The 44,420-nt window shown below is 45.8% G+C and carries 35 protein-coding genes and 1 pseudogene (1 of these 36 only partly in view); 10 read left to right on the top strand and 26 right to left on the bottom strand.

Translation table 11 applies throughout. The features are described from left to right. The 11 genes and pseudogenes from AC0YNZ_RS25535 to AC0YNZ_RS25485 all read right to left on the bottom strand — a co-directional run. Positions 1-3,520, bottom strand: a 3,520-nt coding sequence (locus tag AC0YNZ_RS25535) for a discoidin domain-containing protein (RefSeq protein ID WP_475829280.1), incomplete at its 3' end; no start/stop codon positions are given. Between the two features lie 214 nt (positions 3,521-3,734). Beyond that, entirely contained in the window at positions 3,735-6,104 is a 2,370-nt protein-coding gene (galA, locus tag AC0YNZ_RS25530; RefSeq protein ID WP_475829279.1) for a beta-galactosidase GalA, read from the bottom strand. Positions 6,105-6,129: 25 nt separating this feature from the next. Continuing rightward, positions 6,130-8,235, bottom strand: coding sequence for a DUF5054 domain-containing protein (locus AC0YNZ_RS25525; protein WP_475829278.1), 2,106 nt, complete (start codon positions 8,233-8,235; stop codon positions 6,130-6,132). A gap of 147 nt (positions 8,236-8,382) precedes the next feature. Continuing rightward, a complete protein-coding gene (locus AC0YNZ_RS25520; RefSeq protein WP_475829277.1) occupies positions 8,383-9,933 on the bottom strand; it encodes an ABC transporter substrate-binding protein in 1,551 nt (516 codons plus the stop codon). Positions 9,934-10,003: 70 nt separating this feature from the next. Further along, entirely contained in the window at positions 10,004-10,762 is a 759-nt protein-coding gene (locus AC0YNZ_RS25515) for a carbohydrate ABC transporter permease (RefSeq protein WP_475829276.1), read from the bottom strand. A 146-nt stretch (positions 10,763-10,908) separates the two neighbouring features. Further along, the gene (locus tag AC0YNZ_RS25510) at positions 10,909-11,826 is read right to left on the bottom strand and encodes an ABC transporter permease (protein ID WP_475829275.1); all 918 of its coding nucleotides are present in this window, start codon (positions 11,824-11,826) and stop codon (positions 10,909-10,911) included. Positions 11,827-12,040: 214 nt separating this feature from the next. Next, positions 12,041-14,536, bottom strand: coding sequence for a glycoside hydrolase family 2 TIM barrel-domain containing protein (locus AC0YNZ_RS25505; protein ID WP_475829274.1), 2,496 nt, complete (start codon positions 14,534-14,536; stop codon positions 12,041-12,043). A gap of 331 nt (positions 14,537-14,867) precedes the next feature. After that, a complete protein-coding gene (locus tag AC0YNZ_RS25500) occupies positions 14,868-17,099 on the bottom strand; it encodes an AraC family transcriptional regulator (RefSeq protein WP_475829273.1) in 2,232 nt (743 codons plus the stop codon). 572 nt (positions 17,100-17,671) lie between these two features. Then, positions 17,672-17,812, bottom strand: coding sequence for a hypothetical protein (locus tag AC0YNZ_RS25495; RefSeq protein WP_475829272.1), 141 nt, complete (start codon positions 17,810-17,812; stop codon positions 17,672-17,674). A 405-nt stretch (positions 17,813-18,217) separates the two neighbouring features. Beyond that, positions 18,218-18,967 (bottom strand): annotated as a pseudogene (locus AC0YNZ_RS25490) (aspartate-semialdehyde dehydrogenase); the annotation flags it as partial. Positions 18,968-19,504: 537 nt separating this feature from the next. Continuing rightward, positions 19,505-20,266, bottom strand: a complete 762-nt coding sequence (locus AC0YNZ_RS25485; protein ID WP_475829271.1) for a sugar phosphate isomerase/epimerase family protein — start codon at positions 20,264-20,266, stop codon at positions 19,505-19,507. 256 nt (positions 20,267-20,522) lie between these two features. Here AC0YNZ_RS25485 and AC0YNZ_RS25480 point away from each other — a divergent pair, with 256 nt between their 5' ends. Continuing rightward, positions 20,523-21,071 carry a MerR family transcriptional regulator gene (locus AC0YNZ_RS25480; RefSeq protein ID WP_475829270.1) on the top strand — a complete coding sequence of 183 codons (549 nt, stop codon included), beginning with the start codon at positions 20,523-20,525 and terminating at the stop codon, positions 21,069-21,071. Positions 21,072-21,172: 101 nt separating this feature from the next. Here the strand turns inward: AC0YNZ_RS25480 and AC0YNZ_RS25475 are convergent, their stop codons facing one another. Then, positions 21,173-21,502 (bottom strand): hypothetical protein, encoded by a 330-nt coding sequence (locus tag AC0YNZ_RS25475; RefSeq protein ID WP_110773184.1) that lies wholly within the window; start codon positions 21,500-21,502, stop codon positions 21,173-21,175. Then, positions 21,502-23,481 carry a PrsW family intramembrane metalloprotease gene (locus tag AC0YNZ_RS25470; RefSeq protein WP_475829269.1) on the bottom strand — a complete coding sequence of 660 codons (1,980 nt, stop codon included), beginning with the start codon at positions 23,479-23,481 and terminating at the stop codon, positions 21,502-21,504. The genes AC0YNZ_RS25475 and AC0YNZ_RS25470 overlap by 1 nt, the downstream gene beginning before the upstream one ends. A gap of 157 nt (positions 23,482-23,638) precedes the next feature. On the opposite strand from AC0YNZ_RS25470, the gene AC0YNZ_RS25465 reads away from it, so the two are divergent. Beyond that, on the top strand, positions 23,639-23,833 hold the full coding sequence (locus AC0YNZ_RS25465) for a hypothetical protein (RefSeq protein WP_475829268.1): 195 nt from the start codon (positions 23,639-23,641) through the stop codon (positions 23,831-23,833). A 71-nt stretch (positions 23,834-23,904) separates the two neighbouring features. Here AC0YNZ_RS25465 and AC0YNZ_RS25460 read toward each other — a convergent pair whose 3' ends face one another. From AC0YNZ_RS25460 to AC0YNZ_RS25415, 10 genes are all read right to left on the bottom strand, one after another. Next, positions 23,905-25,506, bottom strand: coding sequence for an ABC transporter substrate-binding protein (locus AC0YNZ_RS25460; RefSeq protein ID WP_475829267.1), 1,602 nt, complete (start codon positions 25,504-25,506; stop codon positions 23,905-23,907). A gap of 76 nt (positions 25,507-25,582) precedes the next feature. After that, the gene (locus tag AC0YNZ_RS25455) at positions 25,583-26,494 is read right to left on the bottom strand and encodes a carbohydrate ABC transporter permease (protein WP_475829266.1); all 912 of its coding nucleotides are present in this window, start codon (positions 26,492-26,494) and stop codon (positions 25,583-25,585) included. 12 nt (positions 26,495-26,506) lie between these two features. Further along, positions 26,507-27,475, bottom strand: a complete 969-nt coding sequence (locus AC0YNZ_RS25450; protein WP_475829265.1) for an ABC transporter permease — start codon at positions 27,473-27,475, stop codon at positions 26,507-26,509. 26 nt (positions 27,476-27,501) lie between these two features. Beyond that, positions 27,502-30,306 (bottom strand): beta-galactosidase, encoded by a 2,805-nt coding sequence (locus AC0YNZ_RS25445; RefSeq protein ID WP_475829264.1) that lies wholly within the window; start codon positions 30,304-30,306, stop codon positions 27,502-27,504. A 303-nt stretch (positions 30,307-30,609) separates the two neighbouring features. Then, positions 30,610-31,668 (bottom strand): LacI family DNA-binding transcriptional regulator, encoded by a 1,059-nt coding sequence (locus AC0YNZ_RS25440; protein WP_475829284.1) that lies wholly within the window; start codon positions 31,666-31,668, stop codon positions 30,610-30,612. A gap of 172 nt (positions 31,669-31,840) precedes the next feature. Beyond that, the gene (locus tag AC0YNZ_RS25435; RefSeq protein WP_475829263.1) at positions 31,841-33,157 is read right to left on the bottom strand and encodes an MATE family efflux transporter; all 1,317 of its coding nucleotides are present in this window, start codon (positions 33,155-33,157) and stop codon (positions 31,841-31,843) included. Between the two features lie 249 nt (positions 33,158-33,406). After that, positions 33,407-33,592: a twin-arginine translocase TatA/TatE family subunit gene (locus AC0YNZ_RS25430; RefSeq protein ID WP_475829262.1), complete on the bottom strand. Its 186-nt coding sequence runs from the start codon at positions 33,590-33,592 to the stop codon at positions 33,407-33,409. Positions 33,593-33,618: 26 nt separating this feature from the next. Continuing rightward, positions 33,619-34,818: a ZIP family metal transporter gene (locus tag AC0YNZ_RS25425; RefSeq protein WP_475829261.1), complete on the bottom strand. Its 1,200-nt coding sequence runs from the start codon at positions 34,816-34,818 to the stop codon at positions 33,619-33,621. Positions 34,819-34,835: 17 nt separating this feature from the next. Then, positions 34,836-35,879 carry a multicopper oxidase domain-containing protein gene (locus AC0YNZ_RS25420; RefSeq protein ID WP_110773194.1) on the bottom strand — a complete coding sequence of 348 codons (1,044 nt, stop codon included), beginning with the start codon at positions 35,877-35,879 and terminating at the stop codon, positions 34,836-34,838. Between the two features lie 269 nt (positions 35,880-36,148). Continuing rightward, positions 36,149-37,192 carry an oxidoreductase gene (locus AC0YNZ_RS25415; RefSeq protein WP_475829260.1) on the bottom strand — a complete coding sequence of 348 codons (1,044 nt, stop codon included), beginning with the start codon at positions 37,190-37,192 and terminating at the stop codon, positions 36,149-36,151. 170 nt (positions 37,193-37,362) lie between these two features. On the opposite strand from AC0YNZ_RS25415, the gene AC0YNZ_RS25410 reads away from it, so the two are divergent. The 3 genes from AC0YNZ_RS25410 (at position 37,363) to AC0YNZ_RS25400 (ending at position 38,582) form a co-directional block, all read left to right on the top strand. Continuing rightward, positions 37,363-38,130, top strand: coding sequence for a DeoR/GlpR family DNA-binding transcription regulator (locus AC0YNZ_RS25410; RefSeq protein ID WP_475829259.1), 768 nt, complete (start codon positions 37,363-37,365; stop codon positions 38,128-38,130). Positions 38,131-38,280: 150 nt separating this feature from the next. After that, positions 38,281-38,505, top strand: coding sequence for a hypothetical protein (locus AC0YNZ_RS25405; RefSeq protein WP_475829285.1), 225 nt, complete (start codon positions 38,281-38,283; stop codon positions 38,503-38,505). Continuing rightward, a complete protein-coding gene (locus AC0YNZ_RS25400) occupies positions 38,448-38,582 on the top strand; it encodes a hypothetical protein (protein ID WP_475829283.1) in 135 nt (44 codons plus the stop codon). The genes AC0YNZ_RS25405 and AC0YNZ_RS25400 overlap by 58 nt, the downstream gene beginning before the upstream one ends. A 55-nt stretch (positions 38,583-38,637) precedes the next feature. Here the strand turns inward: AC0YNZ_RS25400 and AC0YNZ_RS25395 are convergent, their stop codons facing one another. Further along, complete coding sequence (locus AC0YNZ_RS25395) at positions 38,638-38,871, bottom strand: YczF family membrane protein (protein WP_475829258.1); 234 nt, start codon at positions 38,869-38,871, stop codon at positions 38,638-38,640. 117 nt (positions 38,872-38,988) lie between these two features. Then, entirely contained in the window at positions 38,989-39,219 is a 231-nt protein-coding gene (locus tag AC0YNZ_RS25390; protein WP_475829257.1) for a hypothetical protein, read from the bottom strand. Between the two features lie 276 nt (positions 39,220-39,495). Here AC0YNZ_RS25390 and AC0YNZ_RS25385 point away from each other — a divergent pair, with 276 nt between their 5' ends. From AC0YNZ_RS25385 to AC0YNZ_RS25365, 5 genes are read left to right on the top strand one after another with little or no spacing between them, the layout of a single operon-like run. Further along, the gene (locus AC0YNZ_RS25385) at positions 39,496-41,067 is read left to right on the top strand and encodes a DNRLRE domain-containing protein (RefSeq protein WP_475829256.1); all 1,572 of its coding nucleotides are present in this window, start codon (positions 39,496-39,498) and stop codon (positions 41,065-41,067) included. 38 nt (positions 41,068-41,105) lie between these two features. Continuing rightward, positions 41,106-41,669, top strand: coding sequence for a hypothetical protein (locus AC0YNZ_RS25380; protein ID WP_475829255.1), 564 nt, complete (start codon positions 41,106-41,108; stop codon positions 41,667-41,669). 55 nt (positions 41,670-41,724) lie between these two features. Then, on the top strand, positions 41,725-42,114 hold the full coding sequence (locus tag AC0YNZ_RS25375; RefSeq protein ID WP_475829254.1) for a hypothetical protein: 390 nt from the start codon (positions 41,725-41,727) through the stop codon (positions 42,112-42,114). Positions 42,115-42,133: 19 nt separating this feature from the next. Further along, a complete protein-coding gene (locus tag AC0YNZ_RS25370; RefSeq protein WP_475829253.1) occupies positions 42,134-43,525 on the top strand; it encodes a hypothetical protein in 1,392 nt (463 codons plus the stop codon). Positions 43,526-43,545: 20 nt separating this feature from the next. Beyond that, entirely contained in the window at positions 43,546-43,929 is a 384-nt protein-coding gene (locus AC0YNZ_RS25365; RefSeq protein ID WP_475829252.1) for a hypothetical protein, read from the top strand. A 91-nt stretch (positions 43,930-44,020) separates the two neighbouring features. Here the strand turns inward: AC0YNZ_RS25365 and AC0YNZ_RS25360 are convergent, their stop codons facing one another. Then, positions 44,021-44,420, bottom strand: partial view of an MFS transporter gene (locus tag AC0YNZ_RS25360; protein WP_475829251.1) — the 3' portion only. The gene runs 827 nt beyond the window's last position; 400 of the gene's 1,227 nt are visible here — the last part of the coding sequence; its start codon lies beyond the right edge, outside the window; the stop codon is at positions 44,021-44,023.

Genomic DNA, 44,420 nt, shown 5'->3' with positions numbered 1-44,420 from the left:
TTCCGATTTGGTAAGCATACGTATCGAGCGTTACCGTCGTCTTGCTGTTGTCGACACCCGACAAGTTGTCGGTCACTGCAAGCTGAAGCGTCAAATCCACGGAGTCTTTATTGATGCTGTTGTCCCCTGGTACGGTCACCGCGATCTCCGGCGCCGTCTTGTCCAGATTGAAGCTTACCGATTTTCCTTCCTCTTGATTGCCGGCTTTATCCGTGGAACGGTAGCTTACGGAATACTTCCCGTCTTGATCGAACGTTAACGGCGATGTGTATGTCTGCCACGTCGTCCCTCCATCCAGACTATACTCCGTCTTCGCTACATCCGACAGATTGTCCGTAGCATTCAGGGCAACTGTAATCGGATGCACGTACCATCCGTTCAGCCCATCCGGCTGAGACGGCGTTAGCACTGCTTTTGTCTCCGGAGCTGTCTTATCGATGCGAATGGATATTGTATGCGCCTGTTCCACATTGCCTGCTTTATCTACGCTCCAATAGACAAGCTTATGAACTCCTTCTTCCGACAATACGATGGAAGTTCCCGTTTGTTTCGCGCCATCGTTTACCGTGTAGTAGGTATTGGCTACACCTGATCCGCTGTCGCTAGCGCTTAAGGTTACCGTGGTGTCTTGATTAACCCAGCCGCTCGGCGCATTGTCCGTTGTCGTTGGCGGTAGCTGTTCTTTCAACTCATACGAAGAATTCGCTTTAGTGGCGAACGTGTAGACATCGCCTAAAGCATTCGTACTCTTCGTTGCTCCAATCAGTACTCCATCCTCATATACTTCCATCTCTTGGCCTTGCCATGGATTAAGGACTGCACAATCTTTCCCTTTTTCACTTAAAATTTTTACATAGGTTGTTTGACCCAACTCATTTTGTTTAGCATCTACCAAAAAGGCACCGTTAGCACGTAAACGGGTAAAGGATGCCTCCTGGTCCTTATACCAGTTCGCAAAAATATTCAGAAAACCTTCATTACTTTGCAGTAAAGAGTCTTGAATAACACCTAGCAAGCTGCTTCCGCCAATATCGCCAATCGTATTATTGCCCCTTAACCCAGACCAATCACTTGGACTCTTAATAATAGAGCCAATTTTTAACTGATTAATAATTTCATTGATGTCATAACCTAAACGAGTAGCACTCGTTAATCGTCTTGCATTCCCAATAGCATTCTTTACATTTAAATAGTTTATATATTTTTCCTTTTGATCTGCAGGAGTGCTCATGCCGGCCGCATCATAATAATAAACGCTCTGAATAGTAACCGGATTGCCGTTAAAAGTATAACCAGGATTTTGTTGGGTTCTGCCTTCAATATCGCTAATAGTCACTTTGCCATTATATAAGAAAGTCGGCTGCGGGCTCATATTGTCAACAATATTTTGCCATACCGGTATTTTATCTGAATCAATGCCAAGGTCTTTCGCTGCAGCTATGGCATTTTTAAGAATATATACACAGGCATCAATATCAAAAATCGGATTTCTTCCCGCTACCCCTTCATGAGTAGCGCCATAGACAACATACTTGCCATTCTCCAATGTCACGTAATTTTGCCAGAAAGTTGCCACTGATTTCAACATTGGATATAAGTGATTGCTCAAGTAGTCTCGATCTTGATTATATTGCCACATTTTGACGAGCGGCATTAATACAGAACTTGCATCCGCCGGTGAATTCCAGTAATCTTTTGAACTGTTATATTGCTCTGTCGAAGCGCCCCAAGGACCGATATGGGTTGGAAACAGCGATCCCCCGCTAATCCCTGTCGTGAATGAATTCGGTCTGCCTGTCCCTTGAATGACCCAATTCAAATCTTGTACAGAATTTGAACGTCTTTGCGCTTCAGGCCAGTACGCTTCCAATACATTGACATAATTCTGAATACCTTCTAATCGGTTGGCTGTTACAAGCGGATGTACTTGGCGTTGCATATCCGTATTCGTGGTGTAGTCTCCCTGCCAAGCCGGATTGTCGGATGCCGTCCATGGAAATAATCCTGCAGAAAGGCCGGCGTTATTCTCACTTGAAACAGAAGTAGCACAGCCTAGCATATACAGAAATCCATAGTACATTCTTTCCACTTGTGCATCTTGAATGTTAATATAAGATTTCAACCAATACTGTTTCCAGTAATCGCGATGCGCTTGATTAGCTGTTGTAAGCGAATCAGCCGTACTTCTGGAATCAACTTTTGCTTTTGCCTGAGCGATTGCTGCAGCCATAGTATTGGTAGTGCCGTCTTGTTTACCTCCTTCAACGGCCGAAACCAAGGTAACTGTTTGATTGCTAGGCAATGTAAACATAGATTTATTCGTTTTTTTATCTATGTTTTTTACAGTTACAGCGATATTATCAATAATCTTGGACGCCATGGATACGTTCACGGTCCAACCGCTCCATGTTCCTGTGCCGCTAAGACGGCTCGATGGATTACTGATGCCGGCCTTGGATGCAATCATCGTATTACCGTCAACGCTCGCGCTAGTGTTACTATTAGCTGTCCACGCCGAAACCTCCATTGGAATTGGAGAATCAGTCGTATTTGTGATTTCTGTTACAATAATATTTTCTTTTGCAGATAGCCATGTTCTGGTTTTAAAACCCTCCTCCGACTGTGCCATTACCTCTGCATTTTTCATATCTTCTTCATAACGAAACTCTGAGGAAGCGGTAGAAGCAGCTTTTGGTTGTTCATACAATCCCAACCCGTATAATCTTACTGTATTTCCAGTACCTTGATCAGCTTTTGTAACTAACACTCGGACATATCTTGTATGAATGGAACTGGTCAGGTTTCGGTCCGTTATGGCAGCCGTATTTCCTGTTACAGCATCTGCATCGATCCAATCTGAATCCGTCGATCCCTGAGGATTAGCTTGAGTTGTATATTGCAGCTTAAAGTCTTTCGTATTCATGGTAGCGCTTTCTCCGCCTGCCTGAGCATGCTTGACAACCCATCGGGAGATATCTTTTGCTTCTCCAAGATCGACCACTGCCCAATAGGTAGTGGAATTGTTATTCGTTGCCGGGGTTGAACACCATTTGGTATTATCCAATCCGTCAACAAGCTTAGGGCCATTCTCATTGCTATTCGTAAAGCCAAACACAGTAACGTTCTTTTGAAGGGCCAGATTGTCCCCCTCACCCGTTTTGATGGTTAATCCGCCGAACGTCGTGTGCTGTTGACCATCATTTGTAGAGCGGTCTCTCCACATATCGCTTCTTGAAATATAAATATTTTGCGCTTTTCTGTCTCCCGCCATAAAAGCATATAGAGTGCCATTTCCCATTAAGGGACCATCCGGGTTATATTGGGTATTCCAAGGCGAACCCAGCTTCGTATCTTTCGTATAGATGCCTTTATAGCCTTCTAGTTTCCCGGACAACTCTGTCCATTCATCCGTAGTATCTGCAGCATAAGCCTTTGGTGATAATAACGGGCCGTTCATAAATAAGGTTGATGCAGTCATGCAAGCGACCAAGAAGCCCGAAATAACTTGTTTCGTTCTCATATCGAAAATCTCCTCTCTTATTTTAACCAATACGAATATACTGTTAATTAGTGCACCATACTAAATAATTTGGTCAATACCATGGCATCACCCCTCGGATCAGGTTAATCAACCACGCAAATGATAACGCTTACAACATTGATCTAATAAGTTTCTTGAATTAGAGAAGTAGATCTCCCAATTCAAGAAACTAGATTAAGTTTGCTCATAACGATTAGAATGAAGCTATTGTACAGGACGAGTCCAATAGACCGTCGGAAGACGCCTTTATGACGATTTTGCCCTCTTCTTCTACGGTTTGAATAATTAGCAGGCAACTGCCGTTGAAAGCTTTCCTTCGATTCGCTTTATCGGATTCGTGACTGCTTGGATCTCCGTTGCCTACGCCCAAGATGTTCGCTTTCCCTTCCACAGAGAAATGCAGCTCGTTATCCGCTGTAGGCACAATTCTTCCAAGAGCATCCACCACATACACTCTGATGACAGCTACATCACAGCCATCGGAATGAATTTGAGTTCGATCCGGCACCAATGTTACCGCATAAGGCGCATCCGTTGTTGCGACAACTTTTCGCGCCGCCTCCATGGAACCGTTCCTGCCGATTGCCGTAAGCTCGCCCGGTGCATAATTCACTTTCCATTCCAAATGTGAAGCGCGCGGCATCTCTTGTTCGCCCAGACTCTTTCCATTCAGAAACAACTCTACGCGTTCGCAGTTGCTGTACACCCATACATCAATGTCCTGACCTTCCTTGCCCGGCCAATTCCAATGAGGCATGATATGCACGATCGGCTCTTCGGTCCATGCCGACTTTAAATAGTAATAGTTATCTTTCGGAAAGCCGCATGTATCCATCACGCCAAAGTGAGAGTTGATGTTTGGCCATTCATAAGGCGTTGGCTCACCCCTGTAATCGAAGCCTGTCCAAATGAATACCCCGGAAAGAAAAGGATTTTCGACCACATCACGCCATGCTTTCTCCACCGAACAGCTCCATTCAGGAATATGAATGCCATACTCCGGACAATATCCTTGAACATCGTCCCTTTCATAAATGCCTCGGGTTACCGTACAGCTTGCGCTTTCGCTTCCCAGCATGATTCGGTTAGGGTACTTTTCGTGGTCGCGAATATCCTGATCTTCACGCTGACCATAGTTATACCCTACAATATCGACGCCATCGCTGTATCCGCCGTCATTCCATCCATGATTCATCGCTGCTAGCGTCGGCCTTGTCGGATCTATACTGCGCGTAATCGAAGCCAAGGTTTTGATCATACGCGCTCCCATAATGGTCCCTTCCAGTATTTCCTCATTTTCCAAACTCCAAATGATGACTGAAGGGTGGTTGCGGTCCCGATAAAGCAAATGCTTCAATTCTTCAATCCCTGAAGGAGAAACATCCAGCTTCCTGTTCTCGTCCACAACCAGCATGCCCATCAGATCGCATAGATCCAGAAGCTCCGGCGTTGCCGGATGATGAGCGCTTCGATACGCGTTGCAGCCCATCTCTTTAAGCAATCTGAGCTTGTATGCAATGAGCTGATCAGGCAGCGCCACACCGACGCCGGCAAAGTCCTGATGATTGCAAGTGCCTTTTATAGGATAATGCTTCCCGTTCAGGAAAAAGCCTGCATCCGCTTTGAATTCAATGGTTCGAATACCGAAGTTGGTCCGGTACGTGTCCAGAAGCTTCTCTTCATCGTAGACTTCCGACATGACATAATACATAGAAGGCGATTCAGGCGACCAGAGCGCCGGTTGATCTATGCGTATAAAGTGCTCGAAAACCCCTTGCCGTTGGAATGAAATTTCCATCACACTTGCGCTTTCACCAACGATTTTCCCGTGACTATCGTAAACTTTCGTTACGAGCCTGCAAGATTTGGCTGTATCAAACTCATTTTTCACTGTTGTGACGATGACAATTCCCGCTTGCTTTTCACTAACCTCAGGGGTCGTCACATAAGTCCCGTACCGGTCAACATGAAGCCGGTCCGTTACGGTTAACCACGTATGACGGTAAATCCCGGCGCCTTCATACCACCAGCCTTCATAATCGCGCGCATCCACTTTGACCAAGACAACATTTTTACCTTCACTTCCATATCGCGCGATATCCGAAATATCATACACAAAACCTGTATATCCGCTTACATGGGTTCCAAGCAGATGACCGTTCACCCAAACTGTGCTGTTGCGAAACACACCGTCAAACTCCAGAGAAATTTTTTTGCCTTCAAGCTCTTGCGGAATGTCGAATACTTTCCTGTAGAACCCGACTCCCGCAGCCAGATAGCCATGACTTTTATGGTGTTTGACTTTGCCTCCATCATTCACATAATCGCCCTCAACACACCAATCATGAGGCAGGACGACCTCTTTCCATGCCGCCGGATCAATACGCAAGGTTTCCCTTTCATCAAAGTACGCGATCTTCAGCCATTCACCGTCTTCGATATCCTCGCAATCGGTTAAGCCTCCAGTCATTCCGCCTTTAACGGCATGCATGATCGGCAGATCCCCCAGATGGAACGTCCAGCCTTTATCAAAATTTTCCTTCACTCTATAGATGTCAGCCATGATTTCTCCCCTCTCCTTTTGCCTCTTAACTCATATGAATCGAGAATCTGAATTTGGCATTGTCTTCAAACCACATTGGAAAATTCGTTCCCCACACATTATTGTGCAAATTAAAGTGCATGCCTCCATCCAAAGGAGCAAAACTATTGTCGAATTGCAACACCCTCCTCTCGCCAGGCGATAATAAAGGAGCATCCAACGTTTCCAAGCGAACTTCGCCATCACTTCCAGTGTAATAAACGCCTGAATTGACAGCATGCAGATTGCGGCTTCCGTTTTTTACAACCTCAAGCGGAGAAATCAGTTGGCCTATCTTATCCATTTTCCACAAATTCGGATTATCGACGTTCAACCCAAATGAGAACCAGCTTGCTTCCGGTAAACGGTTAGCCTGCTTATTGAACCAGCTTATTTCCACGTCGATTTGCTTACGGTTTTTATAAAATTTATAGTCAATTTGAAGATCTCGCGGCGCTCCATTTGCCTGAACGCATTCGGAAGGCATAACAAGCTGCACTTGTACGTGGTCGTAGTGTTCTTGAGTCTGATTTCTTAAGCTGATCAAATGGGGCGAGAACCTCTTATGTTCAGGCCGAGGCTCTGCAAATTCCATGCCAGGCTTGCCCCAATCCGCATCGGCCCAGTAATAGGTTTCACTCAAATTTTGGACATAGTTTTGGAACCATGCATTGTAATTCTCATGACCGAATGCTTCGTACTGATAACAACCTAACCGATGATGCTCATCCGCCCAAATCTTGCCTTGACTGTCGATCAGCTTGCAAATGGCTCCTTGACTGTCAAACTCAACCTGAAACAAACCGAGCTGATACGTACTGGAATTGTTAAGTTCCTTCGCATTGTGCAATTGAGTTTGTTCAGGCGCCAATGCCTGGAACGCTTCCGCGGCTTCCTGCTGCTTGTCGTCAGACAAAGCACTAACGGCTTTGTGGACATAATCCCGCTGCTCTTTCCATGAGCTTTCAAAGTAACTGAAACTCTTCTCTACGCCAGATGCCGCAAACAAGTCAGGTGAAGCGCCAAACTCATTATTCATGGCGAAAAGTCCCAGATAACGATATTTATCATGAATAGCTCCACTTGAAATATGATCAACCTGTCTTGCATGATGGAAATCGCGAATCGAGTAATTTTTGAAATCCGTCAAAAATTTCTTTTCATCCATGCCCCATGTATGCTCTGGAATCAAAATAAGCTGGCTGCAAAATTCATCATATTCCTTGCCCTCCGGATCCAATCGGCCTTCCTGTACCCACTTGTCGCGGAGTCTCAACAACTCCCTGTACTGGGAAACTTTTATGGGATCTGTAGCGACACCTTGAATCCAGGTATCTCCAATCTCCTCGTAAACGACAGGAAAGCGGTCTTTCATGCTGATTAATTTCTCGGCAAAGGCGTCCATTGTGGATGCTTGTATCGTTGCGCCTGGGAATCGTTCTGAAAGCCGCGCAAATTCCGCTCGAATATCGGCGGCTAACGGCGGGCCTGAATTGTCGCCTGTATGGGCAAATACCATCGCTTCATCGAATCCATCAATTTCCAGAACATTCCCATAATCGCTTGCATAATTTATAATTATTTCCGATCCGTCCTTCCCCTTCCAAATAAAGAGCGGGGGAACACTCGGAATTTTGGATGAAGGATTTACGCCGAGATGCAAATATTGAATTCCGTATTTAGCCAAGTATGGAATCATGGCGATCGTATGCCCGGGGACATCCGTCATTTTCGCAGCAATGATGTTTTTCCCATATCTGGCATTCAACTTTTTACTAATCGATAAGCCGTATTCGAATAAAGCCGGGTCCATGAGTTCGGTGTGGGTGGTAAAAGGCAATCCATGCCATGCAATGCTTCCGTTTTCAATGGCCTCCTCCATCTCTTTTCTCTGTGCCTCGGAAGCTTGCTTGAGAAATTCATGAATTAACCAAGAGCCGGTCGTCCAGACAAATTTGCCGGAGTCTCCTTCCGACCTTAACTGTTTGGCCAATTGCATCGCTTGAGGAATAAATAAATTAAAATATTGTTTGATTACATTCTCCGCCATATCCGTAAAGCCAATGTCCAAATGGGTTTTAAAAATAACGTGAACTTTTTTCAGTTTGCTCATGTATGGTTCCTCACTAGAATTAATCATGATCTGTCTCTATCGTTTCTTGCAGGCTTTATAAGAGGGAATGACCTGAATAACAGTCCATACCCCTCAACCTTCAATCAGCGCAGATTCATTAAACTTCTTTTGAATTCTTCTAACTTTTTATTTACCGTTTGCGGCTTTCCAATCGTCAATTTGCTTTTGAGCATCGGTGATTAATCCGTCTATACCCGCTGCTTTCAGCTTTTTAATCAATTCTGGAACAGTTTTTTCTGGATCCTGCGTACCTGTATAGATAATTGGAAGATACTCATTCATAATGGCATTGATCTGGGCATTCTCTTTCTTCATGGCATCTGCGTTGTACAGGAAGCCAAGAAGCGGCGACGCTATGGAATCGTTATTTGCCTTTTTCATTTGCTCCCAAGTATCCGCAGGCTGACCTTTTTGCACATAGGCATTGAACCAGCTGCCGAATTCCCATGCATTGCTCGGATTGTATGCGGAGTCTTTGACAATTTCAACAGTGTTAGCATCTACTTTGGTATAGTGAGTGCCTTCAATTCCATAAACAAACAGATTATAAAGATCTTTATCCGAGAACAAAAGATCCAACAGCATCATGGCTCTTTCTGGGTTTTTACTGTTTTTATTTATGCCCGTCATCGCGGCAATAACAGAGCCTGTATTTACGAATTGAGGTACAGGTTTTGCCTGAACAATCGGAAATCCGAGTTCAGTGGATTGGCCTGTTTCACTTCCGGGACCATATCCGCCTGTCGTTACCACATATTTACCGGTCTTCGCTTCCGCTTTCCCATCTTTTAACGAAGCCGCATCCTTGCGGATGTAACCTTTTTGATACCACTCTCTGAACATTTTGGCTTGTGCCATAAACTCTGGACTTTCCACCAAGTCGAATACCTTTAACGATTTATCGGCGTAATGAACGCCAAGCGGATTTACACTGTTTCCTTGTACCTGATCAAGCGTCATGCCTTTTTCATTATTGTTCAAATCAATAATATTCGTAATATTGCCAGTTGCCAAAAAAGGTGTAAGGCCCGGCTCACCTTGTTTTACTTGTTCTAGAAAAGGCGTTATATCGGCAATCTTCTTAATTTTCGATGTATCCAAAGAATACTTGTCAGCAAGATCTTTTTTAAAATTTAACCCCCTGCCGATCGCATAAATCTGATAGTTCAATACGCCGTACGTTTTTCCGTTTACTTTAACGGCAGGCCAATATTTCTCCGGAACTTGCTCCAAGATATGTTTACCGTATTTTTGAAGCAAATCATCAAGCGGAAGCAAGGCTCCTTTGGACACGTTTTGCGTGTAGTTATTTGCCCAGGACGATGTAAAAGCAAGGTCGTACGGCTCTCCGGAAGAGGTTACGACATTCATTTTTTGATCGTATGCCCCCCAGTCAATCGTATTAATGGTTAAGGTCGCATTGATTTTTTCTTTTAAAATTGTATTGATCGCATCTGTAACGATCTGCTGGTCCTTCTGAGGCGTCCCTACGACATACCACGTTAAATTAACGTGGGGTAAGCCTGAAGGATCTGTTGTTGACGCTTGTGTCGAATCGTCCGGCGAAGTAGAATCTTTTTTTGCAGCATTTGAACCGCAACCAGATAATGCAGCTGATACAAGCAAAACCATGACCAAAAGTAAGACTGATGCTCTTGAAAATTTTCTGATTTTCATTGTTGAACCCTCCTGATTTTTTTCTTTTTTTATATAATGAATATTGTTGCCGGTATTATATCCAGTTCACTCATCCCTTCACAGAACCTACGGAAATGCCTCTGATAAAAAACTTATTAATGAATGGGAAGAGGAACATCATGGGGCCAGCAGCCAGCACACAAATGGCCATTCTTGCCGACTGATCCGGCAATACGACTCCCTGCAATAATCCCAATGAAGCCGCTACAGAGCTTCTGAGGTAGTCCGCATTGGACATAATCCTCCACAGTAGGAACTGAAGCGAAACATATTCACTATTCTGAATAAACATCAGGCTTAAGTAATAATCATTCCAATACATGAGCACAATAAATAGCGCAACTGTGACAATGCCCGATATCGTCATAGGGACAATGATGCTGAAAAATATGCGGTATTCGCTAGCGCCATCCAGCTTGCACGATTCGATAACAGCGGGAGGTATATCAGACATATATCCTTTCATGATCAACACAAACATAGGTATGACCAGATAAGGAACGAATAATACAAAAATCGTATCCGTCATGTGTAAAACTTTGGAAATAATAATATACCAAGGAACTAATCCGCCGCTGACGAGCATGGTCAAAAACACATAAAACGAAGTTTTCTGTGCGTATGCATAGTCTTTTCGCGAAATGACATAGGCTAACATTGTGGTTACGGTAATACTAATGAACGTGCCCACAATACAAACAAAGATGGTTACAGCATAAGAAGTCAAAAGCTGATCCGGACTTGCTAAAATAAATCGGTAAGCGGTGAAGTCGATTTTTTGCGGAAGCAGGCTATATCCGTATTTCATAATGTTCGCATCACTGGATAGAGACACTGAAACCACAAGAATTAATGGCAATAAACAGAGCAATGAAAAACCAATCAAAATCATATGCGATATCGTTTTGAATAATGGAAATCCTCGATTAACTGAACTATTCATACTAACCCACCTTAAAATACAGAATTTTCAGAGTCGAATTTTCGAATGAGCCAATTCACAAAAATAACCAGCACAAGACCGACTACCGATTGATACACCCCTGCAGCCGAAGCCATTCCCACATCACCCAGTGATTTTAATGATCTGAATACGTAAGTATCGATAACATCTGTTGTGGGATACAGCAACGAAGAATCTCTTGGGATCTGATAAAACATATCAAAATTTCCTACAAAGATTTTCCCGACCTGCGTCATTACCATGATAATGATAAGCGGCTTTAATAACGGAATTGAAATGCTTTTTATTTGCTGCCACTTGTTTGCGCCATCTACTCTTGCCGCTTCGTAGTATTCTTCACTAATACCTAAGAGGCCTGTGTAATAGATGATCGTAAAATATCCGGCGTTCTTCCAAACATAGGTTAAAATGAGCAAGGGAGGCCAATATTTCGCGTCGTTATACCAAAGAACCGCTTCCTTTCCGAACATTTGCAGAACAGTATTTACAAATCCGTTTTGCATATCGAACAAGGCCAAAAAAATGTAGCTGACCACGGTAAAAGAAAGAAAATAAGGCATGAACAAAGCTGTTTGATAAAATTTTACGGAAGATCGTCTCATTTCATTTAGCATTAATGCAAACGCAACAGCCACGATCAGTAATGCAACAATAAAAGCCAAATTGTATCCGACTGTATTTCTGGTAATTCGGAATGCATCTTGCGAGAACAAATATTTAAAATTTTCGAGCCCGACCCATGGGCTTTTCCAAAAACCTAAATCAATTCTATAATCCTTAAAGGGCAACAGCAGGCCATATAAAGGCAAATAACTAAATACGAATAAAAACAGCACACCCGGCAAAGATAAAATGAATAATTGTTTGCTCCTTTTGAAAGTTTTAATAAAATTTGAAAGCCTCAACACACTCACTCCCTAGTTGATCGTATAATCGAATCTTAGATCGAATTTGCGTGAAAAAATACTGTCCAATTTAAACAATCCGACAAAATAACCATGTAAAATTTAATTATTGTTGCATATCTCACGCGATAGACAAAAAAATAACCGCTTAATCCCATAGGGACATAAGCGGCGATCTTTTAAGATTCTTTTAGCATGCTTACGTACAGCGGAGAATCTACTTTCCCTTCAGAATCACGATAGGCGCCGGCGCAGCAGCGGGAGCTAAGGCTTTCACGATTGTAATTGCTGATGCGAGTCCTTTTGATTTGGCAATGATCTTGATACTGCCCGGAGTACCGGTCGATTGGACAATCGCCAGCACCTTGCCACTAAATGCTTTCCGCTGTTTCCCTTTGAAGTTCTCGGTATTGGTCGAGTCTCCATTATCAACGCCGACGATGGAGCCTTCGCCAAGTACGCTGAACTCAACGGAATTGCAAGCCGTCGGTACTATATTGCCATCGGCATCGAGAATATTGGTCTCAATGAAGACCAGATCTTTTCCATCTGCGGATATCTGATATCGATCCGCTTTGAGCTGGATTTGAGCCGGCGCTCCTGCTGTTTTTACTTCATCTACCGCGACGACGCTGCCGTTTTTTCTAGCAACAGCTCTGAGTGTCCCTGCTTCAAAAGGAACGCTCCACGCCAAATGTCCAATAGCTTCGCTCATCGGCTTGGCGCCCAGCGATCTGCCGTTTATGAAAACTTCGACGCTATCCGCATTCGAATACACCCAAACCGGGATTGTTTGCCCTGCGGTCCAGTTCCAATTCGAGGGAACCAGATGAACCATTGGTGCCAGATTGTAGCCCCATTTGCTTTGGTAAAAGTAGAAAATATCCTTTGGAAATCCGCTTGTATCGATCGCACCGAAGTAGGAGTTTTTGGAAGGCCAGCTGTTGTGCGGCGTCGGCTCGCCAATATAATCAAAACCGGTCCAAATAAATTCCCCGGCAATGAAGCTGTTTCTCGTTGACCGCCATGAATCTTCAGCTGTCTGCCCCCATTCTACAATTGTATTGTCATACGACGAAGACTGATGCGGGACAGTCGGAATATTTTGAGGCGGGAAGAAGTACACGCCCCTGCTTCTAACGGCCGATGAGGTTTCGCTGCCGATCAGCCTCCAGGACGGATGATCTTGATGAACCCTACTGTAGCCGCCCTGCACCAGTTTCGGCGCATAATTCAAGCCGACGACATCATATAAATCCCCATTTTGTGGGTATGCGTTGATGCCTTGGGTGATCGGTCTGGTTGTATCCAATTCACGGACCCAATGGATCAGTTTTTGGGCGATCGCCCTACCGCTTGCATTGTTTTGTTCCGGAACTTCATTCCCGATGCTCCACATGATGATACTAGGGTGGTTACGGTCCCTGCGGATGAAGTCCTGAAGATCTTTTTGCCCCCACTGATTGAAATATAGGTGATAGTCGTAGGGCACCTTTGCAGTCTCCCAAGTATCGAACGCTTCAGCCATAACCAGAAAACCCATACGATCCGTCAGCGCAAGCAGCTCGGGAGCCGGAGGATTGTGTGACGTTCGTATGGCATTTACGCCCATCCGCTTTAGCAGCTCGAGCTGTCGTTCCAATGCCCGGTCATTAATGGCTGCGCCCAATGATCCCAAGTCATGATGCATATTCACACCGTTGATCTTCATGTGTTGACCGTTGAGCGAAAAACCGCTGTTCGCATCGAATTGAAAGGTACGAATTCCGACCGTTGTACGGTACGTATCCACCGTCTTGTTATTTAAAATCACTTCTGTTTTCAACGTGTAGAGGTTAGGGGTCGACGGTGACCATAGCTGAGGATTCGTCAATTCAAGCACTTGTTCAAATGTTTGGTTACTATTAGCCTCGACAGGACAAGTGGGGCTGCTGACCGTTGCTACAACTGTACCGGCGTCATTTAACAGATCATTTTTCACTATGACGGATTGAGAATTTCTTGTTTGATTCACGACATGAATATCGGCGTCAAGCGATGCAGAGTGTGCGTTAGCCTTTAACGTTCGGATAAAGACACCGCTATAGTCCACATGTATCGGATCCATGAATGTGATCCAGACATGCCGGTAAATCCCACTTCCCGAATAGAAACGCGAATTACGCTGCGCTGAATTGTCCACTTTGACTGCGATAAGATTGGCTTTAGTTCCATAGTGAAGATAAGGCGTCAGGTCATACTGAAACGTTGAATAGCCATAAGGTCGAGTGCCCAGCTTCGCTCCGTTAATCCAAACCTCGCTGTTCATATACACACCGTCAAATTGGAGGCTCACGGACTTGCCCATGACTTGCTGAGGCAAATAAAATACCTTGCGGTACCACCCTATGCCTCCGTCTAAAAAACCCTGTTCAGGGCCAACGACCGAATGCGGATTAAAGTTTTGCTCAATGCTCCAATCATGCGGCAAATCAACATTTCGCCACTTTGAATCGTCAAAGCTCGTTTTAATGGACTGTGCATAATCGCCTAGTGCGAATTTCCAGCCCTTGTCGAAGCTTTCGCTCCTTTGCCCATTATAGACAGTACCCGTATTTGCTTCAGCTCTCTGCGGGACGATTCCTGCTGAGAGAACAACCCCTGCAGTGATCATCAATCCGAGGTACAAGCGCATCCAAAAGCAATTCTTTCTGTCGGCAGCAAGCAAGGACATGGTCAATAGCCTCCAATCAATGGATTCTGTTCGACAACTTCGAGAAGCTCCATGAAATTTCCAGGGAATACCTGCTTAACATTCCTAAGCTATTGTTTGTCGCCGGCGTTCCGATTATGCAAAGAACAGCGCTATCCAAAAAACTAAGTCCACCCGTTTCCTGAAAATCAGACTTAGTTTGCATGGGCAAAAACAGCAATTAGCCTGTAGCTGCGCTGGCGGTAAGCAGCCCGGTGAAAAACCCCGCAATAATTCAAACTGCCAGAGCGCCGATTTCAATATCCAACTAAAACTAGGCTGCCGACATGGATCGGCAGCCTAACTCACTGTTTTAAAATTTCATTATTGTTTTCTTCAGGACATATTCCTTCGGCGTTAACCCATACTTCTTTTTAAATAGCTTATAAAAATAACTTTCATTTTCCATTCCTATCTTTTCAATGATCTGCACAATGGTGAAGTTGGAATGCTCCAGCATCTCCCTAGCCTTCTCCAATCGGACTCCGTTAATATATTCTGCGAGAGAGACCGACATATTATCTTTAAATATTTTTCCAAGGTAAACGGATGACATTTTTAGATTTTCTGCAATAAGCTGCAAGCTTAAACCAGGATCCGAATAACTTTCCTCAGCGATTCCTTTGACCGTTTCTATAAGAATGGCATGCTTCTCTATATTTGAATGTCTGACAGTTCCTACTCCAAGTGAAAGCAATCGGATAAGCTCGCCATGAAGCTCTTCCATAGTTTCAAATTCCATCATTTTAATATTATAAACATTGTAATCGATATTCTGGGGTTGAAGCTTGGACCTGTTCATCTCATTGAGAGTATTCAAAATAAATGTTGTTATTTGCATGACAGACAGCATCATATTGTTGTAACTTTGCTCTTTGATTTCATCCAAAATACTTAAAATAATCTTCTCGGCCTTTTTTATAACTCCAGAATTCATTGCTTCAACCAGCTTTTTATTGAACTGCGGAGAATAATACACTTGCTCATTTTCGTTATTCTTCTTCACTTTGTCACATGTAATAATGGACATTCTCCCTAACAATGTACGATAGTTGGCATTATAGTGTGCAACGCGGTAGCTCCCTTCCAGAGTAGCACTGGATTCCACAATTTCGCCAATGGACACAGTTACGGACAATTTAAAATAATTCATGATCATCTTCTGCGCTTCAGCGATACATTCAGTCAGAATGCGGATAAATTCGTTCCCCTCAAACTGTCCTGAATTCACAATAAGCACAATCTGGTCTTTTTTCATATTGACAGCTTCATTATAAAACTTACTCATAACCACATCATACATGATATTAGCGATAGCAAATCTGTACAACTCTTGATCTTTATTACTTTTCATAACAAAATGATTGTATTGATCGATTTTAATGACACATACGGCCAATTTTCCGCCCGGGTCGAACAAAGCGTTATTGCTCTCTGACGCATTTGCAATATCGTCCGTCGTCATAGAGTTGCTGTCCACCAGAAGATTTGTAAGATAATAGTTATTGAGAAGTCGGTCTTTTGTGTGATTTTCTTTCAAGTACTGCTCTCTATGCTCATAGTACTTATTGTACATTTGATTTAAAAAGCCGATCTCATCGTTTACCGGATTTACATCGCTTTCTTCATCGTCCATCGTATTAATCCGCTTTACAAGCTTACCTATAGGGATATAGATTTTCCTGGATATCGCAAAGGAAGCAACGAGTGCAATGACAATGAATAACAAGGTTATAAGCAGTATAATGAATTTAATATTTTCTATATTTTTGAAAACCTCTTTATAAGACTGAACCTTCACCAGTACCCAATCAATTCGTTTCAGGTATATAAATGACACATAGCTTTTTTCCCCCTTAAAGTTGACAGAAAAGGAGTCGAATGGGGCCTCAGAGTCGGAAATTTTGTCCTTGATGAAATCACTAAAAATCAATTGCAGAGAAGCTTTCGTATCATCTTGTATCGGATTCCCAATACTTTCGCCATTGCCGTTCAGTATATAAATACTGCTCTTTGATTTCGGATTCGATATGTTGATCCTGTTGATATTCTCAAGCATCCAATCCGCTTTAATATTCACATAAATGCTGTCTTCCGGCATATTATCCTTCCCCAACCAATCATACATCGCATAGGTGAAAACATCATCCGTTGGCTTGGACGCAATCGGATAAAGGCTCTCCATCTTTCTGTAAATTGGCTTAAGCACAGGAACGACCGGGTAAGAGCGAATCATTTCTTCAAGTTGAGGGTCGCTGCTGAAAAGCCCCTTATTTGTTGACAAATAGACATTCGATTTTCCATTATGGATGAAGATTGAATGGATAAATGCGTTATTGCTCATATAGGTTGATCTTAAGTTTTCCAGTGCGGCACTCGCTCTCCCAATATTGTTGCTAATACTATCCAATTCAAAAATGGATTTGGTGTCACTGCTCAAATAAATAGAGTAACATAAATTTTTCACCATTTGGTCGAAATTATCTAAATTATTGGCAACTCCTGAAAGCAATTGCTTGTTTAGCTCATAATTATTTTGGAGCACCGACTTCTTGACTCCCAAGTAAATAATCGTTGAAAAAATAATCAATAAACTCAAAAAAGCCAAGCCTATCAATAGATAAATCTTATGAAAGTATTTGCTTGATCCAAAAATCCTCTTCATGTCAATGTTACCCCTTCTGGTTGATATTGGACCTTAATAACATTGTGGCACAGGATTATCCAATCTATACAACAAAAAAAGAATCCGATGAGCTTAAGAAGCCTATCGGATAATCTCGGCAGTGCGTATAAGAACCTGTTCAGGATCAACATCTCTCCCAGCCTTCTCACAATAATCGTACTGCACGACAAAAAGTTTGTCTATCCTATTGGATTTAGATATTCCAACAAAATGACACCGCCTTGTCCATAGATGCCTGCAGTTATTCGCTTTGCTTTCAAAAACTTTTCGCTCTGTCCGCCGAGGACAGAGCGAAAACTCATCTATACGTGCTGGAATAATATTAACTCAGCTCAATCGTCCCATAGCTTACCCCTGCGTGATTTCTTTCATTGTTCATCAGCACCTGACGCATTCGGTCTGCGCTAACAACGGAATTTATTCTGTTCCGATCAATCCTCTGTTATTTCACAAATTTGTAAGGCTTGATCAATGTAATTCTTTTGCATTTCAAGCAAGATAGGCTGAGAATGCGTATAACCGACATCCAAGTGACTATGATGCAGCACAAGTATTTCTTTAATTTTAGACATAAACATCCACCTTAATAGTCTTAGGTTTAATCTATGGCGCTGTTCTTATCCTAAGAAAAAGACCAGCTGCCGTTGTTTGCTCAACTATATCCGATAATGACATTTTGACTCTAGTTTGTACCCTTTTCAACATAGTATAGAAAACATTCAAAAAACACTGTCTAATTTAAATAATCCAACAAAATAAACATGTAAAAATTGATTTTTACTGCATTTTTCAAGTAATCCAGCATCGTATTTGCGTGTAAGGCTATCGATGTATCCGTATAATCTTCAACAAACACCTTGAATCTTGCAGTAAATTGGGTAGGATTTTTCAACTCCACAAATTTCCAATAAATGCTCAGGCTATAAAGGAGCAGCAGCGGCATACCGCTTTATTCCAGCTCACACCAAAAAGGCGCAAGAAGGCTTGTTCTCGAACGATACAAATACCGTAGCCAAATGTCCGTCCGTTACCGGAACGCGGATACATTGCGTAGTAATTAATGGCGCGCTTGCTTTGATAATTTCATCATTTTCAATGCTGCCCCATATGCGCAGCGGCTCCTGCTCGCTTTTCTCCTCTTCGCCGCCAATATAAGGGATAACATTATCCAGCATATCCGGCCAATCGGTAAAGTTTTTGCCCGCTCCGGAAATCGCCTGGTAAGTCGATGCAACCACTTGTGTAGGTTTGAAATCCAGCAGCGCATGAAGCGCCGGCACGTAGCTCTGAATGGAGCAGTTTGGCTTAACGGCAATAAATCCGGTCGAGGTGCCGAGCCGCTTTCTCTGCGCAGAGATGACGTCGAGATGTCCGGCATTAATTTCAGGAATGACCATAGGGACGTCAGGCGTCCAGCGGTGAGCCGAGTTATTGGAGACAACGGGCGTGCCCGTTTTGGCATAGGCCTCTTCCAGCGCTTGAATTTCATGCTTCTTCATGTCAACGGCACAAAAAATAAAATCGACCTGAGCGGCTACCTCCTCCACTTTCGAAGCATCCATAACGACGATATTTTTCACATCTTCAGGGATCGGGGTAGACAGCTTCCATCTGCCTTGTACAGATTGTTCATAAGTTTTGCCCGCCGAACCGGCACTTGCTGCAATGGCCGTTACTTTAAACCAAGGATGCTGATCCAGCAGTTGAACAAAGCGCTGACCAACCATTCCCGTTCCTCCGACAATACCTGCTCTCAATTTCGACTGCGCCATTTGCGAACGCAAACCAAACTGCTGCCGCAAATGGGTATACGTTAGCTTGTGCAACGATCTGGCGTTTAAGGCTGTTCGTTCAAAAATGAGCTTCGAAACCATGTTGCATCCTTTTCGATAAGCGGCCATGGTTTTGTGTAACAACATGGCTTGAAGTGAGGTTGGTTTGATTTTCAGTTTCGCTGTAAGGGTAAGATTCATAGATTCACCCCCCTGTTGATAGAGTTATACGACCATTTTATACGATCATATGTTCGTATAAAAGCAAAACCAGGCGTGGATACTCATGACTGAAGTCACGAGTATCCACGCCCCTATTGATGAAAACTTCCGTATCTATAACGGAAATACGACTATCCCAATCACTCAGAACTCTCTCGTTCAACGAAACGAAAAAAGCCCGTTTAGTTCGATTTTGCCCACTAAAAAGATACTCGTATACGTATTCACATCTGGTTTAGTAAACGTAAATAGCATCAAATGGAGAACCAACTACAAATATTGCCTCAAATTCCGAAGGCTGATGGCCAGGCTTTCAAACGGATCGCGCCTGCAAACATCCTGTTCGACTACAAACCATTCCACTCCCGTTTCCCGGCACGCTTCAATGATGGCTTTGAAATTCAAGTTCCCTTCGCCAACCTCTGCAAATACCTGCTGATGATCGATAATTTCCAAATCCTTCAGATGGACAACTCCCATGCGTCCCTTTACCTGATGAATCGCATCAACCGGATTCACTCCGCCTACATGCACCCAGTACGTATCAAGTTCGAAGCCGAATGCGGCCGGGTCGCTCTCTTCTCTCAAAATATCCATACCCGTTCTGCCTTCGAATTTCTGGTATTCGAACTGATGATTATGATAAATGAATTGCAGATCATGCTCCTTCAGCCGCTTTCCGATCTCGGACGCTTTCTTCGCAAAAGCCGCATATCCTTCCGCGCTTGTCCGGTACTCTTCCGGGATAGAGCCTATCCCGACATACGGGCAGTTCCACAGCTTGTGCTTCTGAACCGAGTTGTCAAAGTCATTCACTAATGAATCAAAGCTAACATGCGTCGCGCATATCCGCAGACCCGCAGCATCCGCTAATTGTTTAATTTTTTCCGGCGCAATAGGACCCACACCTGAAACTTGAACCGCCTGATACCCTATATCTTTCACCTTGCGCAGTGTCTGTTCCAAATCAGCCTCAGTCTTGCAATAGTCGCGTAACGTATACAGCTGCACTGCGATAGTAGATAAATTCATAGAACCGCCGCCTTCTTATCAAATTGTGATTGGCTAACCATTGATATCAGTAATTGTATCATTTTTCATGAAAGCGCTGCTTTACTGAGGTTAGCGAACCATAGGCCGCCAATTGATTATAGTTGACCAAAAACCGCATCATTGCTCGTTAAAACACTTTGTTTATCGAATCAGCACTTCCTTTGTCACCTGTGCAGGGAATCGCTCCATAACAGCGAATTATCCATAACTGACCATCCGAAACGGAGGGATCGAAATGGGTACTTTGAAAACGAAGGATGCCGCAGATCTGCTTTCCGTCAGCCAAACGACGATCAAACGTTGGGCTTCCACTTTCCCTAATTTCTTTCAAAAGGACCGGTTTGGCCATTATACATTCTCGGAGCAGGAAATTGATCTGCTCATTCATATTAAAGACCGAATCGATCAAGGGGAAACATTGAACGGCATTACTCTCATGACTAACCAGCAGCAGCAGCAGCAGCCGGAGTCTCTTCAAGCTGAGACTCCCCAGCACATACTTGACCCGTCCATGGAAGAAATGTTAAACAGAATCGAGCATATCGAACGTTCGATTGATCAGAAAGCCGACGAAGTCGTCTCGGTCCAGCTGCACCGGCAGCGCGAGGAACTCGATGAGCTGCGCCAAATGATCAAGCAATTAGCCGCATCCATAGAAACGATTCAGACGCCAAGCAGCAAAACCTACCCGTCACACGATGAGTGTCACCCGGCCGCCATCGCCAAGCTTGAGGCTGCGCCAAAGAAGCGCGGGCTTTTGCGCTCTTTTTTCTCATTCCTCTAAGGCGATAAAATGAAGAGTGGCTGTCCCTAAGGTCAACAATGATCTTAGGGGCAGCCACTCTTTCTTTGCTATAGCTCTATGATCCTCCCAATACAGCAGCATCACCCGATATAAACGACTACTCCATCCCGCTGCAACGCTTTGGGAAGCTCTGTCTGCAGCAATTCGATCCGGCTCGCCAGCTTTGCCATCCGTTCCCCGCCGGCTTGGCTTAAGGCCCACTGCTTCAAGCGGGCCAGCTCATCCAGCACCGCAGGCAAATCTTCTTTCATGACGTCGATCCCGGTGGAGAAGACGGGCACCCATTTCAAGCCTAATGTTTCCGCGGCAGGCTCCCAGCACTCCGAGAAGAATGACTCGGCCGCGACGGGCACGTTGAATTGCCGTTCGAAATCATTGACGGGCTCGGGTATAAAAGCGCTAATGGACATTACGGTTTCCCCCCAAACAAAACATTAAATTTGTATTCCGGAAATTCCGCTCTCAACTGATTCAAGCTGTTCTCGACGGCGCTTCGAAGCTCCGGAGTGTCTCCATCCAGCCGGAATACGAAGTCGCGGATCGATTTAATCTCTTCCAAATCGGGCACCTCGGTTGACCCGTTAGGTGTCGGCCTTGTCGAGACCGCTTTTTCCATCATATTTTCAATCCGCGTCCGCGTCTTTCCGAGTATTTGCTTGTCGGCAAACTGCTGCGGCGTCTGCGCGGGCTGTCCCGTGCGCGGATTGATGCGATCCAGCCCTTTGGCTGTCTTATCTTCGTAGAAAATGCCATTCTCCAAATCGATTTCATCGAACTCGCCTAGCGGATTTCCCCGATGATCGACAATTTCGACCTCATTGTACTTTTTACCTGCCACTGCTGCCTTATCGTCGTCATTGTCACCCTGCTTATCCTTATCCTCCGGCTCATCGTCTTCCGGCTTCTTCGGATCTTCCGGATGCTTGCCGGGGCCTGTGCCACCGTTCTTCGGTGGTTTATTAGGAACATCGACATCCGGCCTCCGGAGGCCCAGCTTGTCTAGAAGCTTGCGCAAATAGCCGCGCCCCTTCTTCCCCGCCCATCCGAGCGCTCTGCCAAACGGTATTCGGCTTAGTATAATGCCTGCCGCTGCGGCGAACGCATTCTCGGGCGTCAGCAGCTTCTTGGGATCGCGGATATAGCCCGCAATCTCATGTCCGCTGCCGGCGACGCCCGTCGCAGTCAGCGCGATGCCGACGGCCGGCCAGAACGAGGCGAACAGCAGCGACAGCGCAAGAGCGCCAAGCAGAATCGCACCCTGCTCATACCATTCCAGCCGATCCCACCAATTTTGCAAGGAGTCGAACAGACAAGAGAAGCAAGCCGTTCCATCGCCGCCCGAGTAGGCCTCTATGCCTGCGAACAGACCGGCAGCTAGCAGTACGGCTGCGAGTCCGGTAAGCACAAGATAGAGAACCTTCATCCGCTCGCGGACATGCTCCTGTCTGCCTGCCGCTTCCTCGTTTCCATAAAGCAAATTAAATCCAAGCTCCCGCCGCTCCCGGTAGAAGCCGAGCCAATAACCGAATTTCCCCCGGTCCAAGAAGAGAGCGTGGACGATGTTCCACAGCTCAGAGAACGGATTAAGAAGCAGCTCGTTCGACAGCGCAGGAAGACTTCTCCGCACTTTATTCAGCGACCAATAATCGGCAAACAGCGATGCCGCAAGCATCATAAGGAACACCGGCTGCGTCTTATATCCGCTGCCAGCCCATTCATGAAGGAGAAACAGCCAATCCGGCAGCTTGTACTGGCCGTTATAGGCGGCATGATCCAGAATTGACCAGAGCAGAATCAGTGCCGGGAACAGAAAAACCCATCTCGTCAATCTTGTCCGCAGCCGGTACGCGATTCCGCATGCCAGCGCGATCATGGCGGTATGTACGGGATGGCCGACGCTCATCATCGATGGCAGCCAGCTTTCTTCGAAACGCCCGGGAAACAGCGCGAACAAGTCCCAGTGGATCGTTTCGCCACTCAGCATCGTATAGCTGTAGCCAAACTTATCCCCGATTATGCCTGAATTCAGCCATCGGCGGGATAATTCCTCCATCAGCTGGAAACCGACCCCCGCCGCCGCGCCGGTCAGCGTATAATCGCTTAAGCTCAAGGCGGAAGCGCGGCGCGAGAACAGCAGAAAAACGCCGAGCGGAAGGAGCTTCCACGCTTCCTCGAAAATCGGCGTAATGACGGCAACGGACCAGGTGTCGGATGTTCGCCCGCCGACGAGCGCATGGACGGCATTAACCGTAAGCGCCGTGAACGGCACGACAAGAAAGACGCCCGCCAGGACGAACAGAACGACCGTCTTCCACGGCAGCGTTTTGCTCCGGCACAGAAACCAAAATTGCAGCAAGACATAAAACGACCATAAATATTGAACCATCATAGTGCGGGAGTCTTCAATGAAAAACAGGCTTAAGACAAACGCGGCCAACGAGATCCATGAAAAAATCGTGTACGACAGCCTGATAAACGGATATTTCGCAATCCATGCTTGGCATAACCTGTAAATGGCCTCGAGCCGATCCCGGATTCCGGTGCGAATGAACCAAATCGTATTCGTTACGGTCGCCTCCTATTCGCATGTCGCAATTATTCACTCACTCTATCACAACAAAAAACCGGAAACATCGTACAATTTTCCCACATTAATGAAGCGGGAGTCCGGGGAGATTTTGACTATGAGCGGCAAACAAACGATCAATCGTACAGGCATTCATGATATTCAGCTAACATGAAAAAACAGCGCAAAAGGAGTCATGCACCCTCGTGCATGGAATCTCCTCTTGCGCTGTTTATCGTTAGCCTTCTAGCCTTCAATCAGCTGTTTATAAGCGTCCAATTGACGCTGCAGCTCGGCAAGCACCTTGTCGTAGCCGGCCGTTTTCAGCTTGCTGCGGAACTCCTCGACAGCTTTCGCAGGATCTCCTGCTTTGCCGTACGTAATCGCAGGTCCCATCTCGCCCGTAACCTGTGTGATCGCTGTAAGCTCTGCTTCAACCGGCGTCTTATCGAATACGAATTGACCGTACGGATAAGGCTTTTTGATTTTGTCATATTCCGCATAGAGCGTTTCTTCCAGCTGATCCCATGTCGACGCGCTCGGAATTTCGAATTTGTCGACGCGTCCGCCCCAGAAATCGGCGTAGAATGCATCTTTTGCTTCATCATAACCTTCTGGCTGAGTGCGTTTGCCGTCCTTGATGTCATATTGAACGCCTTCCAAGCCATAGTTGATAAGGTGATAAATTTGCTCGTCATTGCGAATCAAGTCATAAGCCATGAGCGCGCGCTCAGGGTTTTTGCTGTGTGCGCCTACGGATGTACCGCCATGCGTGATGGACAGCTCAGTCAGATTGTTGCCCGATGTCCGCGCAAAAGGAAACATTTGCAGCTCGGAGCCAGGCTGATCCTTATCCATCGTAACGCGCAGACCGCCGAAGGTTTGCGTATGATGCTGATCAAGTCCCGATAGGCCGGCACGCAAAGCGGAACGGTTATCGTTTTTGTTGTTCAGCACATCCTCGCGCCAGTAGCCTTTATCCGCCCAGTCTTTCATGAGTGTAGCAAAGTTCAGGAAGGTATCCTCGAATACCGGGCTTACTACCGTATATTTCTCGTCAAACGATTTAGTCGTAAATACAGGCAAATAGCCAGTGGAAATCGGAAGCTCTAAATTATCCGTGTAGGATTGCGCATATCCGCCAAACGTGCTTGTTGATGCAACGGCATCCCAAGGAATAACGCCTTCTTTGTTGTCCTTAATGAACTGCAGATATTGACCAATGCCTTCCCAATCCTTAATCGGCTCGGTAATGCCCGCTTCCTTAGCCCAATCACCGCGGTAGAAGAAGCCGTGGTTAACCCATTGCGTATAATCGTTTTCCGGAATCAGCACGATATCGCCGTTATACTTGCTCTCCGACCAATCCTCTTCCGGAACGGAGCTCCACGTTTGAGGCGCATATTCCGGCAGCAAATCATCCAGCTTCATGAAGGCACCCCGCTGCGCATTGCCCCAAGTATCAAGCCAGTCGGTACCGATCGTAATTAAATCTACCGGTTCGCCCGATGCCAGCAGCAGGTTATATTTGGTTTGCCAATCTGCCCATTCAACCCACTTCCACTCCAGCTCGGCGTTAATTTTTTCTTTCATCAGTTTATTTACTTCACCGAGCACTTTCTCGAACTGCCCGTTGGTCGGCTTATTGCCAAGCACGACGTAGCTGATTTTTACGAACTTGGACGTATCTGCGCCTTTATCGCCCGCTGCCGTATTCGTGCTGCCTGTATTGCCCGCGCCCTCGTTTTTGCCAACTTCACTCTTGTTGCCCGAGCCTGAGCAGGCTGCAAGACTGAAGATCATGATGATCGCGATCAGCAAAGCGGAAACCTTCTTGAAATTGGACATAGCGTAACTCCCCTTTGTTTTCATAAATCGGGCATTGCCCGTTATGTGAAGAGGCCGTTTATTGGCCCCCGGCACATCAGCCTTTTACAGCGCCAACTGTAATTCCTTTGATGAAATACCGCTGCACAAACGGATAGAACAAAATGACAGGTCCCGTGGCTACGACTGCGGTAGCCATCTTCATCGATTCCAGAGGCATGTCCCGAAGCTCTACATTAGATGCGGCCGCGGAATTGCGGATAAAGTCTGCGCTGGTAACGACGTTATACAAAAACAGCTGAAGCGGACGGTACTTCATATCCGGCGACAGAAAAAGCATGGAGTTGTACCACTCATTCCAGTAGCCGAGTGCGATAAACAGACCGATTGTCGCTAAAGCGGGCGTGGTCATCGGTAAAATCAGCTTCATAAAAATAGTAAAGTCTCCGGCTCCGTCGATTTTAGCCGATTCGGTAATCGCATGCGGAATGGAACGGACAAAGCTCTTCATCATAATAATGAGAAACGGACTGAGCAGCCCCGGAAGCAGAACGGCCAGGTAACTGTCCTTCAGGCTCAAATACTGCGTCATCAGCAGGTAAAAAGGGACGAGCCCGCCGGAGAACAGCGTTGTGAAATAAATGAAAAACGAGATACCGTTGCGGTAGCCAAAGTCCGGGCGCTGAAGCGCATAGCCGGTCATCGCTACGAGAAAGAGGCCGAGCACGGTACCTACAATCGTGATCCCCATCGTGACGAGATAAGAGCCGATAATAAGATCGGGATTTTCAAAAACGATTTTGTAGGCAAACGTGCTAAAGTCGCGCGGCCAAAAGTTAAAGCCGTACTTCTTGATCGCACCCTCCGCTGTGAGCGAGGTGCCGAGAACGAGCAAGAAGGGCAATAGACAACATAGCGCAAAGAACGAAATGAAGAGATATCCGAAGACTTTAACGATAATTCCGCTAATGTCAGTACGAATGCTGCGTGATTCTTCCGTATTTTCCATATTCGACACCTCCTAAAATAACGAGTTTTCCGGCGAAGCCTTCTTCACGAGCCAGTTAGCGGTCAAGACGACGACAAAGCCGAATACCGACTGATAAAGACTCACGGCGCTGCCGATCGAGAAGTTGAAATTTGTCATGAGGGAGCGGAACACATACGTTTCGATAATATCCGTCGTTGGATACAATGCCGTATTGTTAGCTCCCACCAGGTTGAAGAACAGACCGAAGTTTCCTTTGAGAATGCCGCCGAGCGAGAACAGCATCAGAATGATGAAGGTAGGCTTCAGCCACGGAAGCACGATATAAATGATGCGTTGGAATGCATTGGCGCCGTCGATTTCCGATGCTTCGATAATTTCGTTATCAAGCCCCATGATGGCCGCAAAATAAACGATGGATCCGTATCCCGTCGACTGCCACAGGAAGGTCAGCACGATAATAAACGGCCATATTTTCGGATCGGAATACGTCTTGACGGGCTCCATGCCCAGCGATTCCAAAATACTGTTCAGCAAGCCGTAATCGTAGCTCAGAACGTTATAAGCGATCAGACCGATAAGAACGGCAGATATAAAATGCGGCAGGAACATGAGCGTTTGCGTTACTTTTTTGAACCATTTCTTGCGGATCTCGTTCAGCAGGATTGCGACAAATATTTGCAGCACATTTCCTAAAACGATAAATACCAGATTGTAGGCAACCGTATTGAACGAAAGCCGCCACAGGTCGCCGTTAATGATAAGAAAACGAAAGTTATCAAACGCGACAAACGGGCTTTTGAAGATGCCGTCTGAGTAATTGTAGTTAATAAAAGCCAGATACAGGCCGGGCATCGGCAGATAGGCAAAAACGATAAAAAAGGCGATGGCCGGCACGCACATGAGAAGCAGCGTTTTGTTATTCCAAAATCGTCTCAGCTTGCCGCCGCTCGTTCGCTGCAGTTTTTTCGCGGGTGCCCTTTCGACTAAAATTGTTTCCATCCTAATTCCCCCCTCGTTGTCATAGGCTAGACGGCTGTGAATTGAATCGATTCCAACCGGCCTTGCTTATTCCGGTCAACCGCTTCCAGCAGAATCGCCAGATTTCCCTTATCCGCCTCATACCAGACTCCCGGCAAATAGAAGGAATCCGGGCTTCCGCCCGAAAAGACAGGCCGGTTCGCATCGTCTCCTGGCAGCCAAATCCGTCCCACGATCCGCTCCTCCAGGAACACAGTCAGTTTAAGTCCTGCCCCTGCAACCCTTGCACGCCAGCCCATCCCCGCTTCCGAATTGACCGTAGAACCATAAAGCCATGCTGTCTCGCCCGGCTCCAGGACGACGGGGAGCTCAGCAGACCGTACATCTGCCCTCTGACTCTCCGCATGCGCGAACAGCTCCTTCTCCTCCGCTCCGCTAACCGTCCAATCGGCTGCCGCGACGCCTTCATACAGGAACACCTGTCCGGACGGTAAACCGAGCACCCTCTCGACGTATACCGTCAGCTCCACCGTTTCACCAGCTGTTACATGCTCAGATATATCGAGGTAGGGGTCGAACGGATTTACCGCTCCGATCTCCTTGCCTCCCACGAACAGCCGGGCCAGCGACTGAATGCCCTGGAAATGCAGCGTCCACGAGCTGGCGGCCTCGGATGCCCGGAACGTTTTCCGGTAATATTCGAACGCCGGGTGATCGGGAGACAGCCAGCCCCCAAAGTTTACGATCGGCCACAAGCTGCAGTCGGGCGATGCTGTCAGCTCGGTGCGCAAGGTCCGGTCCGCCGCGCGATGTACGCTCCAATTGCGGCTGAGGTCACGAATCTCCGTTACGGCCGACAATCCTGTAAGTCCCTTCATCGCATGCAGGCGCAGCCCCGGCAGCCTAGCGTCGTCAAAGTTCGAATGTCCCCAAATTTCTGCTCTGGCAAGCAGCCTTCCGTCCTGAAGACCGCCGCTGAGTGGAAGGTAGGAGCTTCCTCCAGCCGGCGTAACCGTACCGGCATATTGTCCACCCGCATACAGTGATATGACGTCGCTCCCCTGCCTGATTAGCATCCCTTGCACCGCCTTGCCATCGGGCGGCTGAACAGCCGCTTCATACCAGGCGTATCCGCGGTATATGCCGCCGTGCTCCAAGTAATCCGCCTTCTCCTCAGTCGGCCGCCCGCCCCCGGCTTTCGCTGTCATCGGCACTGCAGCATCGAAGATGCTGAGTCGCCAACCGGCTGCCGCCTCCTCCGAGGTGTCCGGGTAACGCAGCGGATTTCCATACTGCATGACGCCGCAATCATCTATGCCTTCCGCATAAAGCGCTTTCAACCTGTCGGTTATAAACAGTTTCAGCTCACGCCCATCAGCAGCAAGGATCGAACAGAAGCCATCCTCATTCCCGTCAAAAGCTACCGTTAACCGGCCTTCAACCGATTCAGCCGTTACATTTACCGCCTTCACTTCGAACGGCGCTTCGAGCTGCAGTATAATTTCTCCTTTTCCTTCGGTATGAAAGGCAAGACTGACTCCTTCATAGGAAGATTGCGCCATGTAAAGCTCTGCGGTTGAGCTTTCAAGCTGTCCATCGCAGCCCCACAGGCCGAGCGGAACCTGCACAGGAAGCGCCAGCGATCGTCCGGCTTTAAGCGTGAAGCCGCATTCGGCAGCCGCATTCGCTTCGCCGGCACTAACAAATGCTGTCTCTTTATCCGTGTCATCCAGATTCGTTACGAACAGAAGGCTTCCGCCGCCTTTCAGCTGCAAGACATAAGGACCGGCCACTCTCTCGCAATTTCCGGACATCGACCATTTGGCGGATACGCCGCTCTCTGCCGCAGCTTCTGCAAGCGGAGCGCCGTAAGCCGCGATGAGCCGGCTGAGCAGCCTGCCCTCATAAGCTTCCTCGCGGATATGCCCTTCCGGAGAGATCATCCCGCCGAAATCATAATCCGAGGTCATGAACGCCAGCGGCTTGCCCCAGTTGTTCGTGGCGTTCGTAAATCCGAAATCCGTACCCGACACCTGAAGATAAGGACCGAGCAGCTTGACTCCGCAGGAGAGCAATCTGCGCAGCAGGTAATGCGACCGATTCGTCTCCGTTACGAGCAGCGGGTAACCGAGTTTAGCTGCGGCATTGCCGTAGTGAAGCACCTTTTGCTCAAATTCGGCCTCCCGGTTATCCGGATAAAAGTTGCAGGTTGGCACAACATTGTCCGCGAGCCCCGAGGCTTGCAGCAAGCCGCCTTGCCCTGCGCAGGCGAACAGCGGAACCATAATGCCGTGCTGAAGCACCATATCGCGCAGTGCCGCTATATATCCTTTCGGATCCTGGCAATCATAGAAATCGAGCTCATTATCGAGCTGAACGCCGATCACGGTTCCGCCCTCTCCCGCTTGACTCGCCTTCAGCAAAGGCAATATGCGGTCAAACCATTTCGAAACGCAGCTCAGGAAGCCGGGATCATTGTCGCGAAGCTTCATGCCTTTCGTCAGCAGATAGGCGGGCAGAGCGCCTCCATCCCATTCGGAGCAAATATAGGGACCCGGCCTTGCGACGACGTATAAGCCTGTCTCTGCCGCCATTTTCAGAAATGCGGCAACATCACGCTCTCCGCTGAAATCCCATTCCCCTTCCGCCGTCTCATGATAGTTCCACGGAAAGTAAACATCGATGCTGTTATAGCCGAATGCTTTCAGCTGCTCCATCCGTTCCTTCCAAAGCGCTCTTGGAATGCGGAAGTAAAACAGCGAAGCGCATAGCAAAATATGAGGAGTTTCATTAATTTTTACGGCTTCCGCATCAAACTTCACAACCGCTCTTGCTCCGATTTCCATATTCATTTCATAACCTCCAACGGAATAGGCTAAAGCACTCTAAATACAATCCATTTAATGCAATCGGTTTCATGTAACCCGTTACATTTTTAAACAAAAAATAAATACACTACACGACCGGTATAATCAGAACAGCATTTCTGCACGGTAAGCTGATGTGTATTTACGTAATGACTGGTTTGAAAGCGGCAGTCCGGCTATTATGTAACGGGTTACATTTTTGCCGGCGACACATTCAATCTTTAGACATCTTGATTTTATTCAACAATGTAAGCGTTGTCAATATCTTTTTTTAAAATTAAGTACTTATTAGCTATTTTCATTTCCGGGCGGGGCAGTAGACTCTCTTACAATGAGTTCAGGTCTTAGCTTCATACTTTTGCTGACCTTATTTTTCATAATCATTTGGTGGAGCATCTCAGCCGCGCTCCGTCCTGCGTCATAGCATTTCAGCGAGATGGTAGTCAGTTCCGGGATGCTGTTAGAGGCATACGGAATATCGTCAAATCCGACAAGCGATAGATCCTGCGGCACCCGAAGCCCCGCTTTGCTCGCCGCCTTCATCGCCCCGATGGCGACAAGATCGTTCGCGCAAAAAACAGCGGTCGGCCGCTCAGACATACCAAGAAGCTGATTCATAAATGCCTTCCCGCTATCTACAGAAAAGCCGCCGTTCAATATCCATTCCTTCCGGACTTGCAAGCCGTTTCTCTCCATCGTTTTCACGAATCCTTGAATACGCTGGATCGTATTGGACATATGCCGAAAGCCGCCAACGAAAGCAATATCGCGATGACCGAGATCAATTAAGTGCTGTGTCGCTAATTCCGCGCCCTCTTTTTCATCGGTATATACGCGGTTCAGCCCTTCGCCCGGCATATTACCGTTAATCAACAGCATCGGCACGCGCTTGCTGACCTCAACAACCTCGTTTACCAATTCCTTGCTGGGCTTGGCCAGGTTGATCCGGCCGCCTAACATAATAATGCCATCTACCTGCTTCTCGATAAGAATATTCAAATATTGCGACTCGCGCACGTACTGCTCCTCCGAATCGCCGTTTGTCGACACGGTATCGCATAGAAAAAACGTGTAGCCTTTGCTTCTTGCTTCCTGATCGAGACCGGCCAACACCTCGGGGAAAAAAGGGTTCGTAATGTCCGGCAAAATGACGCCAATCATCCCGGTTTCCTTCTTAAACAGGCTTCTGGCAAGCGCGTTCGGCTGGAACTGATGCTTCGTGATCAGCTCCATCACCCGATCTCTCGTCGACTTTTTCACCGGAGCCGTGTTGTTGATTACGCGCGACACCGTGGCTACTGAGACGTTAGCTTCCCTAGCGATATCATATACAGTAACCTGCTTAATAGCTGCTCACTCCTCAGTCTATAAATTCATTCTTCAGTAGAATAACAGACTTTTGATTAAAAGAAAACGAATTATTCCCTTTATTTGTAACTGCTGCAGCCTAAAGCGCACATTGTTGGAAGACAATTTGAGAACGCCCTCAAGTTTGTCATATGTTTACGAAAACCGCCCTTCATTCATTGTACGCTTTAGTGAACAGCTTCCGGTTCAATTTGGGAATAAAGATCGCTAAAAACGCCGACCGCCCTATACTAAATACAATGAAAGCTAACCATAAGCCGTGATTATGAAAGTTAGGCACCAGTGTGAAATAAGCAATCAGATACACCATCAATGCCAAAATCATCGAGTTTCGAATGGATGAAGCTTCGGTTGCCCCAGTAAACACACCATAGAGAATAATACCGAAGCTTGCCGAAAGCGGATATAGAACAATCCACCATCCGTATGTGTTAGCCAAATGGATGACATGCGGTATACGTGTGAATAACTGGATGAAGTATTCACTAAAAAGAAAATAAAGGCCTGCGATAAAAACTGACGAAAGAACTGCCCATTGGCACGATAGCATAAGAGTCTTCTTATAAAGCTGCCGATTCCCCGATCCTACGGCTTTACCCACCAGTATACTTGAAGCATTGGCAAATCCATCAAAGAAGTAAGCCATCATGTAATGAATTTGGATGAGAACAGCATTCGCAGCCAAGACTTCCGTGCCAAAAGAAGCCCCTTTCGCCGTGAAAAGATTAAATACGGCTAATAAACAAAGGGTTCTGATAAACAGATCCCGGTTGACGGTCATCATTTTTCCGAATGAGGCGGAATCAACGATCTCTTTAAAAGGAGGCAGCCTAAATCCAAAAGGAGAAACCTTCCATATAAGAATCAATCCAATAACAAAGGCTGTTACTTCTGATATAAGGGTTGCAATTGCGACACCGGATACCCCCCAAGCAAACACGCTTACAAACAACAAGGCAAGAACGATATTCATGAGGTTCATAAAGATTTGGATGAACAAAGAAACTTTTATCTTGGACATTCCCATTAGCCATCCAAGGATCACATAATTCAACAAAGTAAACGGGGCACCCCATATGCGAATGCTGAAATAATCAGACGCGACCGTACGAACGTCAGCTTCCGGATTCATTAAAGCTAAAGACAAATGCTCGATAGGCCGCTGAAGGAGAATAAAGCATATCCCTACCACAGCAGCAACGAAAAACGGCCTTGTAAGAGCTAAAACCCCTTGAATTTCATTATTTGCTCCATGTGCCTGGGCAGTAAAACCCGAAGTACTGACCCGTAAAAAGCCAAATAACCAGTACATCGTATTAAAAATAATGTTCCCAACAGCTACTCCGCCAATATAAGCAGGATCAGGCAGGTGTCCGACAACTGCTGTATCTACAGCACCAAGTAAGGGGGTTGTTATGGTTGAGATGATGAGGGGAATAGCGAGTGTCAGATAAGACCGATGATTCAAAGATACCTCTCCCTACGCATATTTATCATTCAAACATGGCTTTGAAAACTATATTCGTTCCCACATTCGTATACATTACGATTAAGAGTAGCACATCACTTTGTGATCGTAAACATCTAAGCGAAAATCACATATGCCAAGGAATGAATGAACCCGCTCAAAAAGATAACGTTGAATATGATGTTATCGTCAAAAAAAAAAAAAAGCAGTCCAAAACCAACTTTCTGGCTGTGGACTGCTCTTTGTTATTTAAGCCTCTTCCTTTGAACTCTTCGGCTTCTCCTCGTCGTCGATCATTCCTTTGGCCCCTCTTTTAAACTCGGACAGAGTCGTTCCAATCGCTCTCCCGAGTTGAGGCAGCTTGGATGGTCCAAAAAGAAGCAAACCTAATATTACAAGCAGCACAATACCTGCTACACCTATGTTCGTTGGCATAGGAATCACTCCGTTCTTATGTGAAATCAGAAGTTAACCAAAAGTGCCGTTACATACATGACGATGATACCGAGCGCTATACTGCCGTAATTAATCCATGAGATGGAAGGCGTACCCTCTGCTTTGGAGTCTCTTAAGATCATTTTGAAAATGACATAGATAACTTGAGCGATCGCGCCGGCGCCTATGCCGAAGAACAATGCTGCCAATGTTTGGTTAAACACAAATCCGCCGATCCAGGTTCCTAAGATGGCTGGTCCTCCGCCCATGACGGCCAATGCCAAAAATGTTTTTAACGTCGGCCTTGTCTTCAGCAGCGGTGCGGCGATACCGACGCCCTCCGTAATATTGTGGAGCGTAAAGCCGATAATGAGAAACGTCCCAAGCGCTGCCTCACCGGCAGCAAAAGCGGCCCCGATTGCGAGTCCTTCGCCGAGATTGTGCAGCCCGATTCCTCCGGCAATTTTGTAGGCTACCCTTTTGCCGCTATCGCTGTTAAGCTTAGATTTCTTCGAGCTGGCTTGATCTACTGCTATCAAAAATAAAAAGCTAAGCAGCGCCCCGAACCAAACGAGTCCGGTGCCTTGGAAGATGCCGGGTGCTTCCGCACCAAGCTCCATCCCTTCTTGAACGGTATCGACTGCCAGGAAGAAGAGCAAACCGACCGTAAACGCCAATACGCCCTGAATGCCTCTGGACGAGAAGCGGCGCATGAACGGAAACCACAGCAAGCCGAGTCCGACAGGCACAACGCCTACATAAAAACCAATTAAAGAATACTGCAGGAACCGATTCGTATCCGCTTCCGGCGTTTTCATCGCAGCTTCTACTTCGCCGGTAAAAATCAATCCGTTTTCCGTAATCAGCTTGATCTCATGCGGATCTCCTTCTACCCACGGATATGGGATAGACACGGTTGCCTTTTCAAAGCGTTTAATCGTTGGACTAGGTGAATAAGTCGCATTCCAGAAAGCGTCATCGACCGCAACCTGCGCAACCGTCAGCTCCTCAGGTCCAGAATTTAGAACACGAAGCTCGAATCCATTGTCAGTCATAATGATTCTTTCAATATTTAATACTTCAATTGGCGCAGCTTGCTTCTCTTCAACGCCAGTACCCCAATTACCAATAAAATAAATTATGCCTGCGAGCAGGAGCAGAGGCAATATTCCGAGCAGCCAAACGGATACTTTGTTTGACTTTTTGGTTATCAATTCAGTTTGCACATGATACTCCTCCTTTTTTATTCGGCTTCAAAGAATCCCATCCATCCAAGCTCGGCAAACTCGCTTTGGTGCGCATGGAACATATATTTCCCCGGTGTTGGGAATGTAACTTCAATAATGCCTCTTTCGCCTTGGCACTGCATGACGATATCCGTATACAGCGGACGCGCATCCGGGTCTGCCCCAATCGGATAGTAGTTGAAGAAATTCGCATGCAAATGGAACGAGTTAATCGGGTCGAACTCCGTCAAATTACTTAAATAAATACGTACCAGTTCTCCCGTTTTTACTTTTATAGGCTTGGACTGATAAGCGAATGCGTAGCCGTTTACGGTGTATACCTCGTTCTCGCCATCCAAGTCCAAATCGAAGCCGTTCATGACCATCGTCATCTCTTTGGCTGGTTTCCGCGGTTTCTTAGGGTCAATAATGAAATTGCCGTAAAGGCCTTTGTGAATATGTCTCGCTAACGGCGGTACATGGCAGTGGTAAACTTGCAAGCCGGCAGGTTTTGCTTCAAATTCATAAACAAATTCATCGCCCGGGGCAACGGGCTCCAAACCGTCCATATTCGTCGGATGGATACCGTGCATATGAATGGAATGCGGGTGGGACGAAGCATTGCCAAACTTTATCCGTATAATATCGCCTTCTGTACAGCGGATCGTCGGCCCTGGAATGGTGCCGTTATACGTCCACCCCGGAAACTTAATTCCCTTCGCAATTTCTACTTCCGATTCCGATGCGATAATGCTGTACTCTCTTATTGTTCTTCCGTCAGCAGACTTGCTCACAACACCATAGTCAAATGCTGTTAATGCCTTCACCGCTGCTTCCAAACCAGGAGTGGAATCGGTGCCTGGATCGTAGCCATGCGCCATGCCATGCTTCATCTGATTATGAAGGGCATGATTCATTTCTTCCTTCCCCATGGCGTTCGCAGTTTTGCCGAATAATGCACTCGTATTCAAAAAGCTGCTGCCTAATACTCCCAAAATTCCTGCTGCTCCGATTTTCAATACGCTTCTTCTTGATAAATTATTTTTTTGATCAAGTGACATTATACATTCACCTCCAAGTTTAGATAAGGAAATTGTGTTGCATTAACGCAACATAATTAATAAAAAAATTTTATTTTACCTAGGGACAAAATGTTTCCCCTCGGAAACTTTTCTCTTATTATAGTATATGCTGCTCATGCCTATTGTAAAGCCATTTTTTTTTTGCTTTTTAATAAACTTTCGGACATAAAAAAAACTTCCAGTGCAGGAAGCTTTTTTGTAACGAATTCTCCGTTATACGCCTGTAATTTGGATATGCGCTATACCGTTTATTCGAATGAAACGACTCTTTTTTCCTGACTGCTCTTTTTAACCAATTCGATAACCTTTATCGTATTCATGGCATCGGCCGCGTTTACAGGAACCGGCTTGTTATCGGCAATGGCTTCGTAAATGCCTTTATAGAAAGCTTCGTAGGAGCCTGCTTTTGTTTCAATCTTACCTTTGAGCAGCAGATCACCGACATTTACCGTTAATTCTCCATAGCTTTCTTCCAGGTCCTTGCCCCAGACAGCGTCGCCAGGCACCTTGCCTTGCTTTAATGAATCCTCTTGCGAGTCCAAGCCATATTTAATAAAGCTGCCCTTATCCCCGTGTATTTGAAATTTAGGACCGGCGCTCTTTACGATCGATCCGGAATGCAAAATAACCCTCAATCTTCCATATCCTAAAACAATATGAAAATAATCATCGATAACCGAATCGTTTCTCTGGGCCATCACATCGCCAAACACCGTTTCAGGCAGTCCAAATAAATGCAGCGCTTGATCGATCAAATGCGAGCCAAGGTCATAAAGCATGCCTGAGCCCTCCATATTTTGCTCTCTCCACCGATTGGTTACTTCAAGGCGATACCGGTCATAATGGGCTTCATACGAATAGATTTCGCCCATAACGCCCGACGCTAAGCATTCCTTAACGGTAAGGAAGTCATTATCCCATCTTCTGTTATGATAAACGCTTATTATTTTATTTTGCTTGGCAGCTATTTCGATCAGCTCTTGCGCTTCTTTAGAATGGATAACGAACGGTTTCTCGACCACGATATGTTTTCCCGATAATAAGGCTTGCTTGGCAAATGGATAATGCGTCGTGTTTGGCGTAGTGATGATTACAAGGTCTATAGCAGGGTCGGACAATAGCTGTTGGGCATCGGAAACAACCTCTACGTCCGGATAATCTTCCTTTACTTTCAAAGCATTTGAAGAAACGATTTTTGAAATTTCTAGTCCTTCAACCGTTTGGATAATAGGCGCATGAAAAGTTTTCCCTGAAAAACCGTAACCAATGATGCCGACCTTTACTTTTCTCAAATCATCCATCCCCTTCGATTGCAAAAAATTATGAATACGACCTCATGATAAGTTAAAAAATTAAATAATGCAAGAAATTTAAGTTTAAAACTTATTGATTTAAGTAATATTGAAACATTTTGGCGAGAAACTTATACTGATAAGTGAATTACTTTTCCGGAAGAGGTTAAATGATGAATCAGGATGAAAGAACGCAGGCTATCGTGCAGTATTTGAAAGAAAAACAAAAAATTCAGCTTGAGGATATTTGCGAGCTGTATGGCGTTTCCCGCGATACCGCAAGGCGCGACTTAGTGAAATTAGAAGAAGACGGCGCTATTATACGTATTCGGGGCGGAGCCATGCTGCCCACGCTTACGAAAACGATAAGGAGCTACAGGGAACGGTTTCAAGACACGGGAAACAAACGCGCGATCGGCCAATTCGCGGCATCCCTTATAAAAGACGGAGACTATCTGCTAATGGATACCTCGACGACCGTACAATATGCCGCTGAATCCTTATATACCATAAACAATGTCGTAGTAACCAATTCCATAGATATAGCCGGCGTTTTGTGTGAAAACCCGGATATCAAGACACATCTGCTGGGAGGCGAATTAAATGCCTGGCACCGGAATGTCTCCGGCCCCCGCACATTAGAAATGCTGTCTGACCTCAAAGTAGATAAATTATTTCTCGGCGCATGCGGCCTATCTTCCGTCGGGCTAACGGCCCCTTCTGTTGACGAGGCTTATTTGAAATTGAAGATGATTGAAAGAGCCGATCAAGTGATCGTATTAGCTGAATCGTCAAAATTCGAAAAGCAGCTATTCCATCGGATATGCGATTTCGGAAAAATTAATGTCATTGTTACGGATCGGGAACCCGATCGTAAAATGAAAGAAATTTTAACGGATAAACAAGTTGAACTTTTGATCGTCCCCGGGCTTATCTGAGCTCGGGCTTTTTTTTTGCGCGAAAAGACTAACCTCGTCTCTCATGTGGTGCTTCCCGGACAGCATTAATAAAATCGCCTCTTTTTGGAAACCAATAACAACGTGCTGCAAACATCCCTTACATAGGCAGAGAAAGGTGGACCGGAAAATATGTCCAAACCGACCGCCATTAGTCCGACCCAGCTGTTCTCCATGATCATCCTGTTCGAATTCGGCACGGCCCTTGTGCTGCCAATCGGCCAAACGCCCGGTACGAATATATGGTTATCGATTTTGCTGGCGATGCCGTTAAAGCAACCCAAAGCAAGAAGAGCGATATTTTCGGCTTCTCGACTGAAATGGAGCGCACGCATCCGAAGGAATGGAAAAAAATGAAAAAAACTGGCCGCTCCTCTATTCCGAAAGCGAAGTGGAAGTGCGCGTGGAAGCCTACATCCGGCGGACAGGACTAAGAGTCAAATCCTATATGAAGCCCAAAAACGAGTAAATGACGCTCCTCTCACCTGGCTATCCTTTCGTGTTCGCATTCTTATTCTTTTTGATGCAGCTGACAATGGGCATCAGAAGCAGAATAATGATCGCAACATAAACGATAATTCTTTCCTGAACCGTTATTACCCTAAACGATTGGGTTAATATACGGACGGCTTCCGGAAACGGGATTCCGGTTATAAGGTCAATGGCAACCAAGTAACCGAGGCAGGTTACGAAGATTAAGACAGTGACAGCCGGTAGCTTCATTTAAACCATCTCCTGCAGCAGATTGAAATTCCTCAGAAATTTTAATGAAAAGCGGGATCAAGTTTCATGACTCGATCCCCTAACACAAAAAAAACCTTTTCCGCATTATTCTTACGCTTATTCGTCGTCTATATCAGGAAAGGCATCGAAGTCGTTCACTTTCGGCACTTGTGTTATATCGTCTTTTTGCTGCATCCAATATCCAATATTACGGTACCAGTCCTGAAACGAATCGTCCAATTGCTGTTCCCGGTTGCGATCCTCATTAACATCAGAATCAACCTCCAACTCCTCCCTGAGAACTGCATAATAATCCTCGTCTGCCCTGTCATTCCGGTCCTCTTCCACGCTAATTTCACCTCCTGAAGTTCTCATCATCCATACGGATTAATCTGCATGAATAAGGAAGTATTTATACAAATATATTGATGTTTCTTAGGATTCCAATGCAGCCAGGAAGAAACGGATGGTCTGTTATTTTATGTTATTTTCACAAAACCAATAATATCACCATATAAACTTAGCATTTTCATAACTTTCAGAGCACAAAACTATTTTATAGTAATATTTGGTTGTATGTCCGGACACATTCAACCAAATATGAAATAGTTGGAGGGGAAAGTAATGATTATCGCTTCAAAAAAAAAATGGTTGGCCTACTTGCTCATCGCTGCCATGATGTTAACTCTGTTCGCCGTAGTTGCAGTGAATCGTAACAACAAGGTTGATGCCGCAACAACATCGTTCCGATTTGTAGTCTTGGGTGACAGCCGCGGATCGACAAACGGGGTTAATGAAACGACCCTTCGCAGTTTGATGACAAAAGTAAAAGGCTTAGCCGTTCAACCAAGCTTTGTGTTATTTACAGGGGATCAGGTGACAGGCGGCGCAGATGTCGGCAATCAACTGACAGCATGGAAAAATATTATGGATGATTATTATCCGATGACTACGATTTATCCGTCTTTGGGTAATCACGAAAATGATGAAACCATATTCAGCAATGCATTTACACATTTGCCTACGGGGCAATTGTCGGGATACCAACGATCAGCTTACTATTTTGATTACGGGAATACGCGAATTATTACATTGAACTCCAATCGCAAAGATGCAAACGGCAAATATATTATTGATGCTAACCAACGCGCTTGGTTGCAGAATACGATTCAGAGCGGTGGAAAAACACATAATATCGTACAATTCCACGTTCCGGCTTATCCAATCGGAGCTCATTACGGCGCATCGCTTGACGCTAACGCCGCTCAGCGCGATGCCGTTTGGGACATCCTCGATGCAAACAATGTGACAGCCGTACTGGTCGGACATGAGCACAATTACAATCGCCGTAAAATTGACAGCACGTTTAACGGGAACGGATACACGTTCGACAATACGATCTATCAATTAACGATCGGCGGAGGCGGCGCTCCTCTTTCTTCTACAAACAGCAATTCAACCAACGTCGTGGTTGGACCTGTTGCCAGCTATCAATATACGGTTGTGGATATCGCGGATGCGACAGCTACCTTCACAACTTACGATATTAATAATAATCAGATTGATTCTATCTCGGTAACGCGCGACGGTTCGACTCCTCCTCCATCGACTACAACGTCATTCCAAAATGGCGTGTATCCTTCAACTAGCTACGCTGGAAACTTAGATACTTACATTTCGCAAAACAGTGCAACAGCAAACTACGGCACCTCAGCAACGCTTCTTGTAGATGGCGATGATCCCAGCGGCAGTACGAAGGATCTAGCATCGATTATGAAATGGGACACGTCGGGTATTCCAACAGGAAAAACAGTGACCTCGGCAAGCATCGCCCTGAGTGTATTCGATGCAAGTGCGAATACCTATGAGCTTTATGAGATGAAACGAAACTGGACGGAAGGCGGAGCTACTTGGAACCAATATGCCAGCGGCTTGAATTGGGCAACGGCCGGTGCAGGCGGATCGGCGGATCGGGGGACAACCGTACTCGGGACGATGACAGCAAGCGGCACGGGAACCTATACGGTTAATTTAAATACTAGCGGTATAGCTCTCGTACAATCTTGGATAAACAATCCTTCAACTAATTATGGAATGATCATTACGGATAGCAGCAATACAGACGGCCTCGATATCAGATCAAGTGAATACTCTACTGCCAGCAGTCATCCAATGTTAAGCGTAACATACGAGTAAGGAGTACATTCATAATAAAAAGGTAGATGATTCCATAGATGAAGCCTATATTTAATACTCGAGATTTGGCGGTCACTCAAGGCATTATGGCCGCCTTCTTCTTTCTTCTTATTCCCGTTTTCAACTTATTCGGTCTAAGCACCCACAAGCTGGACAGCATCCTGCACGGAATAGGGGCAACCTTAACCATTATTTTAAGTTGTTATGTCCTGCATGCGTTGTATCCTTTCCTGCGCGCAAAAGAAGGGTCTGTGAAGAAGCTTGAACTCCCGCTATGGATAACGAATATTCTAATCTTCGTGACGATTATTATTGGAAACTGGCTTTACATGGGCTATCGGGCCCCCGATGGAGCACAGCAATGGTTTTTATATAATGCTCCGCTTGGTCATTTAGTGATGATGGAATTTAAGGAATTCACCTCCTTGTTCCCTTTGCCGTTAGGCGTGGCAGCAAGCTTTTTACTGTGGCGGTTTAAACGCGATCTCGAGGCTGTTAAAGGAGTTTCATCTGTCATCGCTTTACTCGTTACTTTAATGTGGTTGTTTCTGTTGATTGGTTTCGCGTTTGGACTTGGTATCGCTAAATTAAAAATCGTTTAAAGAATAAGCTTACGATGCCCGTTTGGCCAAAGCTAGACTCTTAAGGAGTGAAGAAATGTCAGAATCATTAAATCGAAGTTCCGGGAATCGGTATTCCGGAGAAATTGCGGCCACTTTGCTTTCCGTATGGCTCGGATTAGCAAGCTTGGTTTGCAGTCATCTGTGGAGTGTAGCTAAACCCGACCGCGCTAATTTATTTCTGTTAAAGATGGGCGTTTGGATTCCGGGATGGGAAAAAATCGGCCCCTATGCCGGGAAAGAAACGATCGGTCTTATTGTTTGGCTAGTGAGCTGGTTATTGCTTTTTTTCCTGTTAAAAAACCGGGAAATTTCATTAAAGTATTCGATTTACGCGTTTATTGCCGGTATGATCATCATCGTGGTTTTCATCTGGCCTCCTGTAATTCATGCGCTTTTCGGTTGGAATCCTACCACTGCTTATTAAAAGATAGGGGTTTATACACATGTCTCATTTCTATAAATATAAGCTTTTTTACCTGATCACTTCATTGGTTATCATTGTATCCGGCTCCTTGATTACAACCAATTTCCCTATCCATGGGTATCTGCAAGCTAATAACGCTCCGGTCTCCTTCCGGTTCGGTTATTTCGGCGAACAAAAAAATCAGCTTGATCTTCGCGGCTGGATGAATCAATCTAAGGACGTTTCGTTATTTGCAGCGGCCGACCATTTGTTTGAAAAAACCGGGAAATTACCGCTTCACTCTTTCCTTCCCGTATTTGATTCATCGTCGTCAGCGAACCCGGAAAGCTTTGAACAAAATTATTCCTATCTCCCCACTGACTTATTTCCTTCTTATGGAAGGTCGGTCTATTACATGGATTATGGAAATGCCCGATTACTGTTCTTAGATGCCGCTGGCATAACAGAGGGGAACAACGCCCAATTGGATTGGCTGCAGAAGACCGTCAGCGAGAATAAGCAAGTACATAATTTCGTTCTTTTAAATCAGGATCCCAATCTTCCAGATTTCTGGGAAACCGTTCGCAAGCTTGGCGTAAATCTTGTGCTTATTCAGGATAACGTTTATGTCCCACATGCTGTCCTTACACAAGAAAGTGCGGAATATCGTTCAACCGCCTATCCGGGATGGGGGCTTTGGGATGTATATCATCAATTTTCCCAGCCTCACATGCTTATCATTGAAGGGACAGACAATAAATTAACAGTAAAAGCGCAGGATGAGAAAGGAAATGGATTAGATCAATTAAAGCAGGATGTAACGGGTATCCGGTTCGAAGACGAAGTAAATGAGCGTGCATTTATAAGTATTCAATCGTTATGGCATTATCATCCCGGCAGTAAGGAGATCAAGGCAGTTGTACCGGTAGAGCTTGATATCACAGGGGAAAATCCCATTCAAAAACCATTTACCCTGCCGGCAGATGACTGGCGCAGCCCGCAATATGACGACTCTTCATGGGAAGTTGGACGAGCCCCTTTGGGTCATACGCAAGACAAAGCGGATCAACGAAAAATCCAAAAAACGCTGCCTGTAAATGGCGATTCACCGGTCTACTATTTTCGCAAAACATTTGTAATCGATGATGATCCCAGTAAATTAAGCAATCTGCTCTTGCATATTTCATACGAAGACGGATTTGTAGCCTATTTGAATGGGTCAGAAATTTATCGCGACAGCATAAGAGAAGGCTTAGTCGATTACAGGTCGCTGGCACTGCCTAGCGAATACAACTTTTACAACCTATTCTCATTAAAAAATCATATCGGTAAGCTGGTGAAAGGAACCAACACCATTGCTGTGGAAGTTCATCGCAGTCATCCCAAAGCGCCTAACCTGCTGTTTGATTTAAGCTTATCCTATGAGGAATGACATTTGCGAGGAGGCCCATTGTGTTTAGACATTACAATCCCCAAAAAGGTATTGCAAATATCGTACAGAAATGTCTCTTTACAATTTTACTGATGATAAGTATAAGTGCCTGCGGCAATGCGGATGATTCTGACAAAGTAGATTTAATCGTCGCTCTTTCAGCGACTCCCGAGCATATCATGATCGATAATGGAAATAGCTATGTGTGGAATAACGCGAAAATCACCATTAATAATCGTTACGTCTACGAGTCCGACATTCCAAGGGGCGGTACCAGTCTGAATTTAACGGAGTTTACCAAACAAGACGGTACAAGCTTTAATCCTAAAAAGAATCGATTATACCATGTCTCTATCTATGTTCCCGATGCTTTAGACGGTAAACACGGGGTTTTTAATTGGTAACAACAGAGGAGGAGCTGAACATGATTTCAGCCCCTCCTCATCCAATACGGAATTCCTTTCCAACAGAATGGAATTCAGCCAAATCCTCCGCTTATCCTCTGAGTGGAACACTCGATTGCCCCAGCTCGCGCCTCCGCTTCAGCCATACGCTCACGCCGCCTGCAGCCATCATCATGCCTGTAGCGACGAAAATCCAATGGATACTGACTGCTAGTCCGAGCAGACCGCCTATGAGCGGCCCAAGCATGGCGCCAAACTGGTTAGCGCTCGTCGTTAGACCAAATGATCTGCCTCTAAACTGCTCATCCGTGCTTTGTACGACCAGCGTATTGACGATGGGACCTATGCCGGCCATAAATAAGCCGAAGACGAATTGCACGATCGCGAACAGCCATAAGTCCTGAACGAAAAACTGCATGCTGATGACCAGTCCTGCTGTGAGCAAGCATATAACGAGGATGCGGTAGTAGCCTTTCCTCTCGCCCAGTCTC

The sequence above is a fragment of the Paenibacillus sp. J2L1-98 genome, assembly GCF_056269405.1.
This window is presented reverse-complemented; position numbering and strand designations above follow the sequence as displayed.

Bases quoted from the DNA above. Each gene is read 5' to 3' on its own strand.
- AC0YNZ_RS25375 (WP_475829254.1), top strand. From the start codon at position 41,725: ATGTCAGAATCATTAAATCGAAGTTCCGGGAATCGGTATTCCGGAGAA.
- AC0YNZ_RS25420 (WP_110773194.1), bottom strand. From the start codon at position 35,879: ATGTCACTTGATCAAAAAAATAATTTATCAAGAAGAAGCGTATTGAAA.
- AC0YNZ_RS25485 (WP_475829271.1), bottom strand. From the start codon at position 20,266: ATGAATTTATCTACTATCGCAGTGCAGCTGTATACGTTACGCGACTAT.
- AC0YNZ_RS25470 (WP_475829269.1), bottom strand. From the start codon at position 23,481: ATGATGGTTCAATATTTATGGTCGTTTTATGTCTTGCTGCAATTTTGG.
- AC0YNZ_RS25520 (WP_475829277.1), bottom strand. From the start codon at position 9,933: ATGAAAATCAGAAAATTTTCAAGAGCATCAGTCTTACTTTTGGTCATG.
- AC0YNZ_RS25460 (WP_475829267.1), bottom strand. From the start codon at position 25,506: ATGTCCAATTTCAAGAAGGTTTCCGCTTTGCTGATCGCGATCATCATG.
- AC0YNZ_RS25450 (WP_475829265.1), bottom strand. From the start codon at position 27,475: ATGGAAACAATTTTAGTCGAAAGGGCACCCGCGAAAAAACTGCAGCGA.
- AC0YNZ_RS25465 (WP_475829268.1), top strand. From the start codon at position 23,639: ATGAACCAAATCGTATTCGTTACGGTCGCCTCCTATTCGCATGTCGCA.
- AC0YNZ_RS25445 (WP_475829264.1), bottom strand. From the start codon at position 30,306: ATGAATATGGAAATCGGAGCAAGAGCGGTTGTGAAGTTTGATGCGGAA.
- AC0YNZ_RS25455 (WP_475829266.1), bottom strand. From the start codon at position 26,494: ATGGAAAATACGGAAGAATCACGCAGCATTCGTACTGACATTAGCGGA.
- AC0YNZ_RS25515 (WP_475829276.1), bottom strand. From the start codon at position 10,762: ATGAAATACGGATATAGCCTGCTTCCGCAAAAAATCGACTTCACCGCT.
- AC0YNZ_RS25475 (WP_110773184.1), bottom strand. From the start codon at position 21,502: ATGTCCATTAGCGCTTTTATACCCGAGCCCGTCAATGATTTCGAACGG.
- AC0YNZ_RS25430 (WP_475829262.1), bottom strand. From the start codon at position 33,592: ATGCCAACGAACATAGGTGTAGCAGGTATTGTGCTGCTTGTAATATTA.
- AC0YNZ_RS25525 (WP_475829278.1), bottom strand. From the start codon at position 8,235: ATGAGCAAACTGAAAAAAGTTCACGTTATTTTTAAAACCCATTTGGAC.
- AC0YNZ_RS25480 (WP_475829270.1), top strand. From the start codon at position 20,523: ATGGGTACTTTGAAAACGAAGGATGCCGCAGATCTGCTTTCCGTCAGC.
- AC0YNZ_RS25410 (WP_475829259.1), top strand. From the start codon at position 37,363: ATGATGAATCAGGATGAAAGAACGCAGGCTATCGTGCAGTATTTGAAA.
- AC0YNZ_RS25395 (WP_475829258.1), bottom strand. From the start codon at position 38,871: ATGAAGCTACCGGCTGTCACTGTCTTAATCTTCGTAACCTGCCTCGGT.
- AC0YNZ_RS25385 (WP_475829256.1), top strand. From the start codon at position 39,496: ATGATTATCGCTTCAAAAAAAAAATGGTTGGCCTACTTGCTCATCGCT.
- AC0YNZ_RS25405 (WP_475829285.1), top strand. From the start codon at position 38,281: ATGTCCAAACCGACCGCCATTAGTCCGACCCAGCTGTTCTCCATGATC.
- AC0YNZ_RS25495 (WP_475829272.1), bottom strand. From the start codon at position 17,812: ATGTCTAAAATTAAAGAAATACTTGTGCTGCATCATAGTCACTTGGAT.
- AC0YNZ_RS25370 (WP_475829253.1), top strand. From the start codon at position 42,134: ATGTCTCATTTCTATAAATATAAGCTTTTTTACCTGATCACTTCATTG.
- galA (WP_475829279.1), bottom strand. From the start codon at position 6,104: ATGGCTGACATCTATAGAGTGAAGGAAAATTTTGATAAAGGCTGGACG.
- AC0YNZ_RS25505 (WP_475829274.1), bottom strand. From the start codon at position 14,536: ATGTCCTTGCTTGCTGCCGACAGAAAGAATTGCTTTTGGATGCGCTTG.
- AC0YNZ_RS25380 (WP_475829255.1), top strand. From the start codon at position 41,106: ATGAAGCCTATATTTAATACTCGAGATTTGGCGGTCACTCAAGGCATT.